Origin of the sequence: Alicyclobacillus mali NBRC 102425, from assembly GCF_001570745.1 — a bacterium.
Lineage (GTDB): Bacteria > Bacillota > Bacilli > Alicyclobacillales > Alicyclobacillaceae > Alicyclobacillus > Alicyclobacillus mali.
Genome location: NZ_BCSG01000011.1, coordinates 56,835 through 103,306, shown reverse-complemented (window position 1 = coordinate 103,306; position 46,472 = coordinate 56,835). Strand labels below are relative to the sequence as shown.

General features: G+C 61.7%; 45 protein-coding genes and 5 tRNA genes (1 of these 50 only partly in view). 43 read left to right on the top strand and 7 right to left on the bottom strand.

The window, feature by feature from the left end; genetic code table 11:
* Nucleotides 1-13 precede the first annotated feature (13 nt).
* Genes AMA01_RS05275 through AMA01_RS05265 form a run of 3 tightly spaced genes read left to right on the top strand, consistent with a single transcriptional unit; the run spans nucleotide 14 to nucleotide 2,554 of the window.
* The gene (locus AMA01_RS05275) at nucleotides 14-496 is read left to right on the top strand and encodes a MarR family winged helix-turn-helix transcriptional regulator (protein ID WP_067848383.1); all 483 of its coding nucleotides are present in this window, start codon (nucleotides 14-16) and stop codon (nucleotides 494-496) included.
* On the top strand, nucleotides 493-1,374 hold the full coding sequence (locus tag AMA01_RS05270; RefSeq protein ID WP_067848380.1) for an NAD(P)-dependent oxidoreductase: 882 nt from the start codon (nucleotides 493-495) through the stop codon (nucleotides 1,372-1,374). The genes AMA01_RS05275 and AMA01_RS05270 overlap by 4 nt, the downstream gene beginning before the upstream one ends.
* A gap of 25 nt (nucleotides 1,375-1,399) precedes the next feature.
* Nucleotides 1,400-2,554 carry a glycosyltransferase gene (locus AMA01_RS05265; RefSeq protein WP_012811173.1) on the top strand — a complete coding sequence of 385 codons (1,155 nt, stop codon included), beginning with the start codon at nucleotides 1,400-1,402 and terminating at the stop codon, nucleotides 2,552-2,554.
* A 7-nt stretch (nucleotides 2,555-2,561) separates the two neighbouring features.
* On the opposite strand, the gene AMA01_RS05260 is transcribed toward AMA01_RS05265, so the two are convergent.
* Nucleotides 2,562-3,596, bottom strand: coding sequence for an LCP family protein (locus AMA01_RS05260; protein WP_067848377.1), 1,035 nt, complete (start codon nucleotides 3,594-3,596; stop codon nucleotides 2,562-2,564).
* Nucleotides 3,597-3,671: 75 nt separating this feature from the next.
* Nucleotides 3,672-3,857, bottom strand: a complete 186-nt coding sequence (locus tag AMA01_RS05255) for a hypothetical protein (protein ID WP_041695814.1) — start codon at nucleotides 3,855-3,857, stop codon at nucleotides 3,672-3,674.
* A gap of 102 nt (nucleotides 3,858-3,959) precedes the next feature.
* Here AMA01_RS05255 and AMA01_RS05250 point away from each other — a divergent pair, with 102 nt between their 5' ends.
* Nucleotides 3,960-4,841 (top strand): DUF72 domain-containing protein, encoded by an 882-nt coding sequence (locus AMA01_RS05250; RefSeq protein ID WP_067848375.1) that lies wholly within the window; start codon nucleotides 3,960-3,962, stop codon nucleotides 4,839-4,841.
* Complete coding sequence (locus tag AMA01_RS05245; RefSeq protein ID WP_012811170.1) at nucleotides 4,838-5,047, top strand: hypothetical protein; 210 nt, start codon at nucleotides 4,838-4,840, stop codon at nucleotides 5,045-5,047. Before AMA01_RS05250 ends, AMA01_RS05245 begins: the two co-directional genes overlap by 4 nt.
* Nucleotides 5,048-5,054: 7 nt before the next feature.
* Here AMA01_RS05245 and AMA01_RS05240 read toward each other — a convergent pair whose 3' ends face one another.
* Nucleotides 5,055-5,420 carry a hypothetical protein gene (locus AMA01_RS05240; protein ID WP_012811169.1) on the bottom strand — a complete coding sequence of 122 codons (366 nt, stop codon included), beginning with the start codon at nucleotides 5,418-5,420 and terminating at the stop codon, nucleotides 5,055-5,057.
* A gap of 146 nt (nucleotides 5,421-5,566) precedes the next feature.
* Between AMA01_RS05240 and cax the strand changes: the two genes are divergently transcribed.
* The 3 genes from cax to hisC all read left to right on the top strand — a co-directional run bounded on the left by cax (nucleotide 5,567) and on the right by hisC (nucleotide 8,494).
* The gene (cax, locus tag AMA01_RS05235; RefSeq protein ID WP_067848371.1) at nucleotides 5,567-6,622 is read left to right on the top strand and encodes a calcium/proton exchanger; all 1,056 of its coding nucleotides are present in this window, start codon (nucleotides 5,567-5,569) and stop codon (nucleotides 6,620-6,622) included.
* Between the two features lie 6 nt (nucleotides 6,623-6,628).
* The gene (locus AMA01_RS05230; protein WP_041707473.1) at nucleotides 6,629-7,330 is read left to right on the top strand and encodes a DUF502 domain-containing protein; all 702 of its coding nucleotides are present in this window, start codon (nucleotides 6,629-6,631) and stop codon (nucleotides 7,328-7,330) included.
* 63 nt (nucleotides 7,331-7,393) lie between these two features.
* Nucleotides 7,394-8,494, top strand: coding sequence for a histidinol-phosphate transaminase (gene hisC, locus AMA01_RS05225; RefSeq protein ID WP_067848424.1), 1,101 nt, complete (start codon nucleotides 7,394-7,396; stop codon nucleotides 8,492-8,494).
* Between the two features lie 66 nt (nucleotides 8,495-8,560).
* On the opposite strand, the gene AMA01_RS05220 is transcribed toward hisC, so the two are convergent.
* Nucleotides 8,561-8,893, bottom strand: a complete 333-nt coding sequence (locus AMA01_RS05220) for a hypothetical protein (protein ID WP_067848369.1) — start codon at nucleotides 8,891-8,893, stop codon at nucleotides 8,561-8,563.
* Between the two features lie 74 nt (nucleotides 8,894-8,967).
* Here AMA01_RS05220 and gltX point away from each other — a divergent pair, with 74 nt between their 5' ends.
* The 11 genes from gltX (at nucleotide 8,968) to trhO (ending at nucleotide 19,258) form a co-directional block, all read left to right on the top strand.
* Complete coding sequence (gltX, locus tag AMA01_RS05215; RefSeq protein WP_067848365.1) at nucleotides 8,968-10,455, top strand: glutamate--tRNA ligase; 1,488 nt, start codon at nucleotides 8,968-8,970, stop codon at nucleotides 10,453-10,455.
* 172 nt (nucleotides 10,456-10,627) lie between these two features.
* Nucleotides 10,628-10,701: transfer RNA gene (locus tag AMA01_RS05210), tRNA-Gln, on the top strand.
* Nucleotides 10,702-10,704: 3 nt separating this feature from the next.
* Nucleotides 10,705-10,780, top strand: a tRNA-Glu gene (locus AMA01_RS05205).
* A gap of 1 nt (nucleotide 10,781) precedes the next feature.
* A tRNA-Lys gene (locus AMA01_RS05200) sits at nucleotides 10,782-10,854 on the top strand.
* 197 nt (nucleotides 10,855-11,051) lie between these two features.
* Nucleotides 11,052-12,506, top strand: a complete 1,455-nt coding sequence (locus AMA01_RS05195; protein ID WP_067848362.1) for a hypothetical protein — start codon at nucleotides 11,052-11,054, stop codon at nucleotides 12,504-12,506.
* Between the two features lie 12 nt (nucleotides 12,507-12,518).
* Nucleotides 12,519-14,351 carry an excinuclease ABC subunit UvrC gene (gene uvrC, locus AMA01_RS05190; RefSeq protein WP_067848359.1) on the top strand — a complete coding sequence of 611 codons (1,833 nt, stop codon included), beginning with the start codon at nucleotides 12,519-12,521 and terminating at the stop codon, nucleotides 14,349-14,351.
* 145 nt (nucleotides 14,352-14,496) lie between these two features.
* Nucleotides 14,497-15,123, top strand: coding sequence for a succinate dehydrogenase cytochrome b558 subunit (locus AMA01_RS05185; RefSeq protein ID WP_067848356.1), 627 nt, complete (start codon nucleotides 14,497-14,499; stop codon nucleotides 15,121-15,123).
* Nucleotides 15,124-15,176: 53 nt separating this feature from the next.
* On the top strand, nucleotides 15,177-16,937 hold the full coding sequence (sdhA, locus tag AMA01_RS05180) for a succinate dehydrogenase flavoprotein subunit (RefSeq protein ID WP_067848353.1): 1,761 nt from the start codon (nucleotides 15,177-15,179) through the stop codon (nucleotides 16,935-16,937).
* Nucleotides 16,934-17,722 (top strand): succinate dehydrogenase iron-sulfur subunit, encoded by a 789-nt coding sequence (gene sdhB, locus AMA01_RS05175; RefSeq protein WP_067848351.1) that lies wholly within the window; start codon nucleotides 16,934-16,936, stop codon nucleotides 17,720-17,722. Before sdhA ends, sdhB begins: the two co-directional genes overlap by 4 nt.
* A gap of 43 nt (nucleotides 17,723-17,765) precedes the next feature.
* Nucleotides 17,766-18,206, top strand: a complete 441-nt coding sequence (locus AMA01_RS05170) for a hypothetical protein (protein ID WP_067848348.1) — start codon at nucleotides 17,766-17,768, stop codon at nucleotides 18,204-18,206.
* A gap of 98 nt (nucleotides 18,207-18,304) precedes the next feature.
* The gene (gene trhO, locus AMA01_RS05165) at nucleotides 18,305-19,258 is read left to right on the top strand and encodes an oxygen-dependent tRNA uridine(34) hydroxylase TrhO (protein ID WP_067848345.1); all 954 of its coding nucleotides are present in this window, start codon (nucleotides 18,305-18,307) and stop codon (nucleotides 19,256-19,258) included.
* On the opposite strand, the gene AMA01_RS05160 is transcribed toward trhO, so the two are convergent.
* The 3 genes from AMA01_RS05160 to AMA01_RS05150 form a co-directional block, all read right to left on the bottom strand.
* Nucleotides 19,203-20,633 carry an MFS transporter gene (locus AMA01_RS05160; RefSeq protein ID WP_067848421.1) on the bottom strand — a complete coding sequence of 477 codons (1,431 nt, stop codon included), beginning with the start codon at nucleotides 20,631-20,633 and terminating at the stop codon, nucleotides 19,203-19,205. The genes trhO and AMA01_RS05160 overlap by 56 nt on opposite strands.
* Before the next feature lie 173 nt (nucleotides 20,634-20,806).
* Nucleotides 20,807-21,535: a GntR family transcriptional regulator gene (locus AMA01_RS05155; protein WP_067848342.1), complete on the bottom strand. Its 729-nt coding sequence runs from the start codon at nucleotides 21,533-21,535 to the stop codon at nucleotides 20,807-20,809.
* On the bottom strand, nucleotides 21,528-22,391 hold the full coding sequence (locus AMA01_RS05150; protein WP_067848338.1) for an SPL family radical SAM protein: 864 nt from the start codon (nucleotides 22,389-22,391) through the stop codon (nucleotides 21,528-21,530). The genes AMA01_RS05155 and AMA01_RS05150 overlap by 8 nt, the downstream gene beginning before the upstream one ends.
* A 212-nt stretch (nucleotides 22,392-22,603) precedes the next feature.
* On the opposite strand from AMA01_RS05150, the gene AMA01_RS05145 reads away from it, so the two are divergent.
* The 24 genes from AMA01_RS05145 to AMA01_RS05030 form a co-directional block, all read left to right on the top strand.
* Nucleotides 22,604-23,779: a MalY/PatB family protein gene (locus tag AMA01_RS05145; RefSeq protein WP_067848334.1), complete on the top strand. Its 1,176-nt coding sequence runs from the start codon at nucleotides 22,604-22,606 to the stop codon at nucleotides 23,777-23,779.
* 125 nt (nucleotides 23,780-23,904) lie between these two features.
* Entirely contained in the window at nucleotides 23,905-24,132 is a 228-nt protein-coding gene (locus tag AMA01_RS05140; protein ID WP_067848331.1) for a helix-turn-helix domain-containing protein, read from the top strand.
* A 370-nt stretch (nucleotides 24,133-24,502) separates the two neighbouring features.
* Complete coding sequence (locus tag AMA01_RS05135) at nucleotides 24,503-25,099, top strand: acetate uptake transporter (RefSeq protein ID WP_067848418.1); 597 nt, start codon at nucleotides 24,503-24,505, stop codon at nucleotides 25,097-25,099.
* 236 nt (nucleotides 25,100-25,335) lie between these two features.
* Entirely contained in the window at nucleotides 25,336-25,608 is a 273-nt protein-coding gene (locus AMA01_RS05130; protein WP_067848328.1) for a hypothetical protein, read from the top strand.
* A 34-nt stretch (nucleotides 25,609-25,642) separates the two neighbouring features.
* The gene (locus tag AMA01_RS05125) at nucleotides 25,643-26,857 is read left to right on the top strand and encodes a CaiB/BaiF CoA transferase family protein (protein WP_067848325.1); all 1,215 of its coding nucleotides are present in this window, start codon (nucleotides 25,643-25,645) and stop codon (nucleotides 26,855-26,857) included.
* A gap of 31 nt (nucleotides 26,858-26,888) precedes the next feature.
* A complete protein-coding gene (locus tag AMA01_RS05120; RefSeq protein ID WP_067848321.1) occupies nucleotides 26,889-28,082 on the top strand; it encodes an acyl-CoA dehydrogenase family protein in 1,194 nt (397 codons plus the stop codon).
* A gap of 126 nt (nucleotides 28,083-28,208) precedes the next feature.
* On the top strand, nucleotides 28,209-28,646 hold the full coding sequence (locus AMA01_RS05115; protein ID WP_067848319.1) for a MarR family winged helix-turn-helix transcriptional regulator: 438 nt from the start codon (nucleotides 28,209-28,211) through the stop codon (nucleotides 28,644-28,646).
* 63 nt (nucleotides 28,647-28,709) lie between these two features.
* The gene (gene murI / locus AMA01_RS05110) at nucleotides 28,710-29,558 is read left to right on the top strand and encodes a glutamate racemase (RefSeq protein WP_067848316.1); all 849 of its coding nucleotides are present in this window, start codon (nucleotides 28,710-28,712) and stop codon (nucleotides 29,556-29,558) included.
* 13 nt (nucleotides 29,559-29,571) lie between these two features.
* Nucleotides 29,572-30,174, top strand: a complete 603-nt coding sequence (gene rdgB, locus AMA01_RS05105) for an RdgB/HAM1 family non-canonical purine NTP pyrophosphatase (RefSeq protein ID WP_067848313.1) — start codon at nucleotides 29,572-29,574, stop codon at nucleotides 30,172-30,174.
* A 74-nt stretch (nucleotides 30,175-30,248) separates the two neighbouring features.
* Nucleotides 30,249-30,322: transfer RNA gene (locus AMA01_RS05100), tRNA-Gly, on the top strand.
* A 3-nt stretch (nucleotides 30,323-30,325) separates the two neighbouring features.
* Nucleotides 30,326-30,401 (top strand) — tRNA-Arg (locus AMA01_RS05095).
* 145 nt (nucleotides 30,402-30,546) lie between these two features.
* Nucleotides 30,547-31,854, top strand: a complete 1,308-nt coding sequence (gene tig / locus AMA01_RS05090) for a trigger factor (protein ID WP_067848310.1) — start codon at nucleotides 30,547-30,549, stop codon at nucleotides 31,852-31,854.
* Nucleotides 31,855-31,933: 79 nt separating this feature from the next.
* Entirely contained in the window at nucleotides 31,934-32,530 is a 597-nt protein-coding gene (gene clpP / locus AMA01_RS05085; RefSeq protein WP_067848307.1) for an ATP-dependent Clp endopeptidase proteolytic subunit ClpP, read from the top strand.
* 71 nt (nucleotides 32,531-32,601) lie between these two features.
* Nucleotides 32,602-33,873: an ATP-dependent protease ATP-binding subunit ClpX gene (gene clpX / locus AMA01_RS05080; RefSeq protein WP_067848304.1), complete on the top strand. Its 1,272-nt coding sequence runs from the start codon at nucleotides 32,602-32,604 to the stop codon at nucleotides 33,871-33,873.
* 97 nt (nucleotides 33,874-33,970) lie between these two features.
* Nucleotides 33,971-35,647, top strand: coding sequence for an ATP-dependent protease LonB (lonB, locus tag AMA01_RS05075; protein WP_067848301.1), 1,677 nt, complete (start codon nucleotides 33,971-33,973; stop codon nucleotides 35,645-35,647).
* A gap of 88 nt (nucleotides 35,648-35,735) precedes the next feature.
* Nucleotides 35,736-38,171: an endopeptidase La gene (gene lon, locus AMA01_RS05070; protein WP_067848298.1), complete on the top strand. Its 2,436-nt coding sequence runs from the start codon at nucleotides 35,736-35,738 to the stop codon at nucleotides 38,169-38,171.
* Nucleotides 38,168-38,827 carry a ribosome biogenesis GTP-binding protein YihA/YsxC gene (gene yihA, locus AMA01_RS05065; protein WP_082743977.1) on the top strand — a complete coding sequence of 220 codons (660 nt, stop codon included), beginning with the start codon at nucleotides 38,168-38,170 and terminating at the stop codon, nucleotides 38,825-38,827. Before lon ends, yihA begins: the two co-directional genes overlap by 4 nt.
* Before the next feature lie 126 nt (nucleotides 38,828-38,953).
* On the top strand, nucleotides 38,954-40,309 hold the full coding sequence (gene hemA / locus AMA01_RS05060; protein ID WP_067848295.1) for a glutamyl-tRNA reductase: 1,356 nt from the start codon (nucleotides 38,954-38,956) through the stop codon (nucleotides 40,307-40,309).
* Nucleotides 40,310-40,323: 14 nt separating this feature from the next.
* Entirely contained in the window at nucleotides 40,324-41,115 is a 792-nt protein-coding gene (ccsA, locus tag AMA01_RS05055) for a cytochrome c biogenesis protein CcsA (protein ID WP_230088272.1), read from the top strand.
* A gap of 19 nt (nucleotides 41,116-41,134) precedes the next feature.
* Nucleotides 41,135-42,052 carry a hydroxymethylbilane synthase gene (hemC, locus tag AMA01_RS05050; protein ID WP_067848289.1) on the top strand — a complete coding sequence of 306 codons (918 nt, stop codon included), beginning with the start codon at nucleotides 41,135-41,137 and terminating at the stop codon, nucleotides 42,050-42,052.
* A 1-nt stretch (nucleotide 42,053) separates the two neighbouring features.
* On the top strand, nucleotides 42,054-42,794 hold the full coding sequence (locus AMA01_RS05045; protein ID WP_067848286.1) for a uroporphyrinogen-III synthase: 741 nt from the start codon (nucleotides 42,054-42,056) through the stop codon (nucleotides 42,792-42,794).
* 5 nt (nucleotides 42,795-42,799) lie between these two features.
* Entirely contained in the window at nucleotides 42,800-43,780 is a 981-nt protein-coding gene (hemB, locus tag AMA01_RS05040) for a porphobilinogen synthase (protein WP_082743986.1), read from the top strand.
* Nucleotides 43,781-43,792: 12 nt separating this feature from the next.
* Complete coding sequence (gene hemL, locus AMA01_RS05035; RefSeq protein WP_067848283.1) at nucleotides 43,793-45,100, top strand: glutamate-1-semialdehyde 2,1-aminomutase; 1,308 nt, start codon at nucleotides 43,793-43,795, stop codon at nucleotides 45,098-45,100.
* 109 nt (nucleotides 45,101-45,209) lie between these two features.
* A protein-coding gene (locus AMA01_RS05030; RefSeq protein WP_067848280.1) for a hypothetical protein crosses the window boundary here: on the top strand, nucleotides 45,210-46,472 show its 5' portion. It continues 129 nt past the right edge of the window; the window shows 1,263 of its 1,392 coding nt (coding positions 1-1,263); it begins with the start codon at nucleotides 45,210-45,212; the stop codon falls past the right edge of the window.

Genomic DNA, 46,472 nt, shown 5'->3' with positions numbered 1-46,472 from the left:
TCAGGTGGAGTGAATGTGGGTGAACGGGGATCGCCTGGATATCGCACAGCGGCTCGACACGATCATGGAGCGGTTCTTTCGCGGGATGCGCTCGCACTTCACCGAGGACAAATTCGGTTTGACGCACACGCAGGTGTTTGTGCTCCGGCACCTGAGCCTCGTGCCGCAGGCCAAATCGTCTGACCTGGCCCGCATCGCAGGTCTGAGCCCCGGCGCCATCACCCAGGTGTGTGACGAACTGGTCCGATTGGGTTACGTCGAGCGCGTGCGTTCGAGCGAGGATCGGCGCGTCGTGTATGTGATTCTGACGGATCGCGGCCGTTCCCATCTCCGGGAGCTGACGAGAAATCGCGCCGTCAAGATTGCGCAACTCCTGGACAAGCTGGGGGAACAGGACGCGAGGAAGTTTCTCGAGCTTCTCGAGCGATTGGTCGCCATCATGGATGAACACCCATGTGGAGCAAGTCCGCGTGCCAGACAGGAGGGTGAACCATGACCGTTGGCTGGATGGGCCTTGGGCTGATGGGCGAGCGCATGGTCAAGCGAGTCGCCGCGTTGGGCGAGGACGTGGTCGCGTACAACCGTTCGCCGAAAGCGATTCGGGATTTGCCATCCAACGTGCGGCTGACTTCGGACCCGCGAGAAGCCGCGCAGGGATGCCGGTTGACCTTTCTCATGCTCGCCGATGCGGCGGCGGTGGAAGCGGCGCTGTTCGAGTCGGGCGCCATCGATGGGATGGAGCCGGGGACCGTCGTGGTCAATATGAGCACGGTCGGGGTTGAAGAATCGATTCGCTTTGCCGAACGCGTGGAACGACGTGGACTGGGGTACGTGGAGTCCCCTGTCCTCGGGACCACCAAGCCGGCCGAAGAGGGGAAGCTCGTGGCTTTGGTGGCGGGAACGGAGGCGAACGTGGAGGCGGCTCTGCCGTATCTCCGCACCATGGCACACGTCATCCATCGACTGGGCAACGTCGGCAACGGTTCCGCCATGAAGCTCATGGTGAACTACTTGCTCGCCATGTCCATGCTGTCCCTGGGGGAAGCGCTCGCCTTCGCGGAACGGGCGGGGTTCGACGTTCGAACCGCGTTGGACGTGCTGGCCACGAGTTCGGTGTGGCCCGCGGTGTACGGCGGAAAGCGCGGGATGATTGAGTCGGGCGACTTCACGCCCCAATTTCCAGTGAAACATCTGGCCAAGGACATGCGTCTGTTCACGGAGGCCAGCGAGCGTTGGCGGGCTCGCACGCCCATCGCCGGACTCGCCCGGGATCTGCTGCGCCGCGCATCCGCGGGACCGTTCGCCGATCTCGACATGGCCGCGCTCTGTGCGTGGTTCCGCGATGATGGACAGGGCCAAGCCTCGGATCGGTAGGCCTTGACGCAAGGAGGCTTTGTGCGTGGACGTCAGTGTGGTGATCCCGACTTACAACGAGCGAGACAACATCCATCCCCTGGTGGAGCGCATCCATCAAGCTTTAGCCCCTCTGGGGATTTCCTACGAGATCTGGTTTGTCGATGACAGCAGCGACGATACGGTCGCAGTGCTTCGAGATCTGGAGGCCCGGGATCCCGCCGTTCACGTGTTCCACCGCGATCACGAGCGTGGCCTCGCGAGCGCGGTCGTGCGTGGATTCGAAAAGGCGCAGGGCAGGTACCTTGTCGTGATGGACGCTGACCTGCAGCATCCGCCGGAGCTGTTGCCGGCCATCTACGAGCGTTTGGAGTCCGGGATCGACGTGGTCATCCCAAGCCGTTTCGTGGAAGGGGGCTCGGACGGCGGGTTGGGCCCGCTGCGAAAGCTCATCTCGTGGACCGCGAGGGTCATTGGGCAACTCGCGCTCCATCGCCTGCGCAAGATCTCGGATTGCACGAGCGGTTTCTTTGGCCTGCGGCGCGAAGTGATTGAAGGCGTCGAACTGAACCCCATTGGATGGAAGATCTTGATCGAGGTGCTGGTGAAAGGCCGCTATCGCAGCGTGCATGAGATCGCGTACGAGTTCGTGGCCCGCGACTTCGGCGAATCGAAGATGAGCCTCAAGGAGCAGTGGAACTACTTTCGCCACCTCGTGCGCCTGGTGAGCCAGAGCCCGCCGGATCGGCGGTTCTTTCTGTTCTGCCTCATCGGCCTGTCGGGCGTGGTGGTGAACGAGGCGGTCCTGAGCCTCCTGTGGTACGGGTTCCACCTGCGGGACACCGTGGCTTCCGTCGCCGCTTCTTTCGTGGCCATGTTGAACAACTATTTTTGGAACGATCGCGTCACGTGGAAATCCGAGTCCTCCGGACGAGGGTGGGGATGGAAGCTGCCCGTGTTCGTCGGCATTTCGGTCGTCGGGATCGCCATCACGACGCTCGTGATGCGAGGATGCGAGGGCTTTGGCGTGCCCGTTCCCGCTGGACAGGCCATCGGCATCCTGGTGTCCACAGCGTGGTCGTATTGGATGAACAGCCGCGTGACTTGGCGAAACATCGAGCGCGAAGCGCGTGGGGATGCGATTGTGGTCACACGGGAGTCGGTGCGGGATTCGCTGATGCGGGCGAAAACAGGCGCGTGACCAAACGTCAGCCCGATGTCGAACGGTCGGCGGGCCTTTGAGCCGCGCGTGCCTCTGGCGGAAGCCAGGTGCGCGTCTCCCGAGGATCCTGAATGATCCGCGGCGGCACTTCGCCATCCGCGAAAAACCGCTTGGCGACGTACCGGGCTTCAATCGGATTGACCACCCAGTAGCTCAAGTCTCCCGGGATGGACGGGTCGGGATCGTGAAAGGAGCCCGGCAGGGTGGTGTGCACGGTCCGGTACGTCTTGTACTGCGGCGCGCGCGCCGCCAGCCGCGAAATGTCGCCGAGGGACATGTCGGTGTCGATCATCTTCCACGCGTCGAATGCCACTTCGGGCAGCCGGGGCAGCGTTTGAGGGCGAAGGAGCTGATCCTTCAGCGCCACGAGAAACGCCTGCTGTCGCTCGGTGCGCCCAATGTCGCCGAGCGCGTCGTGGCGGTAGCGGACAAACTGGAGCGCCTGTTCGCCGCTCAGGTGATGCCGGCCTTTCCGCAAGTGAATGACGCCGTACACCTTGTCGCCCGTGCGGTAATCCATGTTGCGCGGCACATCGATGTCGAGGCCGCCGATGCGATTCACCATGTGCACGAGCGCATCGAATCGAATGATGGCGTAATGGTCGATGGGGAGACCAATCAAGCGCTCCACCAGCATGCAGGTCTCTTCTGGCCCGCCGCTCGCCAGGGCTTCATTGATCTTGTGATAGCGGCCGTCCGGGAAAGCCACCTGGGTGTCGCGCGGGATGGAGAGGAGTTCAATGCGGCGATGGCTGTCATCGAGGCTCGCGACGAGGAGCACGTCGGCATTCCCGCGCGGGTCTTCCGGGCGCTTGTCGCTGCCCAAGACGAGAATCGTCTCGCGCCCCCCAAGCCGCGTGGTGCCTGGGTCCGTGGCGGTCCAACTGGCGGAAGACGGCGCGACCGAGTGCGAGCCATGCGCGTGCGCATGCGGCCTTTCCGGCCGAGGCCAGGCGTGCCAGGCTCCGAACGCCGCGGCAGCCACGGCCACCCACGCCAAACGCCGACCGTGTCGCTTCAAGGCGATCCCTCCCATCTCCTCGTTATCGTGTGAGGAGATGGGGATCTTTATACCGGGATGGACCTGTGAAACGCGTCATTCGTGATATAAGACCTGATTGCAGTTCGCGCAAATGTAGACGTATTGCTCGCGCACGACGCGACCTTCGACGGGCATGCCAGGCTTGATCACGACGCTGGAGTCAAGCTCGACTTGGCGTTCTTCCCGGAACCAGGTATGATCGCAGTGCGGACAGCGGATGGCGTGTTGAGCGCTCGCCATGTCGTTCATCTCCCATCCAAGACCTAGATATCGCGTTCACGTCCACCATTATATCGATCTGCGAAGAACGGGGTCAAAGCCCGCACCGCGGGGAGGTCCGGCATGATACGCGTCGGAACGTGCGCTTTTCACGATCACGACGACTTCTACCCTCGTACCTGGCCCCGGGAGTTCCGGCTTGCCTACTACGCCTCGTATTTCGATCTCGTCGAGATCGACAGCACCTTTTACCGCATCGCGGAGGCCCGCGTGTGGGAGCGATGGCTCGAGCAGGTGAGCCCTTCCTTCATGTTTCACGTCAAGGCGCCGGGCGCGCTGACGTTTCACGTCCGCACGATGTCTCCAGAGGAGCGCCGAGCCGTGGGCAAGGCGTTTTTGGCGGGCCTACAACCTGTCGTGGAGCGGGGACAACTGGGTGTCATCTTGCTGCAGTTCCCCCCGTGGTTTGACGCGACGCGCCAGCATCGCGTGACGGTCGAACGCATGGTGGATTTCCTGCATCCCCACCGAGTGGCGGTGGAATTTCGCGAGCGCAGTTGGTACGCTACCGACGAACGTACCGGTCGGACGCTCGAATGGCTTCAGGCGCTCGGCGCCGTTCACGTGATCTGTGATGAACCCGACGCGGGGCGGACGTCGGTCCCGTACATTCCCCGCGCGACCGCGCCCGATCTCGCCATTTTCCGCATGCACGGCCGGAATCGCGAGACGTGGAATCAAAAGGGTCTCGGTTCGTCCAAGGAGCGATTCCATTATCGATACACCCAGGACGAGCTCCGCGAGCTCGTTCCAGATGTGCGCGCTCTCGCCGGGCAGGTTCGAGAGGTTCACATTCTGATGAACAACAACTCGAACAACGATGCTGTATGGAACGCATTCGATTGGCTGGATCTTCTCCATCTCGCGAGGCGCCCAAGACCTCTTCTCGAGCGCGGAGACCAGATCCGCCTGTGGAGCGACGAGAACGATGGAGGCCTGTCATGAACGAACGGTATCCGAACTGGATGTTTGCCGGCGTCGCCATCGCCGCGTACGAGTTTTCGGGCTTCTTGGCGCGTTGGACCGGCGCCTCGGGCATCCGGTGGGTGGGATACGGCGTGGTGGCGGCTTGTGCCGCCATTCTAGGTGTTCGGTATCTGAGGACCTTTTGGTCGAGCCGGAAGAGGCGCCGGGGCCCAAAAGACCGCTGACTCGGCCTCAGCCGCTTTCGGCGAGAAGGCTCTCCATGTGCGCCGCAAACCCAGGGGAAAGGCGCGTGTAGAACGACACGCCTTGTTGCTCGATCACGCCCACCTCCGTGACGAGGTGCATCAAAACGGTGACAATTTTGTAGGGTTTTCCGAACGGGTCGGGGGTGCTTCCAAACAGCGGCTTTGCGTGGCGCAAGTATTCGGCGTCCGAGCATTCCACCATGCCGAGAATGTGTTCGAGCGCGATTCGATACGTCGTTCGGCCTCGCTGTTGGACGAATTCGCGCGTCGTCAGCTGATACTTCACCTGGTTGCGGACTTCGCTTCGCTTGAGTTCCCCTCGCAGCCGTTTGACCTTGGGAAATGCATACATCGCGCGGTCCCCTTTCTCGCCTCATTGTAGCACACTTGTCACGTGGAACCCGGTGAGACCCGTGCGAGGGAGCGTGGACATTTGGTATGGTTTTGATAGATTTTTGAGGAATGGCGCAGACGGTATCACCAGGAGGAGAGACGCGATTGAATGTCCTGATCTCGATCGCTGCGGTGGTTCTGACCGCATGGAGCATCGGCGTTCATCTTTGGTTGCAAAGCCCTGTGATGCAGTTCTTTGTGTCGTCAGCGGCAGTCATCCCGCTCGCGGCCATCATGGGGCGGGCGACGGAGGCCATCGCGGCGAGGTCCGGTGAGCGATTGGGAGGCCTCTTATCCGCGACGTTCGGCAACGCCGTCGAGCTTATCATCGGCGTGTTTTCCCTGAAGGACGGGCTCATTCCTTTGGTCAAGTCGTCCATCACGGGCTCCATCATCAGCAATCTGCTGTTTGTCTTGGGCCTTTCGTTCTTCGTAGGGGGATTGCGCCATCCGATTCAGAAGTTCAATGTCCGTGTGGCGCGCAGTCACGGCTCCATGTTGATGCTGGGGATTGGCGTTGCGTTTGTGGTGCCCACCGCATTCGCCTACGGCGCCGCCCACGTATCCCCGGTCCTGTCGTACGGGGCAGCCGCCGTCTCCCTCGTGGTCTATCTACTGGGACTCTACTTCAGCCTGTTCACCCATCGCGAACTGTTTCAAGCGATTCAGCATGAAGAGGACGACGCTTCCGCGCCGAGCAGGCCGGTTCTCGTCCATGTGGTGCTGCTCGCGGCCTCGACCGTTCTCGTCAGCCTGGAGAGCGACTGGTTGGTCGGGTCGGTGCGTTCCATCGCGGCACATCTCGGTTGGAGCGAAGTGTTCATCGGCGTGGTGGTTGTCGCCATTATCGGGAATGCCGCCGAGCACGCTTCGGCGGTTTGGATGGCTTGGAAAAACCGCATGGATCTGTCGCTCGAGATTGCCGTGGGAAGCACGCTTCAAGTCGCCATGTTCATCGCGCCGGTTCTGTTTTTCATCGGCGCTTTGATGGGCGTTCCGTTCACGTTCGCGTTCACCTGGCCCGAGGTGGTCAGCATGATGGCCGCCGTCTTGCTGGTGGTCGTTCTCGTCATGGATGGGGAGTCCAATTGGCTGGAAGGCGCCATGGCCTTTGGCGCCTACGTGGTGCTGGCGGCTGGCTTCTACAGCTTGCCGGGGTGACAGGAGATGAATTGGGTGAAGGAGATCCTTCGAAAACTGGCCCAGTACCTGGGTATCGGCCTCGCGACCATCCTGCCGTTTGCGCTGGCCATCTGGGTGGTGGTATTCGTCGTCAACCAGGTCGATGGACTCGTCAGTTGGTACATCCCGTGGGTCTATCTTCACATCCCGGGTCTTGGTTTTTTGATCGTCCTCGCGGCGCTGTTCGTCATCGGCCTGTTGTCGCGCGCATACGTCAGCCGGATTGTGCTGCAATGGGCGGATCGCCTCTTTACCCATATCCCCGTCGTGCGCACCGTCTACACCACGGTCAAGGAACTCATCGAGAACTTGTTCCGGCGGCGAACGGCGTTCCAAACCCCTGTGCTCGTGATGTGGCCTGACGAACGCGCGCAGGTGCTCGGCTTTATCACGTCCGAAACGCTTCCCGAAGCGCTCGATCCACAGGGGCGGATGGTGGCCGTGTATCTCCCCAACGCGTTTCAGTTCGCGGGCGTGACGGTCCTTGTCCCGCGCGATCGCGTCAAGCCGGTCGACCTCAGCGTGGAGTCCGCCTGGCGGTTCGCATTGTCCGCGGGACTCGGCGAGACTCGAGGGCTGGAACCCGAGGGAAAGGGAAGGCAGCCGAGTGCGCAAGCGCCAGTGGGTGGGGAAGGCCCTGAGACTTCAGAGGGGCCGAAGCCCCCTCCGCCGCCCTTTGGAGCGTGAGCGGTGACGGCGCAGGCCGATATCCTGTACAATGAAGAGCATGACACGTGGGAGGTGCGCAGGATGTCCGACGTCACAACCAGGGTGAGGGGAAACCTGGCCGCCATCGAGCCCTACAAGCCGGGCCTGAGCGACGAAACGCTGCGCCGAGAACTGGGGAACCGGCGCATCATCAAGCTCAATTCGAATGAAAACGCACTAGGCCCTTCTCCGCTCGCCATCGAGGCCATTCGCAAGGAACTGCCGCGGCTTCACTTATATCCCGATGGCGCGAGTGATCTCGTTCGCGAGGCCATCGCTCGTCATCACGGGATTTCGCCGGATCAAGTGCTCGTTGGCAACGGCTCCGATGACGTCATCAAGCTCGTCTCCGAAACGTTTCTCGAGCCGGGGGACGAGATCGTCGTGCCGCATCCGTCGTTCTCCCAGTACGGATTCGGCGCACAGGTGATGGACGCGCGCGTTCGCCCCGTGCCGCTGAAGCTGGATTTTACATACGACGTGGATGCCATGGCAGAGGCCGTCACGCCTCGGACGAAGATCGTGTACCTGTGCACACCCAACAATCCGACCGGGACCGTGTTGAAACGTAGTGAGTTCGAGGCGCTCATGGCGCGAATTCCGGACGACGTGTTCGTCGTGGTCGACATGGCGTACGACAACTACGCCTTGGATGAGGAGCGCCTGCAGCTTCGTCCGGAGGAGCTTCAACGCGGGAACGTGGGCTTTCTGTTCACATTTTCGAAGCTGTATGGGCTGGCCGGATTGCGCGTGGGGTATCTGGTGGCGAACGCGGACGTCATTCAGTTCATTCACCGCGTGCGGGAGCCTTTCAACGTGAACCGGGTGGCCCAAATTGGCGCCATCGCGGCGCTTGAGGATGTCGAGCATGTTCGGCGGTCGCAGGCGCTCGCGTCCCAGGCGAGGTTTCAATACGGGCGGCTGGCCGAACATGGGATCCGCGTGATGCCGAGCGAGGCAAACTTTTGCCTGGTGGAGGTCGGCGACGGCGCGGCGGTGTTTGAGGCGCTGATGCGGCGGGCCATCCTGGTGAGAACGGGATTCCGCGGGCTTGAATCGTACGTCCGTATCACCTTTGGAACGCCTGAAGAAAACGAAATGTGCATCGCCGCGCTGCTCGAGGTGGTCGGTCAAACGCATTGAGGCGCAACATGGCGCCATCGCGCGGCCGGGGCAACGCCGGAAGTTGCCATCCGGCCGTGCGCGCGTTTAGGATCGATCCTCGTACGTGTCATCGCCGTCCTGCTCGTACGGCGCGGTATGGCGATCCGACGTGATCATGTTGGTGTCGCGAAAGCGGCCGCTCACCATCTGGCCGGGAAGCCAGGGGGACGTCTTCCCGAGGCGCCGCTCGTCGGTCGTGGCGCCGTAGGGGCCCTCCGGGAACTCCTCGACGGCGAGATCGTAGGTGGCGGCTTGCGCGGCGGCGACGTCGGCCGTCGGATAATCGGTCTCACCCTGTTCGACGGGGCCGGGATCGTACGCGCCGGAGTTGGGGCTCGAGACTGGGGAAGTCTTCGGATGGCGGTTCGGCTTCTTCATGTTGGTTCACCTCGCGCCTAGTGTGCGCACAGGTGCGGCGGATATCCGCGGGCAATTCGACAGGAGGTTCGGGCATGGCTCAAGAAGTTCGTGTTCGTTTTGCGCCGAGCCCTACGGGGGCGCTTCATATCGGGGGCGCGCGCACGGCGTACTTCAACTGGTTGTTTGCGCGAAAGCACGGGGGCAAGTTTGTCCTTCGAATCGACGATACGGATCGCGCGCGTTCGACGGAAGCTTCGTATCAGCAGATTTTAGAGGGACTGCGTTGGCTAGGCATTCTGTGGGACGAAGGTCCAGACGTGGGAGGCCCTTATGGCCCCTACCGCCAATCGGAGCGCATGGACATCTACCGCCGCCAGTTGGACAGGCTCCTGGCCGAGGACAAGGCGTACCCGTGCTTCTGCACGCCCGAGGAGCTCGCTCGGGACCGCGAGGCTGCGCAGCGAGAGGGGAAGCCGCCTCGCTACGTGGGCCGCTGCCGCCATTTGTCTCCTGAAGAGCGATCTCGCCGTATCGCAGCGGGCGAGCCTCACGTGTACCGGATCCGCAGCCGCTTTGAGGGCGAGACCGTCGTGCACGATCTGATTCGAGGGGATGTCGCGTTCGCCAACAGCGAGATCGACGATTTCATCATCTGGAAAGCGGACGATACGCCGACGTACCATTTTGCCTCGTGCGTGGACGATGTGGAAATGAAGATCTCGCACGTCATCCGGGCGGAGGAGCACTTGTCCAACACGCCTCGCCATATCGTGCTGTTCGAGGCGCTCGGCGCCGAGCCGCCGGCGTTCGCGCATGTTCCCATGATCCTCGCGCCGGATCGCAGCAAGCTGTCCAAACGCCATGGGGCCACGAGCGTGAGCGAGTATCGGGACATGGGCATCCTGCCCGAGGCGCTCGTGAACTATCTGTTACTTCTCGGCTTCTCTCCGGGGGACGATCGGGAGATCGTGGATCGGGAAACGGCCATCCAGTTGTTTGATCTCGAGAAAGTGGCCAAGCATGCCGCCATCTATGACGTCAAGAAACTGGAGTGGCTCAACGCCCACTATTTCCGGCAGCAATCCCCTGAGGCGGTCATGGATGAGGCGTGGCCGCAGTTGGTGGAGCGGGGGTATGTGGCGGAGGACGAGTGTCGCCGAGAGGTCCTGATGTGGGTGCGCACCGTGGTCGCGTTCGTGCAGACGCGCAGCCGCAACCTCCAGGAGCTCGTCGACGGGGTGCGACCGTACTTTGAACCGGTCCGCGCGTACGACGAAAAGGGCGTTCGCAAGCACTTCGCGCATCCTGAGACCGCGAGTAGGCTAAGGACCGTGGCGGATCGCCTGGCGGGGGTGGCACCGTTTCTGGCGCCTGTCATTGAGCGCGAGTTCCGGCGGTGGATTGAGGAAATGGGGGTCAAATCGGGCGAACTGATTCACCCCGTGCGTTTGGCCATCACCGGCTTGACCGTGGGGCCCGGTTTGTTTGACGTCATCGCGCTCGTCGGGCGCGACGAAGCCGTGCGCCGATTGCGGGAAGCGGCCGATCGCGTCGAGGCGGGCGAGGTGGTCACGGCGTGAGGGGAAAGCCGGCGGGCTCGCCCGCCGGCCGCCGTCTGCGCAGGCCGTGAGGAACAACAAAACAAAAAAATTGACGAGCGACTATTGACACGGCGTGACGAAGCATGTATATTGAAATACGCAACCGGGTGAAACGCCCGGAAGAGCGAGAGGCGTCAGGGCAAAGATACGATGCCGAATGGTGTAATGGTAGCACGACTGACTCTGGATCAGTTAGTCTAGGTTCGAGTCCTAGTTCGGCAGCCAGTCGGCCCTATCGTCTAATGGCTCAGGACGCCGCCCTCTCACGGCGGTAATAGGGGTTCGAATCCCCTTAGGGTCACCACGGGTCATTAGCTCAATTGGTAGAGCATCCGACTCTTAATCGGGTGGTTGAAGGTTCGAGTCCTTCATGACCCATTTCGGAAAGGCCTCCTGCGAGTGCAGGGGGTCTTTCGTTTTGTTTCGGGTCCACGCAACCTGCACGTCGTGCGGCGTGGGGTAGGTTCTCGCTGTCCTTTCCTGTCTGCGTGGGCTATGATGAGACTATCCATCCTGGAGAGAACGGGGAAGCGTGATGCATGAGAGCACGTAGGTCGGGCGCGGAGCGCCGGCGAATGGCGCATATTCTGGTGGATCGGTTCGGCCCCGCTGTGTGGCATGCCGTCATCGATCGGATGGGTGAGACGCCGGAGGCCGAGGATGCGTTCGTGGACCTCATGCTCGCCGTGTGGACGCGAATCGGCCATCGCGGTGACGTGACACGCCTTCGCGAGCAGGTGGCGCGGGCGCTGACGTCGCTCGGGATTTCGTCTCCAGAGGAGGCCGAATCGAGCGAGGTGGCCGCCGACATGCTCGAGATGCGAGAGGCCGGAGATGAGCTCGAGGAAACCGGGCTGCCGGAGGAGGTGCTTCCGGACCTGCCGCCGGGGCTGCGGAACCGAGCGCTGCAGCGGTTGCGCGCCCAAATCGCGTACGAAGAGGCGGAAGCGCGTCGCTCGGGCTCTCGGGCGGCGCGCGCGACCGCCGGAGCGCTCGTCGTGCTCGGCTTCGCCCTCGTCGGGTACGGCTGGTGGGGAGAGCGGTCGTCGGAAACGGGTCAGCCTACCAACGTCCACCGCGCCTCGCCGGAGCCCATTTCAACCGCCGACCTGCCTGTTCAGGTGCAGGCCGTTTTCGACATCACGCGTCAGCCGGTCGATCTCGGCCATCTGGCCTTTGGCGACGGGGAGCTTGTGATCGGCAGTTTGTCGCTCGGCGCCCAGGGCGACGGCATTCAACTAAGCGCCTATGCGCTTCACGGGCTCGGCGTCTTGGCCCGCCCGCGCTGGACATCGAATGTCGCCATTTCCCCGCCTCCACCGGAGGCGGGGGGATCTTGGCTTCTCCGATCCTGGTCGCTCTCGTCGGCGGGCGCCTGGGCTGTGGTCACGGTGAATTGGACGGAGAATGGCATCCATGGTGCCGCCTCGAGGGTGGACGTGTACGCCGTTCCGTTCGCGGGCGGATCGCCGTCGCGGCTGACCACGCTGAACGTGGGCGACGGCGGTGAGGTCGTGATCGCGACGGGGCCAGGCGGCATCGCGTGGCAAACCGTTTCAGGACAAGAAGGTGTTGCTGCGGCATCTCCCGTCCACCTCGCGCCCATTGTCGTGCGCACGGGCTCGGCGTCGCTCGGCCGATCCGTCAGCATCGACGTGAACGGGCTGGTTCGCAATCCACACGTCACCCACGCGGGCCTTGTGTACCAGGGAACCTCGGCGGCTCCTGCGGCGGCTGGCATGTGGGTGTGCGTGGCGCCGACGGGGCAAGCGACCGCCTACGCGGGCGTGCCCGGCGCGACGGATGGCGCGGTGGTCGAAGGTGAAAGCGGCGTGTTGTATGCGGTAGCTCCCGTGTCCTCGCCAGAAGGACAGACGCTAGCGATGTGCGCCCTGCACGCACCGGGGAGCCGCCAGCCGTCGCTTCGGCTGGAGGTCCCCGTGTCCGCCTGGGGCGCGGACGGGGGCTACGTGGATTACGTCGAGCGTGCTGGAGGACGCACCTATCTTGTGGTGGCGCGCGCCGATTGAGGAGGTGAGGGCGTGAACCAGGTCATTCGAGACAAGCTGGACCTGTTGCCGCAGCGGCCCGGCGTCTACCTCATGAAGGGTGAGGGCGGCGAGATTCTTTACGTGGGCAAGGCCAAGGTGCTGCGGAACCGCGTGCGTTCGTACTTCACGGGGACGCATGACACGAAGACGCAGGTGTTGGTTTCGCAGATCCGCGACTTCGAGTACATCGTGACGGACACCGTCGCGGAGGCGCTGCTGCTCGAATGCAACCTGATCAAACAGCACCAGCCGCCGTACAACATCATGCTGCGGGACGACAAGTCATACCCGTACATCAAACTTACCAAGGAGCGGCACCCGCGGCTGCAGATTGTGCGCCAGGTCAAGCGGGACGGCGCGAAGTATTTCGGGCCGTATCCCAACGCCACGTCGGCGCAGGCCACGAAGCGGCTGTTGGATCGGCTGTATCCGCTGCGCAAATGCAAGACGCTCAAGAAGCAGGTCTGCCTGTACTATCACATCCACCAATGCCTCGCGCCGTGCGTGTACGACGTGGATGAAGCGACGTATGAAGCCATGGCCAAGGAGATCAGCCACTTTTTGAACGGCGGGCACCAGGATGTCGTGCGCGAGCTCGAGCAGAAGATGCAGGCAGCGGCGGAGTCGCTCGAGTTTGAACGAGCCGCGGAACTTCGCGATCTGATTCGCCATATCGAGCAGGTGATGCAGGAGCAGAAGGTCACGTGGACGGACGGGATCGACCGAGACGTGTTCGGCTTCGCCGAAGACCGCGGGCTGCTCAGCGTTCAGGTGTTTTTTGTAAGGAACGGGAAGCTCATCGAGCGGCAGGTGCAGATCGCGCCGCACTTCGACGATCCGCTGACGGACTTCATGTCGTTCGTGGAGCAGTTTTACCACGAACGGGTGGATCTTCCGAAGGAAATTCTGCTGCCCGAGGGCGTGCCCAGCGAGGCCCTCGCGATGGTCGTCGATGCGAAGGTGTTGCAGCCGAAGCGCGGCCCCAAGCGGGATCTGGTCGATCTCGCCTGTGAAAACGCCCGCCAGGCGCTGGCGGAGAAAATACAGCTGATCGACCGCAATCTGGACCGCACGCTTGGCGCGGTGATGGAACTGGGACAGGTGCTCGCCATCCAGCCTCCCCGGCGGATTGAGGCGTTCGACAATTCCAACTTCCAGGGCGTCGACGCGGTGTCGGCGATGGTCGTGTTCATCGACGGCAAGCCCGCCAAGTCGGAGTACCGCAAGTACAAGATCCGGTCCACCCAGGGGCCAGACGATTACGAGGCGATTCGGGAAGTCGTGAGAAGGCGCTACAGCCGGCTCGTCCGCGAGCAGAAGCCGCTGCCCGATCTCGTCGTGATCGACGGCGGGAAGGGCCAGTTGCGCGCGGCGTTGTCCGTCCTCGAGGGCGAGCTTGGGCTCGAGATCCCCGTCTGCGGTCTGGCGAAGGACGAACGCCATCGCACGAGCCAGTTGTTCTTCATGGACGAGGAAGAGCCTGTGCGCATCGAGAGACACAGCCCGGCGTTTTACCTGCTCGAGCGCATCCAGGACGAGGTCCATCGATTCGCGGTGGAGTTTCACCGGTCGAGGCGCAGCAAGACCGGATTTCAGTCCATCCTGGACGAGATTCCTGGCGTGGGACCGGAACGGAAAAAGGCCATTCTCCGCCGGTTTGGCAGCCTGAAGGCCGTTGCGGCGGCGCAGCCGGAGGACTTCCGCGGCCTTGGCATCGGCGACAAACTCGCGCGGGAGATTGTGGCCAGGGTGCGGGAAGAGCTTGCCGCTCGGAAGCAGGCTGATGGCGAGATGGAAATTTCGTCCGAGGCACCGTTTTCTTGATTCTACGATGGCCAATCATTACAATTTAGAAGGTGCCAAACGGGTGGCGGCGTGCGTCGCGCTGGCCTGCGGTGTTTTGCACTTGCACGGCGATCCCGCCGCGCGTACATACCGTTCTTTTGGGGGATTGAAGGGAGGAACCCAAGTGGCAGTGGCCCAAGCAGCCCAGCACAACCGGGAGTTTTTTTGGCGGCGGCTCCACACGCTCTCGGGCGTCATTCCGGTGGGACTGTTCCTGCTGGAGCACCTGTTCACGAACGCGACGGCCCTGGGGGGTGCGGCGGCTTTCAACGAAGCCGTGCAAGCGATTCAATCGCTTCCGCTCCTGCACGTCATTGAGTTCGTGTTCATCTTCTTGCCCATCACGTATCACGGCGTGTTCGGGCTTTACGTGGCGTTCGTGTCCGGCTACAACGCGAACCGGTATTCATTCAGCCGCAACGTGATGTTCGTGTTGCAGCGGGTGACGGGCATCATCACCTTTGTCTTTATCATTTTCCACCTGTGGACGACGCGGTTTTCTGGCAACGCGCCGTCGTTTGACATGGTGCACGAGCTCGTCACCGACAATGCGTACTTCGCGTTCATGATTGTGGGCGTGATCGCGGCGACGTTCCACTTCTCGAACGGACTGTGGTCGTTCGCCATTCACTGGGGCATCACGGTCGGACGGCGCGCGCAGCGCATCACCGCGTGGGTGACGATGATCATCTTTGTCGTGCTGGCGGCGGTCGGCGTGGCGTCGCTGATTGCGTTCCGCATGAACGTCTGAGGTACCATGGACCTCTCGAAGGTGCTGTACACGGAGCATGGGAGGGAATTGACGTGGCAAACACGAGCATCATTGTCGTGGGAGGCGGCTTGGCCGGGTTGACGACCACCATCAAGGTGGCGGAGGCTGGCGTGCCGGTGAAACTGTTCTCCTTGGTCCCTGTGAAACGTTCCCATTCCGTGTGTGCTCAAGGCGGCATCAACGGTGCCGTGAACACGAAGGGCGAGGGAGACTCGCCGTGGGAGCACTTCGACGACACCGTCTACGGTGGCGACTTTCTGGCCAACCAGCCTCCGGTTTTGGGGATGTGTGAGGCTGCGCCGGCCATCATCTACCTGATGGACCGCATGGGTGTCATGTTCAACCGCACGCCGGAGGGGCTGCTCGACTTCCGCCGCTTTGGCGGCACCAAGCATCACCGCACGGCGTTCGCGGGTGCCTCGACAGGGCAGCAGCTTCTGTACGCGTTGGACGAACAGGTTCGCCGATATGAGGTGGCAGGCCTCGTCGAGAAATACGAGGGCTGGGATTTCCTCGGCGCCGTGATCGACGAAGAGCAGATCTGCCGCGGCATCGTGGCGCAGGACCTGCGGTCGATGGAAATCCACTATTTCCGCGCCGACGCGGTCGTCATGTGCACCGGGGGCAACGGACTCATTTTCGGCAAGAGCACCAACTCGATGATCAACACGGGTTCGGCAGGGTCCGAGCTGTATCAGCAGGGCGTCAAGTATGCCAATCCAGAGATGATCCAGGTTCACCCGACGGCCATTCCGGGCGACGACAAGCTGCGTCTCATGTCTGAGTCCGCGCGCGGCGAGGGAGGCCGCGTCTGGACGTACAAGGACGGCAAGCCTTGGTACTTCCTGGAGGAGTGGTATCCCGAGTACGGAAACCTGGTGCCCCGCGACATCGCGACGCGCGCCATTCACAAGGTCTGCGTGGAGATGGGGCTTGGCGTCGACGGGCAAAACATGGTCTATCTCGACCTGACCCACATCCCGGCGGACGTGCTGGATCGCAAGCTGGGCAACATTCTCGATATCTATGAGAAGTTCGTCGGAGACGATCCGCGCAAGGTTCCGATGAAGATCTTCCCTGCTGTGCACTATTCGATGGGCGGACTGTGGGTCGACTACGACCAGATGACCAACATCCCGGGCCTGTTCGCCGCGGGCGAGGCCGATTATCAATACCACGGCGCGAACCGCCTCGGCGCAAACTCGCTCGTGTCCTGCATTTACGGCGGCATGATCGCGGGTCCGAACGCCGTGCGCTGGGCGAAGAATCTGCGCAAGTCCGCGGATAGCCTGCCGGAGTCGCTGTTCGAGCAGTACCGCCGCAAGTACGAGCAGGAATTCGAGGAAATTCTCAAGCTCGACGGTGACGAGAACCCGTACCAGTTGCACCGCGAACTTGGCAAGTGGATGACGGATCACGTCACGGTGGTGCGCTACAACGACAAGCTCAAGGAGACGGACGCCAAGATCCAGGAGCTTCAGGAACGCTGGAAGCGGATCAAGATGTCGGACACGTCGCGCTGGGAGAACCAGGTCGCCCAGTTCACGCGCCACCTGAAGAATATGCTCATTATGGCGCGCGCCATCACCATCGGAGCGCTGATGAGAAACGAGAGCCGTGGCGCACACTACAAGCCGGAGTTCCCAGAGCGCGACGACGAGAACTTCCTGAAGACGACCATCGCCGAGTACACGCCGGACGGGCCGAAGATCTCGTACGAGGACGTCGACGTCTCGCTGATCAAGCCGCGTAAGCGCAACTACGCGGTGAGCAAGGAGGCGACCAAGGAATGAGCACAACAGCGGAGGCCGTGCAGCAGGCGCAGGCGGATTCGGGTCGCAAGGTGCATCTCATCATCGAGCGGCAGGACACGCCGGATTCGGAGCCGTACTGGGAGGAATTTGAGGTTCCGTATCGCCCAGGCATGAACGTAATTGCCTGTCTGATGGAGATCCAGCGCAATCCCGTGAACAAGAAGGGCGAGCCGGTCGCACCGGTCACCTGGGAGATGAACTGCCTGGAAGAGGTCTGCGGCGCCTGCACCATGGTGATCAACAACAAGCCCCGCCAGGCGTGTTCGGCGCTCGTGGATAAGTTGCAGCAGCCCATCCGGATTCGGCCGATGCGCACGTTCCCGGTGGTTCGCGACCTCGTCGTCGACCGCAGCCGGATGTTCGAGGCGCTCAAGCGCATCAAGGCTTGGATTCCGATCGACGGCACACACGATCTCGGCCCAGGTCCGCGCATGTCGAGCGAGGAGCAGCAGATTGCGTACGAGCTGTCTCGCTGCTTCACGTGCGGCGCCTGTGTCGAAGCATGTCCCAATGTGAACGACAAGACGTCGTTCATCGGTCCGTTCGCCATTTCTCAGGCGCGCCTGTTCAACATGCACCCGACGGGCAAGATGAACAAAGAGGAGCGCCTGCAGGCGCTGATGGGCGAGGGCGGCATCTTCGAGTGTGGCAACGCGCAGAACTGCGTGGAGGTGTGCCCGAAGGGCATTCCGCTTACGACGTCCATCGCCGCGATGAACCGACAGGTGACCTATCGCGCCATTGGCGCATGGCTGCGCAAGTAAGGGATAAGGGTCGCGGCAACCCATGGAAAGGCGGGGATGAACGATGCAGGCCGTCTCGGCACAGCGCAGGCAGCGGGCGCAGACGAGAAGTTTCATCTGGCTCATCGTGGCGCTCTTGGTGCTCGGCTTCGGGAGCTACTTTCTCCTTCGGCCGGTGATTCAGGAGGAGACGAGCAACACACCGGTTAACACCGTGCGCCGGTTTATCGGATTCGTTGAACTGAGGGAGTTCAACGAGGCGTACAATCTGCTCACGCCGACGTTCCAGCAGACGCCCGGCTGGCACGCGTCGCTGTACAACCTGTACTTGTCGCTCGATCCGTCCGAGGTGAACTACGCGCTCCTGGGACAGCGGGGCGATGTGGCGGAGGTCGAGTTTTCGAATGAGCAGGGTGGCGTGCTGTATGTGAAGCGCGTCAACGGCAAGTGGCTCATCATGAGCCCGAACGAGGTGACGCAATCAAGCGGTGCGGCGACGCAGTGATGGTGTGCGGTAAACTGGCCGAGGTCTGCAGGAAGCTGCGGCCTCGGCTCGTTTTTTGTGCAGAGCTGTCGCACGAATAGAGAAAGGATGGGGTTCTCATGCCGTACGAGGTTATGTTGTTCTATAAGTTCACCCCCATCGCGGAACCGGACGAATTCGCGCGCTTGCAGCGCGAGATGTGTGAGGAACTGGGGCTTTTGGGCCGCATTCTTGTGGCGGAAGAGGGGCTGAACGGGACGCTTTCCGGTGAAGCTTCTGCCTGTAGGACCTATCGCGAACGCATGCTCGCGGATCCCCGATTCGCCGACATGGTGTTCAAGGTCGATCCGGCCGAGGGCCACGTCTTCCCGCGCCTCTCTGTCAAACGCAAACGGGAAATCGTCCATTTCGGCGTGGAAGGCGCCCCGAAACCGTGGGAGAGGACTGGGCGCCGGCTCTCACCGCGGGAGTGGTACGAGATGCTCGGCAGAGACGATGTCGTCGTGATCGATGGGCGCAATGACTACGAATACGAAATAGGCCATTTCGAGGGTGCGGTGCGCCCGGATGTGATGACATTCCGGGAGTTTCCGGCGTGGGTCGAGCGCCACAAAGATGAATGGCGCGGCAAAAAAGTGCTGACCTACTGCACAGGCGGCATTCGCTGCGAAAAGCTGTCCGGCTATCTCATGGAGCAAGGTATCGACGAGGTGTATCAGCTCGACGGGGGCATTGTCACCTACGGCAAGGATCCGCAGGTGCGAGGGCGCAAGTTCCTGGGCAAATGTTACGTGTTTGATGATCGCGTCGCTGTGCGAATCAATCAGACGGAAGAGGACACCGTGATTTCCCGCTGTTCCGTCTGCGGAGCGCCCTGTGATCGATACATCAACTGTGGCTACTTGGACTGTCATCGCAGGTTTCTTTGCTGCGACGCATGTGAGCGAAACATGCACGGCTTCTGTTCGCCCACGTGCGAGGCGGAGGCGGTGAATCGCGACCGAGTGGATCCACGCGTCAGGTCGTTGTTTGGGATGACTTTTGGCGAACAAAGGTCAGTGCAAACGCGATGAGGGCCAGCGCTGCGGCGACAAGAAAGCTGCAACGGTAAGCGAGCGCCTCACCGTGCGGCCCGAAGGCCGCACTGAACAGTTCAACGCTTACGCCGCCGGTCGTCACGCCGACTCCCATGCCGAGCGTCCGGCTCATGTTGAGAATGCCACCGGCGACGCCAAGGTGAGCCGCAGGGGTCGCGTTCATCACGCGAGCGTTGTTGGCGGGTGTGAACGTGCCCACGCCGCAGCCGACGAGAAACAGGCCGGCGAGAAAGGCCGGCGTGATCCGCGTGAAGGTGAACAGGCAACCTGACCCGATTGCCGCGAGCGCCATGCCGACTGCGGAAACTTTGAGTTTGGACCACCGATCCGCGAGGCGACCGGCGAAAGGCGTGCACAGAGCCATGCCCACAGGAAGGGCTGTAAGCAAGAGACCCGCCTTTGCGCTGGAAAGTCCTTCGATGTGGACGAACCAGTACGGAACCACCAGGGTGACCGCGTACATCACGCTGAATGACAAGATGGACGTCAGGTTGCCGAGCCAGACGATAGGTTCGCGCAGATAGTTGATGGGAACGAGCGGCGAGTCGGCCCGCCGCTCAATGGCGACGAACGAAGCTGCTGCCAGGACCGCGACGGCCAGAAGAATCGCTGTGAGGACCGGGCGGCTTTCAGGGCGAAAGCCCTCCTTTAACACGTACATGGTTACGATAAGCAGGAACGCAAGCACGAGAGCGCCGACGAGATCGAAATGCGGACGTGCGCCTTCCCGGCGATCGCGCGGCAAAAACAACAGCGCCGACAGGGTGCCGAGGATCCCGACGGGCACATTGATGTAGAAGATGAGCCTCCAGGAGGCGATGTGCGTGAGCACGCCCCCGACGAGAGGACCGAGGCTCAGTCCGAGCCCTTGGGCGAGTGCCTGAAACCCAATGGCTTGGCCGCGGCGCTCGGCATCTGCGGCTGCCGTAATGATGGATACGCTGTTGGCCTGGAGGAGGCTCGCGCCTATGCCCTGGACCACGCGAAAGACGAGGAGGCTTGCCAAGCTCCACGACGCCCCGCACAGCGCGGAACCTACGATAAACACGCCGAATCCCAGCGTATACATGGGCCGACGGCCGAGAAGATCTGAAAGGCGTCCAAAGGCGACGATGCACCCGGCGAGCGCCAGAAGGTAGATCAGGCTCACCCATTCAATTCGATTCATCGTCGTGTGGAACGCCTGTTCCAGCTTCGGCAGTGCAATGCTGATAATACTCGCGTCCAGCGCTGCCATGAAGGCGCCGAAGCAAACCGTACCGACGATGAACCACATGCCATTCGGGCGTTGAATCACGCCCTCAAGTGGCAGTCGGCGATCCTTTCTCGCGAGCGTCGCGTGCTGATGCATCCCCTCGTCCCCTCCGATGCTGCACCGCGTGATGCCCATCACTTTCCTCAGAATGCCCCGTTGTTCAGCGTGCTACATCTTCGTCACTTGTCATGATGTCATAACAAGTTGGCGCGCAACTCTATTTTACAAGGCGGCGCGCGGTTTGGCCAGAGTCCGCGCGATCGCCGGGGTCAGCGCGGATGTCGCAGGAGATGCAAGCGGAGCTGGTACCTGTCGGCCGGGTAACGAACGAGCGAGTATTCAACAGGTGACCCGGACTCGTCTCTCGTGAGCCGCTCAATACACAACACGGCGGCCGGCGGTGTCAGACCGAAGCGCATGCAATCGTCCGCATCTGCAAGTTCGGCAGAGATCGCCTGGCTGCCCGAGTTGATTCGGACACCGTTTTGTTCGAAGAAGCCGTAGATGGAGTCGTACATCGTTGGATCTGGTGTCATCCGCGAAGACACCTGGTAAGGTGGCACGAGATAAGATCGCTCGTGGAAGTGCGCAATCTCGTCGACATAGGCCGTTCGCTCAATGTACAACGCCTGCTTGGACCGAGGCATCCGCAGCCAGCGGGCGATATCCTCGGGGCAGGTGCGCATCTCGATCGCGTCCACGCGCACAAGCACGGGAAGCCCAGCAGCTCGAAGTTCCTCGGCAAATCCGTACAGCGTGGTGGAGGCGACTGGATGATCGACTTCGGCTACGAAAGTCCCTTTGCCCTGGCGGCGCACGATAAATCCCGCCGTGACGAGATCGCCCACAGCTTGGCGGACGGTGGTGCGGCTGACGTCGTACATCGACGCCAACTCGGCCTCGGAAGGGATTTGTTCGCCTGGTGGCCATTCTCCGCTCAGGATTTTGTTCAGCAACTCTGATTTCAGCTGTTTGTAAAGTGGGACGCTTTCACGCATCCTGTGGATCGATCCTTTCGTCAAAGGGAAGCCGCATGTCTGGCGGCAGGAACCCTTGTTGGTGAAGAAAGATCCGGTCGCGCGGCATTTGCGCTGCGAGGAGCTCGGCAAAGCTCCTTGCCTTTGCTGGGTGATACCACGCGGCGCGTTCGTGTGGCAGATACCACTGTTCTACACCCAACGCGCGGCTTCGCCTGCCGTTCGAGCCATCGCCGATAAACCAGTCGTCGATGGCGGCGAAATCCGCGAGATCTGCGACGAGCCGCGGGAAATCGGTCGAGCAGGGCAGCAGTGGCGCAATGGCGACCTGCACAGGGATGCCATGTGCGCGGAGCGCTTCGATGGCCCGAACCCGCGCGCGAACCGTGGGTGCGCGCGGCGCGAATCGGCGTCGTACGTCCTCCTGATCCGTCTCGAGCGTCACGGACACGAGGATGCGATGGCGGAGAGCAGCAAGGATCTCGGCGTCCCGGGCGACGAGCGGCGAGCGCGTCTGCACGAATAAAAAATCCAAGAGTTCGGGGACGGACTGCATGGCCGTGAGGAGCGTACGGGTGGCGCCGATCCTCCACTCCAACGGTTGGTACGGATCCGTGCTGGAGGACATGAAGATGCGCGTTCCTCCGCGCTGCTTCGCTCTCCGCAGTTCTCGAAGAAAGGACCCCGCGTCCACCGGCTTGGCGTCGGCATAGGTGCCCCAGCGTTCGCTGCGGAGGCGCGCCACGGGCAGCGCTTGCACGTAGCAGTACTTGCAACCGTAGGCACACCCGACGAACGGATTTAATGTATAGTCGTAGCCCTGCAGATAGCCGCCGGTTGGCGTCAGCAGCCGGCGCGTCGCAACCTGTTTCGCCATGTCGCATCCTCCCGCGAACCGTCTCTCAAGTCTCAAGCGTACCATAGCGCCCGTTTGCATGGTATACATATCGGAAATGTCAACGAAACGAGTTCTCGTGCATCGCCGCCGTGCATGTTGGTGCAGGTGCGTCTCTGCTCGTTGTGATACAGTGGTGTACGGCGGTGCGATGCGATCGCGCCCAAACGGAGCGGCTATAGGAGGTCGGGTGCATGTCCATCTTTGACGCGTACGTGGAACGTAGAAACACTGGATGCATGAAGTGGGATGGTCTCGAGCGCCGATTCGGGAGGGACGATCTCATCCCGCTCTGGGTGGCGGACATGGACTTTCTTTCGCCGCCGGCCGTGATCGACGCGCTCGTGGAGCGTGCCAGGCACGGAGTGTATGGGTACGCGGTGAAGACGGAAAGGTACACAGGGAGCATCGTACACTGGATGAGGTCGCGCCACGGGATCGAGATTTCGCCGGAATGGATCGTGCCCGCGCCGGGTGTGGTGCCGGCGCTCTCGGTCATCGTTCAGGCTTTCACCGAGCCTGGCGATGGGATCCTGATTCAGCCTCCGGTCTATCACCCGTTTCGCCGCGTGATCGAGGGATGGGGGCGACGCGTGATTGAGAATCCCCTCGTGGAGTCGGACGGGCGATACGACATGGATTTTATTGATTTGGAGCGAAAGGCGCAGGAAGCAAAGGTGATGTTCCTGTGCTCGCCACACAATCCCGTTGGACGCGTGTGGACGAAACAGGAGCTGGAGCGCGTCGCAGAGATCTGCCTGCGGCACGGCGTGCTGGTGGTGAGCGACGAGATTCACGCGGACATTGTCTTTGCGCCGCATCGGCATACCCCGTTTGCCTCGCTGGGAGCGGAATGCTCGCGAAACAGCATCACCTGTCACGCGCCGAGTAAGACGTTCAACTTGGCAGGGCTCAACACCGCGTACGTCTGGACGGAAAACGAGTCACTGCGCACGGCGTACGAAAAGGCTTCGCACCGCGCTTCCATGGCGGAACTGAACGTGTTCGGCATTGAGGCGATGATTGCGGCCTATGAACACGGTGCTGCGTGGCTCGATGACTTGCTTGCGTATTTGACAGAATCGCTGGATGAGATGGAGAACGTGTTCCAGAATGAACTTCGGGAGATTCGCATGATCCGCCCGGAAGGCACGTACATGGTATGGTTGGACTTCCGCGCCCTAGGGATGCCGGATGACGAGTTGGACCGGTTTTTGCGCGAAGAGGCTCGTCTTGGGTTGAACGAGGGGCACATCTTTGGTTCGCAAGGCTCCGGGTTTCAGCGCATGAACATCGCGTGCCCGCGCCCCCTTCTGTCTCAGGCCCTGCGCCAGTTGGCAGATGCCGTGCATCATCGTCGTCGAGCGTGATGAATGAGCGTTCCCCTCGATCTCGCCCATCTCACGTGCGGGACGGAACGGTCGCGCGGCGGGCGACATACGATACCCTGACTGTATCCCGCTCTTGTATGACCGGGCAAGGAGGGATCGTGGGGATGGCACCTGTCAAGGACGGGCGCGGCAAGTCGCTGTTGACCGACCGAGAACGAGAGGTGTTCGAACTTCTCGTTCAGGATAAGACGACAAAGGAAATTGCTTCGCAACTCTTCGTCAGCGAGAAGACTGTGCGGAACCATATATCCAACGTGATGAAGAAGCTGAACGTCAAAGGGCGCTCGCAAGCCGTGGTCGAATTGGTGCGGCTCGGAGAAATCACCATCTGACAGGCAACACCCCTACCGCGAGTAGGGGTGTTGAACCTCTTCCGCAGGCCACGCGGGCCTTGGTGCCCCGGCGCCTACTTCACATGTATGCTCGCAGGGCGAAGAATAGACCCGCAACGGACGCGAACGCCGCTTCGCCGGGAGCGCGCATTCTGAGTATAGAAATCGGAACTTTCGTGATTGACAGCGCTTTCATAACCCCGTACTATAGGGTTCGAGGCAAAGTTCGTCACAGGGGGCGAGCAGTATACTTATGAAACGAAGTTTCTAATACGAAACTACGATTGTGTCGCGCGTTGAGCGAAGGGGAAGAGGCCACTCTGAAAGGATGTAAGCGCATTCAAATGTGTGGAAGGAAAGGGGATCGATGATGCACGACAAGCGGCTTGGCGATCCAATTGCGATGGGGCTTGCGGCGTTTGTCATCGCGCAGACCATGTTGAACTTGCCGAACGCTCACTTGGTGCCCGCGCAGGTCACGTTGTTCTTCTTGCCCGCCATCCTGATTTGCGGGGGTCTGGTCTACTTTCTCGCGTGCATCTTCTCGTTCATTCGTGGCGACAGCTTCGGTTTAAGTGTGAACGGGTTTTACGGAGCCTTCTTCACATCGCTGTTCCTGTTCTTCTATTTGGAATTAAAGGGCGTGCTTCAATTTGGCACACAAGCAAACGAGGCGCTCGGCGTATTTCTGCTCATATGGACCATCGTCACGGTACCGTTTGTCGTCGCAGCTTTCCGGGCCCAACTGATGTTCGGCCTGCTCTTCCTCTTCGTATTCTTGGCGTTCCTCGGCGGCACGCTCGCCAACCTCGCGGGCGTCAACAGCGCATTTGGTGGATACTCTGGGCTGATTTCGGCTGCTATTGGCCTCATTCTGATGGCCGAAGGTCTGCTGAAGAGCGTTCAAGGTCATGCCCCACAGGCTGCACCAAGCATCGCGGACTTGACCGCACATTCCGAGGCCTGATGGAATCTCACGTCGGCTGGCCCTCCGGGGCCAGCTTTTTTGATCCACGTGTCTTGCCCACGGTGGGATTGTGATCTACCATGGGAACAGGTTTAATTTCTATGGTGAATCATAATTTATATTGTGAAACTGAGGTGGGCGGATTGCACATCTGGACACAGGCAGATCGACCATGCACCGGCGTCGACGCTCGTGCAGCTCAACAACTTGCCTACGCATTGCTTGAGGGGCGTTCCGTGTATGTGCGGTGTCACGTGCCTGCCTGGGAAGACGCTATGTTTGCTGCCATCCGCGATGTTCTCCTGCGCGCGTGCGAGGCATCGCAGATCTCGGAGGCGCGATACGAGGCTGCGCTCAGTCGACTGTATTCCGCTTTGGACGGCGAACGCATACCCGAACATGCGGTGGTGGTAGACGTTCGCGGTGCGGAACGCGACGGGCCATGTGTCATCGGGCTCCAGGGTGAGGACCAACGGGAGGAGCGGGCGGGTCACGCCGCGCTGCGCTGATGCAAATCCGTCGAACGGGAAGAAGGTGACTCTTGTGCAACCGCTTGCAGGCATCCGCGTCCTCGATCTCAGTCGAGTGCTCGCCGGCCCGTTTTGTACCCAGATTCTCGCCGATCTCGGCGCTGACGTGATCAAAGTCGAGAGCCCTCAGGGGGACGAGACCCGGCGCTACGAGCCGACCAAAGACGGCGTCAGCAGTTACTTTCTCGCGTTTAATCGCAACAAACGGAGCATCGCGGTGGACATGAAGACTGAAAGCGGCCGAGAGATCGTGCGGAGACTCGCGCAGGAGGCCGACGTGCTCGTGGAGAACTTTCGGACAGGGACGATGGAGCGATGGGGACTCGATCATCGCTCGCTCCGTACAGCGAATCCGCGCCTCATCTACGCTGCCATCAGCGGATACGGCAGAACAGGCCCATGGAAGGATCGCCCTGGATACGATCTCGCCATCCAAGCCGCGAGCGGGTTGATGTCCGTCACAGGTGAGGCAGGCCGTGGACCGGTGCGCGCCGGCTGGTCCATCGCGGATTTGACCGCTGGGCTGTGGGCGGCGCTTTCCATCTGTGCGGCCTTATTTGAACGCCAGCACACGGGGCGGGGCAAGTACCTGGAGACAAGCCTGTTTGAGGGCCAGGTGGCGCTCATGACGTACTATGCCACCTCGTACTTCCTCACAGGTCACGTGGGCGAGCGACTTGGGTCTGCACACTTCAGCCTGGCACCGTATCAGGCGCTGTCCGCGGCCGATGGGTGGATTGTCGTCGCGATTGGTAACGACGGGCTCTTTCGAAGGTTGTGCGAAGCGATGCGTTGTCCTGACCTTGCGGACGATCCGCGATTTCAAACGAACGGTCTGCGCGCGCGTAACCGCACCGAGCTTGCGGCGGAACTCGAAATGCGACTGTCGGAGCGCACTGTGCATGAATGGGAGGAGGTTTTGACGGAGGCGGGCGTGCCCTGTTCTGCGGTGAATCGGATCGACGAAGTCCTTCATCTCGAGCAGGTCGCGGCTCGAGGGATGCTTTGGGAAACCGAGTATCCGGGAGTTGGATCGTTCTTTGTGGCGAGATCGCCTTTTTTCGGAGAAGGGTGGGACCTCCACCTGCGCCGGCGCCCTCCTCGGCTCGGGGAACACACAGATGCGATTCTGTCGGAGCTGGGCTACGGCGTGCAGGAGATCGAGGAACTGAAGTCGTCGGGCGCGGTGATGAGTTGCCCCGAACCAGATACGGAAACGCTGGCGTAGGCATGGAAAGGTTACGGAGGAGGCGTGTGTGATGGATTTCAGCTTGTCGCAAGAACAGCTGGCAGTTCGCGAAGTCGTGCGCAAGTTTGTCGATGAGGAGATTCTGCCTCACATTCGGGAGTGGGACGAGAAGCACCATTTTGAGCCGAGGATCCTTCAGCGGCTTGCAGAACTCGGCCTCATGGGCGTCTGTATTCCCGAGAAATACGGCGGCGCCGGGATGGACTACAACACGCTGGCCATTGTCTGTGACGAACTTGAGCGCGGGGATATCGCGTTTCGGACGGCGGTGTCGGTCCACACAGGACTGAATTCCCTCACTTTGCTTCAGTGGGGCACAGAGGAACAGAAGCAAAAGTATTTGGTGCCTCAGGCCCGAGGCGAGAAGATCGGCGCATTTGGACTCACAGAGCCGAACGCAGGATCGGATGTCGCGGCGATGAGGACGACAGCCGTGCGGGACGGAGATTCGTACATTTTGAACGGATCGAAAATTTGGATCTCGCTCGCCGACGTGGCGGACCACTTCCTGGTGTTCGCGTACACCGATCGCGCCAAGAAGCACCACGGTATCACGGCCTTCATCGTGGAGCGCGGTTGGGAAGGGTTCTCGACGAGATCCATCAAGGGCAAGCTCGGCATTCGCGCGGGCAACACAGGTGAACTGTTCTTCGATCACGTCCGAGTTCCTGTCGAGAACCGCGTTGGGGAAGAGGGGGAAGGCTTCAGAATTGCCATGTCCGCTCTGGACAACGGCCGATTCACCGTGGCGGCGGGTGCGTGCGGATGTATTGCCGCTTGTCTCGAGGCATCCGTGAAGTACTGCCACGAGCGCGAGACGTTCGGCCAGCCCATCGGTAAGCACCAATTGGTGCAGCAGATGATCGCGAAGATGGCCGCCAATCTCGAAAGTTCCCGCTTGCTCGTCTACCGAGCTGGCTGGTTAAAGAATCAGGGATTGCCGAATACGCGGGAGACCTCGCTCGCGAAGTGGGTGGCCTGTGACGCGGCGTGGGAGGCGGCGTCGGACGCGGTGCAGATTCATGGCGCCTATGGATATTCCAACGAGTATCCTGTGGAGAGGTACTTGCGAAATGCGAAGGCGCCCGTCATTTACGAGGGGACGCGCGAAATTCACACCATTCTGCAGGCGGAGTACGCACTCGGATACCGGCGAGACAAGCCGCTTTCCCGTCGGTTGCCGGCGTGGCCGTTCGAAGAGTGATGATTCATCGTCGTACAGAGGCGCCGCAGGCGCCTCTTTTTGCGTGCGTGCGATCCCGTTGACCGAAAAAAGTGGGCAATGGTACGATTTATTGGACTCTGGGCCAGGACAGGATGTGGATATCCTTTGGCAGACTACAGTCCCTTCGTGGAGGAAATTGAAAAGGCGCTGCGCCTTGTCGCCGCCACCGTGCGCCGCCGCGGCAGGGTTTTGCTCAAAGATTACGATCTCACGTCGCCCCAATTTGACGCACTCATCACGCTGTACAACGAGGGCGAGCTCACCATCGGTGAATTGTCGGCCAAGCTGTACCTCGCGTACAGCACCACGACAGATTTGGTGGACAGGCTTGAACGGGCTGGTTATGTGTCCCGCCAGCGCGACCTGATCGATCGCCGCGTGGTACGCGTGCAGCTGAGGGACAAGGGGACACAGGTCATTGAAGCGGTGCTCAGCGCACGGCGTGCTTACCTCGATTCCATCTTGAAACACGTCACCACCGAGCAGCGTCGCGCGATTCTACAGGCACTGGATCTTCTTTTGACGAATATGGGTAATTCGTGAACGTCGCGGGCCAGCTGGGCAAGTTGGGCAAGTTGGGTTTCGGCTTCTAGAGGAGTGGAGAGAATGGACTTCGCGCACCGCCCGATTGGCGTGTTCGATTCTGGCATCGGAGGACTCACCGTTTTTCACGCGATGAAGCGACGCCTGCCTCACGAGTCCGTGATTTATTTCGGCGATCGCGCCCGTTGCCCCTACGGAGACCGGGATCCCGAAGAGGTGGAGCGGTTCGCGCTCGAGATAGGCCACTATCTGGAACGTCTTGGTATCAAGCTTCTGGTGGTTGCGTGCAACACAGCGACGGCGGTCGCGCTTCCGCGTCTCCAAGAAGAACTTGGCATCGAGGTCGTGGGGGTCATTGAACCCGGCGCGTGGCAGGCGCTCGAAGCATCCAAATCTGGGCGGATTGGTGTAATTGGGACCTCCGTCACGGTATCGAGCCACGCGTACGCGCACGCACTGAGAGCTCTTCGACCCGATGTCTCTGCCATCGAGGTGGCTTGTCCTCTGTTTGTCCCGCTCGTCGAACAGGGCCACGTGGAAGGCGAAACGGTGGAGTCGGTAGTGCGCGAATCTCTTCAGCCGCTCCTTCAGGCGCATATCGACACGCTGGTACTCGGTTGTACGCATTATCCGCTGCTCATGCCAGTCATTCGCAGGGTGTTGGGCCCGTCCATTCGCGTGATTTCATCTGCGGACGCCACCGCGGAGAGGGTCGCGCGAGTGCTCGCCGAGCAGCAGCTTGAGGAGACCGGTTCCCATCGGGAGCCGGAGGTCTGCTTTCTTACCACTGGAGACACTGCAAGTCTTCGTCTGGCTCTGGCCACGTGGTTTGGCGAAACACCCGAAGAGCGCGCGGTCCGCCACGTGTCGCTGCCCATCCCGGTGGAGCCGATGAAACAGACTGCGCCTTGAGAGGGGGTTGAACATGCGCATCGTGATAGCCACGCAGAACCCGAACAAGGTTCGGGAGTTTGCCGAGATCCTCGGATCGTGCGCGGAACTCGTTCCGCTTCCTCCTAGCATGCCGAAAGCGCCGGAGACAGGCGAGACGTTCATGGAGAACGCCCGGCAGAAGGCCCTGTTCTACGCGTCGCGCGTCGGGGATCCCGTGCTCGCGGACGATTCAGGACTGGTGGTTCCAGCGCTCGGAGGCGCGCCTGGCGTCCGCTCGGCTCGCTATGCTGGCGCGGGTGCAGATGACCAACTGAACAACCAAAAGCTCGTTCAGGCGCTTCGTGACAAAGGGCTTCGGCAGGCCGAAGCATGGTTTGCCTGCGCGATCGTCGTGGCCCATCGAGATCGAGTGCTGGTTGAGGTGGAGTCAAAGGTTGACGGCTTGGTTCACGACGAGCCGCGGGGAGAACAGGGGTTTGGATACGATCCGCTGTTTTCACCGCAGGGGGAATCGCGCCGATTTGCGGAGATGTCCGCGAGGGAGAAGCATCTGTTCTCGCACAGGGCGCTCGCCGTGCGCGAACTGCAGACCCGTTGGCCAGCGCTGACGGCGAAAGCCGAACCAAAGGAATGAGTGGATTTCCGCGGAATGACGCTATCTTGATATCCCATGCCCGATCGACTAAACTATCGAAGGTGGTATGATATGCGGGTGTAGTTCAACGGTAGAACTCCAGCCTTCCAAGCTGGCGGCGGGGGTTCGACTCCCCTCACCCGCTCCACGTGTCTCAGTAGCTCAGGGGATAGAGCAGCGGTCTTCTAAACCGCGGGTCGGGGGTTCAAATCCCTCCTGAGACGCCACGCGGGCAAGCCAGGAGCACCCACCGGGGGTGCTCAATTCACAGATGGGCCTCGCACGCGGTTCAAGCGAGAGTGGTGACCGCGAACGCGCACGCACGCGGGTTCGTCGGATGGTTTGTGGGACACAGTTAGGAGGATCGGTTGAATGGCAGCAAAGTGGGAGAAGACTGGCGCAAATATGGGTGTGCTCGAAGTGGAGGTTGACAGCGAGCGATTTGCCCAGGCGCTGGATGAAGCTTTTAAACGCGTTGTGAAGCGCGTTGCAATTCCTGGTTTCCGGAAGGGGAAGGTTCCGCGCAAATTGTTCGAAAAGAGGTTCGGCGTGGAATCGCTGTACGAGGACGCGGTCAACATCCTCTTGCCGCAGGCCTATCAAGAAGCTGTTGTTGAGACGGGAATCGAGCCAGTGGATCAGCCGTCGGTAGATGTCGTCCAGGTGGAGAACGGGAAGCCGTTCATTTTTAAGGCGACTGTGACGGTGAAGCCTGAGGTTCAGCTCGGCGAGTACAAAGGTGTCGAAGTGGAGGACAAGGCTTTCGAGGTCACGGACCAAGATGTCGAACAGGAAATCCAAAACGTCCTGCGGAGTCACGCGCAGATCGAGACCGTCGAGGATGGCGCGGTTGAAACAGCCGATGTGGTCACCATCGACTTCGAGGGGACGGTCGATGGGGAGCCGTTCGAAGGCGGGGAGGCTGAAGGGTTCCGCCTCGAGATCGGCAGCGGAGCGCTCGTCGCGGGCTTCGAAGATCAGTTGATCGGTATGAAGCCTGGCGAAGAGCGTGAGATTGAGGTCACCTTTCCGGAAAACTACCACGTGAAATCCCTGCGCGGCAAGGCGGCGAAGTTCCGTGTCAAGTTGCACGAAATCCGTCGGCCTATGTTGCGCGAGTTGAACGACGAGTTTGTGCAGGAAATCAGCGAATTTCAGACGGTGGATGAATACAAGGCGGATCTCCGCAAGAAACTCGAAGAGCGGGCAAAACTTGAGCATGAGCGATATATTGAGAACGAGGTCGTGAAGAAGGCGGTTGAGGCCGCGACCATTGAAATTCCGCCGGTGATGATCGAACGGGAAATCGATCACCAAATCAGCCATTTCGCGCAGCAACTGCAGATGCAGCAGATTCCGCTCGATGCATACCTTGAGTTCACGGAGTTGACATTGGAGGAGTTGCGGGACCAATACCGGGAACTGGCGGAGCAAAACGTCCGCACCAGTCTCGTGCTGGAAGCCGTCGCAAATGCCGAGCAGGTCGAGGTCACGGACGAAGACGTCGAGCAGGAGATTGCACGCATGGCGGAGCAAACGGGGTTGGAGGCGGATCGGGTACGCCAACTCTTGAGTTTTCGGGATCCGGAGCTCGCGAGTCTGCGGGACGACTTGAAGACGCGCAAGACGGTGCGCCTGTTGGTGGATCACGCGAAGATTGTGCCGTCGACCGACAACTGATCGAGACGATTTCAAGACAAGACAAGGCCGCGGCCTTGTCTTGTCCTCTACATGGCCGCAGGGAGAGGGAGGCTGTTGCATGTATTATCCGATTCCGTACGTGGTCGAACAGACGAGCCGCGGTGAGCGGACGTACGATATCTATTCTCGGTTGCTGAAGGATCGGATCGTAATCTTAGGAACGCCCATCGACGATCAGGTGGCAAACGCCATCGTCGCACAGCTTCTGTTCCTGGCGGCCGACGATCCGGACAAGGATATCCAGATGTACATCAATAGCCCGGGTGGTTCTGTGACCGCGGGCATGGCCATATACGATACCATGCAACACATCCGTCCAGCTGTTTCCACGGTGTGTATCGGCATGGCTGCGAGTATGGGCGCGTTCCTGTTGGCGGCAGGTGAGAAGGGAAAGCGGTACGCGCTGCCGAATGCAGAAATTATGATTCACCAGCCTCTTGGCGGCGTCGAGGGCCAGGCTTCGGACATCAAAATCCACGCCGAATGGATTTTGAAGACAAAGGAGAAGCTGAATCGCCTGCTTTCCGAACGGACGGGGCAGCCGCTCGAGGTGATTGAGAGGGACACGGATCGCGATAACTTCATGTCCGCCGACGAGGCGAAAGGCTACGGCCTGATTGATGAAGTGTTGCATCCGCTGCATCCGGTTCGCTGAAGGTTGGCAATTCGGATGTCTTTGCCTTGTGCGGCCGGTGTGGTAACCTCGTAAGAGGAGGGGAACGAACCATGTTCAAGTTTAACGAGGAGAAGGGCCAACTGAAGTGCTCCTTCTGCGGCAAGACCCAGGAGCAGGTGCGGAAGTTGGTCGCTGGCCCCGGCGTATATATCTGTGATGAGTGCATTGAGCTGTGCAACGAGATTGTCGAGGAGCAGCTCGGTGAAGACGATGAGTTCGAGTTGAAGGACGTGCCGAAGCCGACCGAGATCAAGTCGGTTTTGGATCAATATGTGATTGGCCAGGAGCACGCAAAACGGGCGCTGTCCGTGGCGGTGTATAACCACTACAAGCGCATCAACGCGGGCTCTCAGAAGAACGACGACGTGGAGCTCTCGAAGAGCAACATCTTGCTCATCGGACCTACGGGTAGCGGCAAGACGTTGCTGGCTCAGACGTTGGCGCGGACGCTCAACGTCCCGTTTGCCATCGCCGATGCCACGTCGCTCACGGAAGCCGGCTACGTCGGCGAGGACGTGGAAAACATTTTGCTGAAGCTGATCCAAGCCGCTGACTACGACATCGAGAAGGCGGAGCGCGGGATCATTTATATCGACGAGATCGACAAGATTGCGCGCAAGTCGGAAAATCCGTCCATCACGCGCGACGTCTCCGGGGAAGGTGTGCAACAGGCACTGCTCAAGATCTTGGAGGGGACCATCGCGAGCGTGCCGCCGCAGGGCGGGAGGAAGCATCCGCACCAGGAGTTCATTCAGATCGACACGACGAACATCCTGTTCATTTGCGGAGGCGCATTTGACGGACTGGAAACCATCATCAAGCGCCGACTGGGCAGCAAGGTCATCGGCTTTGGCGCGGCGGGATCGACGTCAAGCGAGGCGAAGGACTCCGCGATTCTTCAGCATGTGCTGCCGGAGGATCTGCTGAAGTTCGGGTTGATTCCTGAATTCATCGGGCGTCTCCCGGTCATCGCGACGCTGGACGCCCTCGACGAAGAAGCCCTGAAGCGAATTTTGACCGAGCCCAAAAACGCCATCGTCAAGCAGTTCCAAAAACTGCTCGATATGGACAACGTCGTGCTCGAGTTTCATGAGGATGCGCTTGAGACGATCGCCAAAGAGGCCATCCGGCGCGGCACGGGCGCGCGTGGCTTGCGGGCTATCATCGAGTCCATCATGCTCGATGTGATGTACGAGTTGCCGTCAAGGGACGACGTGCAGAAGTGCATCATCACCAAAGCTGCTGTGCTGCGCGAGGGACCACCCATCGTTTTGCGCAAGGACGGGACTGTAATTCCGTTCCAGAGAGAAGAGACCGCCTGACGGCAGTTCCGGGCCAGCCTCCAGGGCTGGCCCTTCGTTTATCCCTCTTTCTGCAGGGCAATACTGCATAGCGCAGCAGGAAGAGGGAGGGATCCGGATGACCGCAAGTATTTTGGCAGCTGTACAACTGTTCTTCGCGCTCGTGATTGGCATGTATTTTTGGAATCTGCTTCGGACACAGAGTCAGAGCCGACACGCGATTGAGCGTGAGTCCAAAAAAGAGTTGGACAAGCTGCGCCGGATGCGCGCCATCTCGCTCACGGAGCCGCTGGCGGAGCGCACGAGGCCGCAGAGAATTGACGATATCATTGGACAACACGACGGGGTGCGCGCGCTTCGCGCCGCCTTGTGCGGACCGAATCCTCAGCACGTGATCATCTACGGGCCACCCGGCGTAGGTAAGACCGCGGCCGCGCGCCTGATTCTCGAAGAGGCGAAGCGAATGCCGGGATCGCCCTTCAAGCCGGACGCGAAGTTCATTGAGATGGACGCGACCACGGCGCGCTTCGATGAGCGCGGGATTGCGGATCCGCTGATTGGATCCGTGCACGATCCGATTTATCAGGGCGCGGGCGCCATGGGGATCGCAGGGATCCCTCAGCCGAAACAGGGCGCGGTCACCAAGGCTCACGGCGGTGTCCTGTTTATTGACGAGATCGGCGAACTCCACCCGATTCAGATGAACAAGCTGCTCAAGGTACTCGAGGATCGCAAAGTGTTTCTCGAGAGCGCTTACTACAGCAGCGATGATACGAATATTCCTGTGCACATTCATGACATCTTTCAGAACGGATTGCCCGCCGACTTTCGACTGGTCGGGGCGACGACGCGATCGCCAGAGGAGTTGCCGCCTGCCCTCCGTTCGCGCTGCGTGGAAATCTTTTTCCGCGCCCTCACGCGTGAGGAGATTCGTCAGGTGGCCGAAGGCGCGGCGGACAAACTCGGCATGCCGCTCGACGAAGGCCTGGCGGACACCGTCGCCGATTATGCCACCAACGGGCGCGACGCGGTCAACCTGGTGCAGATGGCGGGCAGCCTCGCGATGATCGAGAAGCGAGGGACCATTCGTCGTCAGGACATCGAATGGGTCGTGGAGTTCAGCCGCCTGACGCCTCGGCCTGACAGAAAGGTTGCCGACAAGCCGCAGGTGGGCGTGGTGAACGGCCTCGCGGTGTACGGACCTCAGCTTGGGATGCTGCTTGAAATTGAAGTCACGGCGACGCCCGCGCCGAATGGAGACGGTCGGTTGACCATCACAGGGCTCGTCGAGGAGGAGACGATCGGGGGGCGCGATCGGTCCATCCGGCGAAAGAGCATGGCCAAGTCCTCACTGGAAAACGTGCTCACGACACTGGAGCGCTTGTACGGCATCAAGGCCTCCGACTATCACTTGCACGTCAACTTTCCGGGGGGCGTACCGGTGGACGGGCCCAGTGCAGGCGTCGCCATGGCGGTGGCGATTTATTCGGCCATTCGAATGGAGCCTGTGCTGCATACCGTCGCTATGACGGGGGAACTCTCGATTTTGGGCTTGGTCCGACCGGTCGGCGGCGTGACGGCCAAAATGGCCGCCGCGGCGGAGGCTGGGGCAAAGGTGGTATTGATCCCGAAAGGCAACTGGCAGGAGTCGTTTCGTCATCGCGAGGACATCCAGGTTGTGCCCGTCGAACGGCTGGAAGACGTGTTGCGGCTCTCACTGGTTGGCGGGCTGAATGGCCACGGGGCGCGGCCCGATGTTTCGGCTGCGATGATTCAAAAGCCGCTCGCTCAGTGACGTCCCTGCGGTCGCCCATTCGACTTTGCCGGGGCGATTGGATACAATGAAGGGCATCGTCAGGGGAGAGAGTTCGGAGGTGGGGGGCATGGCGACCGAGGAGCATTCGGTGCCAGAGACCAAGGACGTTTATCCACTGTTGCCGCTCCGCGGACTGCTGGTGTTCCCCGGCATGGTTCTGCACTTCGACGTCGGGAGGCCAAAGTCCGTCCGCGCGCTTGAGCAGGCGGTGGCGAACGATCATCTCATCGTGTTGGCTTCCCAGGAGGACGGCCAGGTGGACGATCCGTCCGCAGACGATCTGTACGGGATTGGCACGCTCGCACGCGTGAAGCAGATGCTGAAGTTGCCAAATGGGACCATCCGCGTGCTGGTCGAGGGCTTGAAGCGAGCCGTCCTACGCGCGTTTGTCTCGGAAGACGACTTGTTCACTGTGCGGGTGGAGACCTACGATGAGCCAGAGGACGTGGTGGTGACGCCGGCCATCGAGGCGATGCGCCGTTCGGTGACCCAGCAGTTTGAACAGTACGTGCGCCTGTCCCGCAAGCTCGATCTCGACACGTACGCGACCGTCGTCGACATGTCTCACCCAGGTCAGTTTGCGGACGCCGTGGCATCGCACCTGCCGCTGAAGGTGCGCGAGAAGCAGGATATCCTCGAGGCGTTCGACATCGAGAAGCGCCTCGAGCGGCTTTTGCAGATCCTCTCGGATGAGCGGGAGGTCCTGGAACTTGAGCGCAAGATTCACCAGCGCGTTCGCAAGCAGATGGAACGGACGCAAAAGGAGTACTATCTGCGCGAGCAAATGAAGGCGATTCAGCGGGAGCTCGGCGACAAGGAGGGCCGCCAGGCCGAGGTCGACGAGCTGCGGGAGAAACTCGCCGCCAAGCGGATGCCGGACGACGTCCGGGATCGGGTGGAAAAGGAAATCGCCCGCTTGGAGCGCATCCCGCCCGCCTCGGCCGAGGGCACGGTGGTTCGCAACTACATCGACTGGTTGCTTGCGTTGCCTTGGCTGGAAGCGGCCAAATCCACAGCGGATATCGCCCGGGCGGAGCGCATCCTGAACGAAGAACACTACGGCCTCGACAAGGTCAAGGAGCGCATTTTGGAGTTTATCGCCGTGCAGGCGCTCACCGACAAGCAGGCCGGTCCTATCATTTGCCTCGCGGGTCCGCCTGGCGTGGGCAAGACCTCCCTCGCGCGGTCCATCGCGAAGTCGCTCAAGCGGCCGTTTGTGCGCGTATCGCTCGGTGGTGTCCGCGACGAAGCCGAAATCCGCGGTCATCGCCGGACCTACATCGGTTCCATGCCCGGGCGCATTCTTCAGGGCATGCGCCAGGCCGGCGTCGTCAATCCGGTGTTTTTGCTCGACGAGATCGACAAGATGGCCAGCGATTTTCGCGGCGATCCGGCCTCGGCCATGCTTGAAGTGCTCGATCCCGAGCAGAATCGTGCGTTTTCCGACCATTACATCGAGATCCCGTACGACCTGTCCAACGTGCTGTTCATTACAACGGCCAACAACGTGTACCAGATCCCTGCGCCGCTTCGGGACCGCATGGAGGTCATCCAGCTCTCGGGGTATACGGAGATCGAGAAGCTCCACATCGCCAGGGAGCACCTGCTGCCGAAGCAGCGGACGGCACACGCGCTCAAGGGAGATCGGATTCGCATCTCGGACGACGTGTTGCTGGAGGTCATCCGGCACTATACGCGCGAGGCGGGTGTGCGCCAGTTGGATCGGCAATTGGCGGCGGTCTGCCGGAAGGTGGCGCGCGCTGTCGCGGCGGGTGACGCGAAGCGCGTGACGGTGACGAGCGCGGTGCTCCAGTCGTATCTGGGGCCTCACAAGTACGAGTTCGGCGAGATGGAGACGGAAGACCAGGTGGGCGTGGTCGCGGGACTCGCGTGGACGGAGATGGGCGGGGATCTGCTGCTCGTGGAGGTCTCGATTGTTCCTGGTTCTGGGAAACTCGTCCTGACAGGTCAACTCGGCGATGTCATGAAGGAAAGCGCGCAGACGGCCTTATCGTACGTGCGTTCGTGCACCAGAGCCCTTCGCCTTCCGCCCGACTTCCATGAGAAGGTGGACATCCACATTCACGTTCCGGAGGGTGCCATTCCAAAGGATGGACCATCCGCCGGTATCACCATGGCCACGGCCCTCGTCTCTGCGCTGACCCATGTCAGAGTGCGGCACGACGTGGCGATGACCGGCGAAATCACGCTGCGCGGCCGGGTCCTGCCCATCGGTGGGCTGAAGGAGAAAAGCCTTGCGGCTCACCGCGCTGGGATCCGGACCATCGTGATTCCAAAGGGAAACGTGAAGGACCTCGACGAAGTGCCGGACTTGGTCAAGTCCGAGGTCGAGTTTGTTCCCGTCTCCCATATGGACGAGGTCTTGCGCCTGGCGCTGGTGGACAATCCGCTCGATCACGCCGGAGGTTCACTGGCCGACGAACCTTGGTGGGCCGATGTGTGGTCGGACAGCCGATTCGGAGGAGGCGAGGCGCACCAGTGATCATCCGCAGTGCCGAATTGGAGGCGGTGACCGTTCGCCCGGATCAGTGGCCGAAGGCGCTGCTCCCCGAATTCGCGTTTCTCGGCCGGAGCAACGTGGGGAAATCCACGTTGCTCAATCGGCTGTTGAATCGAAAGCAGCTCGCGCGCGTCTCTTCACAGCCAGGGAAGACGCGCCAGATCAACTTCTATCTCATCAACCGCTCGTTTCGGTTTGTCGACCTTCCAGGCTATGGCTACGCCGCGGTCAGCAAGCAAGAGCGGGAGCGGTTCGCGGTGATGATTGACCGGTATTTGAATCAGCGCGACTGCCTGCGCCGCATCTTTCATCTCATCGATATTCGGCACGAGCCCACCAAGGATGACGTCGCGGTTCACGAGGCCTTGCTCGAGTTGGGCGTGCCGGTGTCGGTGGTGGCGACCAAGGCGGATAAAATCGGAAAAAATCAGTTCCCAAAACACGTGAAGCTCATCCGGGAGGCGCTGCGGACGCCCGTCGATATCTGGCCGGTTTCCGCCGAGAAGCGGACAGGGCTCGAGGCGCTGTGGGCAGTGATGGAGGGCGATCTCGCCGAGTCGGGGGCGTCAGACGGCACGTTCCATGGGGGCGAGGAAATCTCTTCCCCGGGGGCAGACAAGCCGGAAATGGAGTCGTGACCCTGGATTGGCGATGTCGGAGGAATTCTGTTCAACGTTCAAGGGAGCGTCACACCCAATGGGCCGGAGCCCTTGGGCAGGCGCTCCCGCTGCTATATAATGTGATAGGACACGGGGGTGAGGTTCGTGAACATCTTTGTCGTGGGCCTGAGTCACAAAACGGCGCCCGTGGAACTGCGTGAGCGCGTGAGCCTTGGCGATACTGAGGTTCGTCACGTTTTGACGCAGCTCCGCGAGTCGCGGACCGTCTTGGAGGGTGTCGTGCTCTCCACCTGCAATCGCCTCGAAATTTACGGTCTCGGCCCCAGTGCACGGGCCGCAACCGACTTCGCTCTGTCCGCCGTCGCCAAGGTGACCGGTGTGAACCGAGATCTGCTCTGGCAGTACGCCTACGTCCGAGAAGGGGAAGACGCCGTCCGACACGGGATGCGGGTCGCCTGCGGGCTCGATTCGGTGGTGTTTGGCGAGACGCAGATCCTGGGCCAGATGCGCGATGCGTATCAGTTGGCGCTTGATGAGGATGCCACAGGTTCAGTATTCAACCGATTGTTTCGCGAAATCATTCATGTGGGCAAACGGGCGCAGACGGAGACGTCCATTGGGCGAGAGGCCGTTTCCGTGAGTTACGCGGCCGTTCAACTGGCGCGCAAGGTGCTGGGGGAACTTCGCGATCAACAGGTTGTCGTGATCGGCGCCGGTCACATGGCAGGACTTGCCGCGCGCCATTTTGCCGCACAACAGCCGAAGTCTCTCCTCATCCTCAATCGCACGCTGGAGAGGGCGCAGGCGCTCGCCGCCGAAGTTGGAGCTCAAGCGCGCCCCCTGGACGAGGACGAAGTCCGGCACGCCCTGATTCAGGCGGACGTGGTGCTGACCGCAATTGGCCGTGGGCACTACGTGGTGACCCAGGAAATGGTTGCGGACGCAATGGTGTCGCGCCGTGGTCGGCCGCTTGTCATCCTGGACATTGCTGTGCCGCGCGACGTGGATCCCGAGGTGTCGCGTTCGACATCGGTTTATCTCTACGACGTGGACGACCTCGAGGGCGTGGTCGCCGCGAATCTCGAGGAGCGGGCTCGCCAGGAGGCCGTGGTCCAGGCGATGATCGACGAGGGAGTGCGCGCCTTCTCTCACTGGTTGACCGAGCAGGAGGTGGTGCCGGTGATTGCCGCGCTTCATCAGCGCGGACAGGCCATCGAGCGCGAGGTCATGTCGAGCCTTGTGCGCAAACTGCCCCAGCTCAGCGAGCGAGATCAGAAAGTCATTCACAAGCACATGATGAGCATCGTTCATCAACTGCTGAGGGAACCGGTGAAAAACGTCAAGGAGTTGTCGCTGCAGTCGGGCGATCCAAGTTACGCGGAGACGCTCGCCGCGCTATTTGGCCTGGAATTTGAAACGGGCCACAACCGCGTTCGCGTCGAATGGGGACAGGGCTCTTCCTACGCGGCCGACGCTGCCCGGCGGCCGGCGCTCTCCTAGGGTGAGCGATGGCCATGGGGGCTTGGTATGTCCTGAGTATGGTTGCGTATGCGCTGGCGCTCGTGTGGTCGGGCTGGTCGTTTGCGCAGGCGCGGCCCTCATCTCCGCGCACCGGCTACGGGTTGTTTGTGGCGGCCTTCGCACTGGTTACGACGGTCTTTCTCGCGCGCCTCGCTTCCCTGCGTGAAGCGGCCGACTACTCTCGTGGCGATCTCGCCCTATTCATCGCGTGGCTCATGATCACCGTCACGGTGGCGATGGGCCGCGGTGCCGCTTCCAGCCCGGTGGCGCTCTTGCTGAACGCCGTGGGATTCGGCCTGGCGCTTCTGGCGGGAGGGCTGCAGGCAGGTTCCAATACGCCGTTTTTTCCCGCCTCGAGTCTCCTCGCGTTGCATGTGGCGCTGGCCGTGCTCGGCGACACAGCCTTCGCGTTCAGCTTTTCGTTTGCGCTGATGCATCTCGTCCTCGAATCGCGCCTTCGCCGGCGCCTGTTCGACCGCTGGTATCTGCACCTGCCTTCGCTCGCCACGCTCGACAGCCTGGCGCTGTTTGCGAGCGCGACGGGGGCAGGTTTGCTGTTTCTGGCCATGGTGACTGGACTCTGGTGGGGAGATAGGGTGCTTCACCAGTGGCTTCTGGCGTGGCCCAAGTTTATGGTGACTGCGTTTTGCCTCATGCTGTATGTCAGCTATCTGATCTGGCGCGTGCGGCGAAAAGCCTCGACGCGCGCCATGATGATGTTTCAGGTCATCTGTTTTGTCGTGGTGCTCTCCAACCTGTTGTTTGTCGGGGGAAGGCTGCCATGATCCAAGGGAGGATGGACGGTTGCGCACGTTACGAGTCGCAACGAGGCGGAGCGCGCTCGCGCTCACACAGACGAACCACGTGGTGGAGCTTTTGAAGCGGGTAGCGCGTGGCGTCGAGTTTGAACTCGTACCCATCCGGACGCGCGGCGACGAGATCGTGGACCGCGCGCTTTCAGAAGTCGGCGGCAAAGGGCTGTTTGTCGCGGACATCGAGCAAGCCATTGCCACGGGACAGGCCGATCTCGCGGTGCACAGCCTGAAGGACGTGCCGTTCGAACTGCGCGAGGGACTTACCATTGGGGCCGTGCCGCGCCGTGAAGACCCGAGGGATGCCCTCGTAAGTCGAGCGGGTCAAATGCTCGTCGAGCTTCCACCAGGCGCGCGCATCGGCACGAGCAGTTTGCGTCGGCAGGCGGCCATTCGGCGTCTCCGCCCAGATCTGCGCGTGGACACGCTGCGCGGCAACATCGACACGAGGCTTCGCCGCCTTGCGGAGGGGCAGTTCGATGCCATCGTTCTTGCTGTAAGCGGGTTGCATCGCCTGGGGTTGGACGACAAAATCACGGAGTACCTCCCTGTGCATCAGTTCGTGCCCGCCGTGGGCCAGGGTGCGCTGGCCGTCGAGTGCCGCGCAGACGATGACGAGGTGATGCGATACCTCGCCGCTATCTCGGATCCCGATACGACCCGCGCCGTGGAAGCAGAGCGCGCGTTCCTGTCGCGGGTCGAGGGCAGCTGCCAGGTGCCCATCGGCGCATACGCCGAGCGCGTGGGGCATCAGCTGCGGCTCACCGCATTTGTCGCCGATCCGTCGGGCACTCAGCACATCCAGGTCGAGCAGACGGGGGACCATCCGCGGGCGCTTGGCGTCGCGGTCGCCGACGAGGTGCTTCGCCAGGGCGCCGACGCTTGGCTCAAAGCTGGCCAAGGTGATTGAGATGCCGCGACCAGGCGTCCTCGTGACCCAAGCTGGCGATCGCGGCGCGCTGCTTACCTCGACGCTTTGCAGTCGCGGTTTTCACGCGGAACACGTGCCGCTCATCCACACGGTGGCGCGTGCGGAGGCCGCGTCGGAGTTCTCGGACGTGGCGCCGAGCGACGTCTGGGTGTTTACGTCGGCCGCGGCCGTTCGGGCCGTCGCATCGCACGCGCCGGCGGTGGCGCGGCTTCAGGCGGCGCCCGCCGCGTACGCACTCGGCGCCGGAACGTGGCAGGAGCTCATCGCTGTCGCGCCCCAAGCCGCTCAGTTTCCTGGCGTGCGGGGCGCTGGCGACTTCGCCAAGCGTCTCGTCGAAGCGTGTCCGCCGCCGGTCGGCTTTATCTTCCCGCGCGGGCGTCTGGCCCTCGAGGTGCTTCCGGAGGAACTCCGCCGCGTCGGGCGCCGCGTGGCCGAGTGGATTGTGTATGACACCATCCTCCGGCCAGAAGCGGCGAATCGGTTGGCGGAGCGCTCAGGCGACATCGTCATCCTGTTCAGCCCGTCCGCCGTGTCCGCCATCGCGGCGCATCCATCGAGCGGCAGCCTGTTCGCGCCCGGCCGCTTCGCGTGGCTGCCGTTCGGCGGCACCACCGCGAGCGCGCTCGATCGACTGGGCGTGCGTCATCTCGAGCCTCCGCCCGAGCCTTCGCACGAAGCGCTGATTCTCCATCTTGAGACTTTGTATCCTATGGGAGCGTGATCGACATGAGCCAATTTCGCCGCCACCGGCGCCTGCGCCGCACACCTTATCTGCGCGATCTCGTCCGGGAGCATCGCGTCCACGCGGACGATCTCGTCTATCCTGTGTTCGTCGAAGAAGGACTTGACGGGACCTCGCCCATCAACTCGATGCCCGGCGTCTCGCGCTACGGCTTGGACGCGCTGCGAAGGGAAATCGCGTCGCTGTCGGAACTCGGCCTGAAGTCGGTGATCCTCTTTGGCATCCCGCGCGAGAAGGACGAACTCTCCTCCTCTGCGTACCATGAGCACGGCGTGGTGCAGGAGGCCATTCGCGCCATCAAGGCTGAAAATCCGGATCTCGTGGTCATGACGGACGTGTGCCTGTGCGAGTACAATCCGTTGGGCCAATGCGGCCTCGTCCGGGACGGGAAAATTGTGAACGATCCGACGCTTGAACTGTTGGCCAAGACGGCCGTGTCGCACGCGCAGGCCGGTGCGGACATCGTCGCGCCCTCGGACATGATGGACGGCCGTGTCGCAGCCATCCGCGAGGCGCTCGATGCGGGAGGCTTCGAGGACGTCATTGTCCTGTCGTACGCGGTGAAATACGCGTCGTCGTTTTACGGTCCGTTCCGCGAGGCGGCGGACTCGGCGCCGCAGTTTGGCGATCGCAAGAGCTACCAGATGGACCCTGCCAACGGCCGCGAAGCGATGCGCGAGGCGAGATCGGACCTTGAAGAAGGAGCCGATATGCTGATGGTGAAACCGGCGCTCTCGTACATGGACGTCACGGCTCGCCTCCGCGCGGCGTTTGACGTGCCCATCGCGACCTACAATGTGAGCGGCGAGTACAGCATGGTCAAGGCGGCGGCGCAACACGGGTGGATCGACGAAAAGGCGGTCGTCATGGAAATGATGACGTCGTTCAAGCGCGCGGGCGCGGATCTGATTCTCACGTATCACGCGCCGGACGTGCTCCGCTGGCTGCGGGAAGAGGCGCGCTGAGGAGGGGTGGACATGGTCGGGGAGCGTTCCAAGCAAGCCTTTGAACGGGCAAAGCGGGTTCTCGTGGGGGGCGTCAATTCGCCCGTCCGGGCGTTCCGCGCGGTCGGCGGCACGCCGTATTTCGCCGATCGCGGCGAAGGGCCGTACTTGTACGACATCGACGGCCACCGCTATATCGACTATCTGATGAGTTGGGGACCGCTCATCTGGGGCCACGCGCACCCAGATATTGTCCGGGCGATTGCGGAAACGGCAGCGCGCGGGACGAGTTTTGGCGTGCCCACCGAGCTTGAGACCGAGATGGCGGAGGAGATTGTGGAGCTCGTCCCCTCGGTCGAGAAGGTGCGCATGGTTTCAAGCGGCACCGAGGCGACCATGAGCGCCATCCGCCTGGCCCGCGCCGCCACGGGGCGGACGGCCATTGTCAAGTGCATCGGCTGTTATCACGGGCACGCCGATTCGTTTCTTGTCAAGGCGGGATCGGGCGTGGCCGCCCTCGGCCTGCCGGACTCGCCCGGCGTCCCCCAGTCCGTCGCCGAGCGCACGCTGACGGTGCCCTACAACGATGCCGACGCCATGGAGAAGCTGTTTGCCGATCGCGGCGACGAGATCGCGGCCGTGATCCTGGAGCCTGTGGCAGGCAACATGGGGTGCGTGTTGCCGCTGCCGGGGTACCTGGAGGCCGTGCGCGAGATCACGCGCCGCTATGGATCCCTTCTCATCTTCGACGAAGTCATCACGGGCTTTCGCGTCGGCCTTGGCGGAGCGCAGGCGCGGTTCGGCGTGCTGCCGGATCTGACGACGTTCGGCAAGGTCATCGGCGCTGGTCTTCCTGTGGGCGCCTACGGCGGGCGCAAGGACCTCATGGCGCTCGTGGCGCCGGAGGGACCGGTGTACCAGGCCGGTACGCTCTCCGGAAACCCGCTCGCGATGGCGGCAGGCCTCACGTCGCTTCGCATGCTGAAGCGGGCGGCGACAGAAGGCGCGTACGATCGCCTCGAGTCGTATGGCCGCAGGCTTGTGGAGGCGTTCTGCCAGACCGCCTCGCATTGCGGCTTGCCCGCGACGGGCCATGCCATCGGCGGCATGTTTGGCCTGTTTTTCCACAGCGGACCCATCGTGGACTTCGAGACGGCAAAAGCCTGCGACCAAGCGCTCTACGCGGACTTCTTCCACGAGATGTTGGCGGAAGGTGTGGCGTTCGCGCCCGCGCAGTTGGAGAGCGGCTTTATGTCGATGGTGCACGGCGAGGCCGAGATCGAAAAGACCATCGAGGCCATGGAACGCGCCATTCCGCGCATCGCAGCTCGCAGGCGCTGAGTTGCGGGCCAGGCGACCGAGCCCTCTCGAACCGCGTCCTCATCGACATATCTCGCCTCCGCGGGACATAGATTGGTGGTGGAATCCTGCGGTTTGAGGAGGGGCTCGAATGTCCGAAGTTTCGCGCGAACTCTTGATTCGGCTGCCGGTCGATCAAGAAGTCTACGCCGAACAAGTCGCCTCCGGCGATGTGGTGCAAGATGCGACCGTCGCGACGGAGATCGTCGCGTTCGATCAGGACCGCGATACGTATCAGCTCGAGGGCGCGATTGTCTTTGCGGCCTACGTGCAGAAGGCATCGAGCGGCGATGTGGTGCATGTTCACCAGCGGCTTCCGTTCCTTTTGCGCGTGCCTTCGTCAGCGCAACAGGCCGGCGTGCTGAACGTCAAGAGCCGGCTCGCTGGCGTGCAGCTGGACGTGTCGGGCGAAGCGTGGCTCCATTTGGGTGGATGGCTCGAGGTGCACGGGCTGAACGGTTCCCAGGGATACTTGTTCCGGTGCGGCGCCCAGGAAGTCCAGGAGACGTTTCCGGCTGAGGAAATCGCGGGCCCCGCAGGCGACGTCGCTTTTCAGGCTGCCGACGTGGCGCCCGAGCCTGCGCTGCGCGCAGAAGCGCAAGAGGAGACAGGCGATCCTGGCGTCCCGGAAAAGCCCACGGTCGAAGTTGTGAGCGAGGCACGCGGCGGGGCTCAGGCCGCAGACGGGTCCGCCGAGAGCGCGGGGGAAGTTCCGCCATCCGCGCAGCACCATCTCGCCGAGTTTGATCGCTTCTTCCCCCAGACGGGGCCTGCTGACGTGGAGAACCTTGGTGCGGAGCTGGACGGCGTGGATGGATCGGACGTCGTATCCGCGCCTGCGGCCCAGACACCTGTCGCATCCTTTGAGTTCGTGTATCAGGTGGACGATGCAATGGTGGACGATGCAGTGGTGGACGATGCAGTGGTGGACGATGCAGTGGTGGACGATGCAGTGGTGGACGCCGCGAGCGATTCGCGGGTTGAAGATTCCACCCCGGAGCAGCGCGTTGAGGCTCCGTTCGATCAGGCAGTGGATGCGCAGGCTGATGCGCAAGGGCCAAGCGAGGCGCCACAGTCGCTGGCGGCTGATCAGACACCAAAGGTGTCGTTCTTCGCGTCGACTCGAGAGGAGGCGGTCGAGGCGACTTCTTCGCAGGAAGCCGACCGAGACGCGCTCCCCTCGGAGGTCATCCCGGAGCCTATGCTCGACGATCTGGAGCGGCACGAGGGCGAGGCGCCAAAGCCGCAGGACAAGAAGCTGTGGTCGTTCGTCGATTTCAACGCGCCGGAGCCTCGCCATACGCTGCGCTTCGTCATCGTGCTGGAACATGAGTCCCTGGAGACGGTGGCCGAG

Coding starts and splice junctions, on each gene's coding strand:
- AMA01_RS05120 (WP_067848321.1), top strand. CDS start 26,889: ATGGATTTCAGCTTGTCGCAAGAACAGCTGGCAGTTCGCGAAGTCGTG.
- lon (WP_067848298.1), top strand. CDS start 35,736: ATGGCGACCGAGGAGCATTCGGTGCCAGAGACCAAGGACGTTTATCCA.
- murI (WP_067848316.1), top strand. CDS start 28,710: ATGGACTTCGCGCACCGCCCGATTGGCGTGTTCGATTCTGGCATCGGA.
- AMA01_RS05220 (WP_067848369.1), bottom strand. CDS start 8,893: ATGAAGAAGCCGAACCGCCATCCGAAGACTTCCCCAGTCTCGAGCCCC.
- AMA01_RS05145 (WP_067848334.1), top strand. CDS start 22,604: ATGTCCATCTTTGACGCGTACGTGGAACGTAGAAACACTGGATGCATG.
- hemL (WP_067848283.1), top strand. CDS start 43,793: ATGGTCGGGGAGCGTTCCAAGCAAGCCTTTGAACGGGCAAAGCGGGTT.
- AMA01_RS05155 (WP_067848342.1), bottom strand. CDS start 21,535: ATGCGTGAAAGCGTCCCACTTTACAAACAGCTGAAATCAGAGTTGCTG.
- clpP (WP_067848307.1), top strand. CDS start 31,934: ATGTATTATCCGATTCCGTACGTGGTCGAACAGACGAGCCGCGGTGAG.
- gltX (WP_067848365.1), top strand. CDS start 8,968: ATGGCTCAAGAAGTTCGTGTTCGTTTTGCGCCGAGCCCTACGGGGGCG.
- AMA01_RS05045 (WP_067848286.1), top strand. CDS start 42,054: ATGCCGCGACCAGGCGTCCTCGTGACCCAAGCTGGCGATCGCGGCGCG.
- AMA01_RS05275 (WP_067848383.1), top strand. CDS start 14: ATGTGGGTGAACGGGGATCGCCTGGATATCGCACAGCGGCTCGACACG.
- hisC (WP_067848424.1), top strand. CDS start 7,394: ATGTCCGACGTCACAACCAGGGTGAGGGGAAACCTGGCCGCCATCGAG.
- clpX (WP_067848304.1), top strand. CDS start 32,602: ATGTTCAAGTTTAACGAGGAGAAGGGCCAACTGAAGTGCTCCTTCTGC.
- AMA01_RS05140 (WP_067848331.1), top strand. CDS start 23,905: ATGGCACCTGTCAAGGACGGGCGCGGCAAGTCGCTGTTGACCGACCGA.
- AMA01_RS05160 (WP_067848421.1), bottom strand. CDS start 20,633: ATGCATCAGCACGCGACGCTCGCGAGAAAGGATCGCCGACTGCCACTT.
- AMA01_RS05250 (WP_067848375.1), top strand. CDS start 3,960: ATGATACGCGTCGGAACGTGCGCTTTTCACGATCACGACGACTTCTAC.
- AMA01_RS05150 (WP_067848338.1), bottom strand. CDS start 22,391: ATGGCGAAACAGGTTGCGACGCGCCGGCTGCTGACGCCAACCGGCGGC.
- sdhB (WP_067848351.1), top strand. CDS start 16,934: ATGAGCACAACAGCGGAGGCCGTGCAGCAGGCGCAGGCGGATTCGGGT.
- AMA01_RS05170 (WP_067848348.1), top strand. CDS start 17,766: ATGCAGGCCGTCTCGGCACAGCGCAGGCAGCGGGCGCAGACGAGAAGT.
- tig (WP_067848310.1), top strand. CDS start 30,547: ATGGCAGCAAAGTGGGAGAAGACTGGCGCAAATATGGGTGTGCTCGAA.
- AMA01_RS05255 (WP_041695814.1), bottom strand. CDS start 3,857: ATGGCGAGCGCTCAACACGCCATCCGCTGTCCGCACTGCGATCATACC.
- rdgB (WP_067848313.1), top strand. CDS start 29,572: ATGCGCATCGTGATAGCCACGCAGAACCCGAACAAGGTTCGGGAGTTT.
- AMA01_RS05135 (WP_067848418.1), top strand. CDS start 24,503: ATGCACGACAAGCGGCTTGGCGATCCAATTGCGATGGGGCTTGCGGCG.
- AMA01_RS05245 (WP_012811170.1), top strand. CDS start 4,838: ATGAACGAACGGTATCCGAACTGGATGTTTGCCGGCGTCGCCATCGCC.
- lonB (WP_067848301.1), top strand. CDS start 33,971: ATGACCGCAAGTATTTTGGCAGCTGTACAACTGTTCTTCGCGCTCGTG.
- AMA01_RS05230 (WP_041707473.1), top strand. CDS start 6,629: ATGAATTGGGTGAAGGAGATCCTTCGAAAACTGGCCCAGTACCTGGGT.
- hemB (WP_082743986.1), top strand. CDS start 42,800: ATGAGCCAATTTCGCCGCCACCGGCGCCTGCGCCGCACACCTTATCTG.
- ccsA (WP_230088272.1), top strand. CDS start 40,324: ATGGGGGCTTGGTATGTCCTGAGTATGGTTGCGTATGCGCTGGCGCTC.
- AMA01_RS05270 (WP_067848380.1), top strand. CDS start 493: ATGACCGTTGGCTGGATGGGCCTTGGGCTGATGGGCGAGCGCATGGTC.
- AMA01_RS05195 (WP_067848362.1), top strand. CDS start 11,052: ATGGCGCATATTCTGGTGGATCGGTTCGGCCCCGCTGTGTGGCATGCC.
- trhO (WP_067848345.1), top strand. CDS start 18,305: ATGCCGTACGAGGTTATGTTGTTCTATAAGTTCACCCCCATCGCGGAA.
- AMA01_RS05240 (WP_012811169.1), bottom strand. CDS start 5,420: ATGTATGCATTTCCCAAGGTCAAACGGCTGCGAGGGGAACTCAAGCGA.